Genomic DNA, 57,532 nt, shown 5'->3' on the forward strand with positions numbered 1-57,532 from the left:
AAACGCTTCACCCTGCCCCGCCCCGTGGGCAGCGCCGATTCGCTGCTGCTGGCCCGCCTGGCCGAGCGCGACAAGGCGGCAGGCCGCACCACCGCCATCGTCACGGCCGACGCCACCGATGCGCAGCGCCTCATCGAGGAAATGGCGTTCTTCGCGCCCACGCTGCGCTGCGCCCTGTTCCCGGATTGGGAGACGCTGCCCTACGACACCTTCTCGCCGCACCAGGACCTGATCAGCGAGCGCCTGGCCACGCTGTGGCGCATCAGCCAGAAGGACAAGGACACCGGCGCCGACGTGGTGTTGGTGCCCGCCACCACCGCGCTGTACCGGCTGGCGCCGCCCTCCTTCCTGGCCGGCTACACCTTCCACTTCAAGGTCAAGCAAAAGCTCGACGAGGCGAAGTTCAAGGCCCAGCTCACGCTGGCCGGCTACAGCCATGTCTCGCAGGTCGTGAGCCCCGGTGAGTACGCGGTGCGCGGCGGGCTGATCGACCTGTTCCCCATGGGCTCGCTGGTGCCGTTTCGGGTGGACCTGTTCGACAACGAGATCGACAGCATCCGCACCTTCGACCCCGACAGCCAGCGCAGCCTGTACCCCGTGCCCGAGGTGCGCCTGCTGCCCGGCCGCGAGTTCCCCATGGACGACGATGCGCGCGCCAAGTTCCGCAGCCGCTGGCGCGAAATGCTCGAAGGCGACCCGACCAAGAGCCGCATCTACAAGGACATGGGCGCCGGCGTGGCCACGGCCGGCATCGAGTACTACCTGCCGCTGTTCTTCGACGAGACGGCCACCGTGTTCGACTACTTGGGCGGCGAGGCCACCGTGGTGCTGCACGGCGACCTGGAGCCGGCCTTCCAGCGCTTCTGGCAGGACACGAAAGACCGCTTTCGCCTGGTGCAGGGCGACCCCGAGCGCCCGACCTTGCCGCCCGAGACGCTGTTCCTCTCGGCCGACCAGTTCTACACGCGCGCCAAGGAGCATGCCCAGCTGTCCATCCGCCCCGGGGTGGAGGACATTGCCGACAACCCGCACTTCCAGAAACTCGGCGACCTGTCGGTGGTGCGCGGCGCCGAGGACCCGCTGGCCCGGCTGCACGCCCACATCCGCAACACGCAGCACCGCGTGCTGCTGCTGGCCGAGAGCGATGGCCGGCGCGAAAGCCTGCTCGACTTTTTGCGCGCCAGCGGGGTGAGCCCGCCGGCCTTCGACTCGCTGGCCGAGTTCCAGGGCACGCCCGACGAGAAGGTGGGCATTGCCACCGCCGGCCTCACCGTGGGCTTCAGCTGGATCGAGGACGGCATCGACTTCGTGACCGAAACCGAGCTCTTCGCCGCCGGCCCCACCACGCGCCGGCGCAAGAAGCAGGAGCAGGTGAGCGACGTCGAGGCGCTCATCAAGGACCTGGCCGAGCTCAACGTGGGCGACCCCGTGGTGCACAGCGCCCACGGCATCGGCCGCTACCGCGGCCTGGTGAACATGGACGTGGGCAACAAGAACCCCGACGGCACGCCCGCCATGCAGGAGTTTCTGCACCTGGAATACGCCGACAAGGCCGTGCTCTATGTGCCCGTGAGCCAGCTGCAACTCATCAGCCGCTATACCGGCGTGAGCGCCGACGAGGCGCCGCTGCACAAGCTCGGTAGCGGCCAGTGGGAAAAGGCCAAGCGCAAGGCCGCCGAGCAGGTGCGCGACAGCGCGGCCGAGCTGCTCAACATCTACGCCCGCCGCGCCGCGCGCGAAGGCCATGCCTTCCGCTACAGCCCGCAGGACTACGAGACCTTTGCCAACGACTTCGGCTTTGAAGAGACGGCCGACCAGAACGCCGCCATCCACGCGGTGATCCAGGACATGATCAGCCCGCGCCCCATGGACCGCCTGGTCTGCGGCGACGTGGGCTTCGGCAAGACCGAGGTGGCCCTGCGCGCGGCCTTCGTGGCCGTCACGGGCGGCAAGCAGGTGGCCTTCCTCGCGCCCACCACCTTGCTGGCCGAGCAGCACTACCAGACGCTGATGGACCGCTTCGGCAAGTGGCCGGTGAAGGTGGCCGAGGTCTCGCGCTTTCGCTCGGGCAAGGAGATCACCGCGGCCATCAAGGGCATCGGCGACGGTACGGTGGACATCGTGGTTGGCACGCACAAGCTGCTCTCCGAATCCACCAAGTTCCACAACCTGGGCCTGCTCATCATCGACGAGGAACACCGCTTCGGCGTGCGCCACAAGGAGCAGATGAAGGCCCTGCGCGCCGAGGTGGACGTGCTCACCCTCACGGCCACGCCCATCCCGCGCACGCTGGGCATGGCGCTCGAAGGCCTGCGCGACCTGTCGGTCATCGCCACCGCGCCGCAGCGGCGCCTGGCGATCAAGACCTTTGTGCGCAACGAGGGCACGGGCGTGATCCGCGAGGCGGTGCTGCGCGAATTGAAGCGCGGCGGGCAGGTGTACTTTCTGCACAACGAGGTGGAGACCATCGAGAACCGCCGCCAGAAGCTCGAAGAGATATTGCCCGAGGCCCGCATCGCCGTGGCCCACGGCCAGATGCCCGAGCGCGAGCTGGAGCGCGTGATGCGCGACTTCGTGGCCCAGCGCTACAACATCCTCTTGTGCTCGACCATCATCGAGACCGGCATCGACGTGCCCACGGCCAACACCATCATCATGAGCCGCGCCGACAAGTTCGGCCTGGCGCAGCTGCACCAGCTGCGCGGCCGCGTGGGCCGCAGCCACCACCAGGCGTACGCCTACCTCATGGTGCCCGACACCGAGGGCCTGACCAAGCAGGCCGCCCAGCGCCTCGATGCCATCCAGCAGATGGAAGAGCTGGGCAGCGGCTTCTACCTGGCCATGCACGACCTGGAGATCCGCGGCGCCGGCGAGGTGCTGGGCGAGAACCAGAGCGGCAACATGCTGGAGGTGGGCTTTCAGCTGTACAACGAGATGCTCAGCGAAGCCGTCAAGGCGCTCAAGGCCGGCAAGGAGCCGGACCTGCTCAGCCCGCTGAGCGTGACCACCGACATCAACCTGCACGCCCCCGCCCTGCTGCCCGACGACTACTGCGGCGATGTGCACCTGCGCCTGTCGTTCTACAAGAAGCTGGCCACCGCCAAGAACCCCGACCAGATCGACGGCCTGCTCGAAGAGATCGTGGACCGCTTCGGCAAGCTGCCGCCGCAGGCCCAGACCCTCATCGACGTACACCGCCTGCGCGTGCTGAGCCAGCCCTACGGCGTGGTCAAGGTCGATGCCGCCCCCGGAGTGATCAACATCACCTTCAAGCCCCAGCCGCCCATCGACCCGATGCGCATCATCGAGCTGATCCAGAAGAACAAGCACATCAAGCTGGCGGGCAACGAGAAGCTGCGCATCGAGCGCGAATTGAAGGACCCCAAGGACCGTGCGCAGATGGTGCGGGACATATTGCGGTCGCTGGGACAGCCGCAGGCGGCAACCGCCTGAATTTGCGTGTGGCGGGCCCATCTGGCACGATCCCTGCAAAGGTGTTGTTGACATGACAAGCCCCGCCGTCCCGCGCCCACCCCAGCTCTCGCCCAAGCTCCCCCAGCTGGCGGCCCAGGGCTTTGCGCTGCGCCATAGCCGGCAGGCGCACTACGAGTTCGACTGGCATGTGCATGACTGCGCCATGCTGCTGTGGCCGCGCAAGGGGGCACTGCAAAGCGCCTGGCAGAGTGAAGGCGCCCCTGGCCATGCCGGGCTCGACCAGATTCGCCTGGCACGCAGCCAGGCCATCCTGCTGCCCATGGCCACCGCCCACCGAACCCAGTCCGCCACGCAGCAGCAAGAGCATGGCGAGCTGTACCTGGCACCCGAGATCGCGCGCGCCTGCAGCACCGGGCGGGGCGCCATCCGGCTCGATGCGGCGGCCCTGTCCATGCTCGACGCGCTGCTGGCCCCGGCGCTCGATGCGCGCGCGGCCGAGCCCCTGGTGCTGGCCGTGGTGCGGCAGATCGCCCGGGCGCGCCCGCTCGATGTGGCCCGGCCGCGCTCACCCGCACGGCAGATGCTGGCGCGCTTTGCCCAGGCGCTGGACTGGAACGAGCCCCTGCCGGGCATCGACGCCATCGCCTGCGAGCTGGGCACCTCCACGCGGCAGTTGCAGCGCGCCTGCCAGGACGAATTCGGCCAGAGCCCCGTGGCCCTGCGCCGGCAGATGCTGGCCGCCCACGCGCGTCGGCTGCTGGCCACCGGCCTGCCGCTGGCGCAGGTGAGCGTGCAACTCGGGTTTGCGACCAGCGGGCACTTGACTCGGCTGCTGAAGTCGGTGGCACACTGACCCCGCTGCGGCACCTGTCGCAATTGGGATCACGGCCTGTCGCATCCTGGTTTTCCGGATCGGGGCGCCGTTCCTAGCATGGGACTTTCTTCGTGATGGAGTTCTCCATGCCCGCCTTGCCCCCCGTTTCCCATCCCCGCAGACACGCCCTGCTGGCCCTGGCCTTTGCCGGCACCTGCGCGCCATTGATCGCGCAGACGGCTACCCCCTGGCCCGCCAAGCCCATCACCCTGGTCGTGCCCTTCCCGGCCGGTGGCGGCACCGACCTGGTGGTGCGCGCGCTGCAGCCCCGACTGCAAAAGGAGTTGGGCCAGCCCCTCGTCATCGACAACCGCGCAGGCGCCGGCGGCACCCTGGGCTCGGCCATGGTGGCCCGCTCCACGCCGGACGGCTACACCGCCGGCGTGGCCACCACCAGCACCCACGCGGTCAGCGTGAGCGTGTACCCCAAGCTGCCGTTCGACCCGGCCAAGGACTTCGCGTATGCCGGCTTTATCGGCACATCGCCCTACGTGCTGGCCACCACGGGCGCCCTGGGCAAGCCCGACACCAAGGCCCTGCTGGCGGCGCTCAAGGCCAGGCCCGAGGGCTTCAGCTTTGCCTCGGTCGGCGCGGGCACGGTCTCGCACTTGCTGGGCGAGCAGTTCAAGGGCGTGGCCAAGGTGCCGCTGGTGCACATTCCCTACCGCGGCGCAGCCCCGGCCTACACCGACCTGATCTCGGGCCAGGTGCAGCTGATGTTCGACAACCCGGCAGGGCTGGTGCCCTATATCCGCGCGGGCCGCATCCACGCCGTGGCCACCACGGCGCCCAATGCGCTGCTGGCGGGCGTGCCCACCTTCCAGCAGCAGGGCATGGCAGGGTTCGACCAGTCGCTGTGGTACGGCATCGTGTTCCCTGCGCAGACACCCAAGGCGGTGGTGGAGCGCTTCAACCAGGCACTCAACACCGTGCTGTCCGACCGCGCCGTGGCCGCCGAGCTGGCCGCGCTGGGCGTGAACGCCGCCCCCGGCACGCCCGATGCACTACAGGCCGCGGTGGTGCGCGACACCGTGTACTGGGGCCGCATCGCCAAAGCCGTAGGAGCCCGCGTTGATTGAGCACAAACTCCCCTTTCCCGCCTCACTGCCGGCACGCGGCCAGGTCGTTCTGATCCGCGTATTCGTCAACGGCCCGGGCGGCGGCAACCCCGTGCCGCTGGTGGCCGATGCGCGTGGCATGGATGCCGCGCAGATGCAGGACATCGCACGCGCCCACGGGCACGAATCGGCCTTCGTGCTGCCGGCCGATGTACCCGGCGCCGACTGGCGCCTGCGCTTTTTCGTACCGCACCATGAGATGGAGATGTGCGGCCACGCCACCGTGGGCAGCCTGTGGGCGCTGCGCCGCTGGGGCGTGTGGACCACGCCCAGGGCCCGCGTGCAGACCCTGAGCGGCCTGGTGGACGTGGAGTGGGACGCGGCACGCCAGCGCGTGTGGATCTCGCAGCCCGCCGTGCGCGAAGAGGTGCTGGAGAGCGGCGCCGCAGCGCTCGTGGCCCGCACCCTGTGCCTGCCTGCCGCCACTGCCCCGATCGCCATGACCAACGCCGCCACCAGCCGCGTGAAGACCCTGGTGCCCCTGCCCGACGTGGCCGCGCTGCAGGCCCTGGCGCCGGACTTCGCAATCATGGAGTCCACCTGCGACGCCATCGCCTCCACCGGCCTGTACCCCTATGCACTGGCCACCAATGGGCAGGCAGCGGCAGAGCCCACCGTCTTCGCGCGCCAGTTCCCGCGCAAATCCGGCTACCCCGAAGACGCGGCCACCGGCATTGCAGCGGCGGCACTTTGGGGGCATCTGGCAGCCTCCGGCACCATCGCAACAGGCAGCGCAACCGCGCCCGTGGTCTGCACCGTGCGCCAAGGCGATGCCATGGGCAACCCCTCGGCCATTGCAGTGCGGCCGCGCTTCGATGCAGAGGGCACCGTGGCCGGCTGCTGGCTCAGCGGCGAAGTGGTAGGGGGCGCGGCATGAACCGCAACACGCACACCACTCCCGAGGAGCGCCTCGCCGCCGCCGGCCTGGTGCTGCCACCTGCGCCCCAGCCACGCGGCAGCTACGCGCCCTGCCACGTACATGAGGTGGCGGGCCAGCACTGGGTGGCCGTAAGTGGCCAGACCAGCCGCATCGCCGGCCAGGCCCTGGCCGGTATCTGCGAGTCGGATGCCGACCTGGCGCCCGTGCGCCACGCGGCCACAGTGGCCATGCTCAACACTTTGGCCGCGCTGCGCACAGCCTGCGGTGGCGAGCTGGCCCGCGTGCGGCATGTGGTGCGCCTGCGCGGCTTCGTGCGCTCGGCACCCGGGTTTGGCGCGCACCCACGGGTGCTCGACGCCGCGTCTGAGGTACTGGCCATTGCGTTCCCGCACCTTGCACTGCCGGCACGCAGCGCCATCGGCGCGGCCAGCCTGCCCGATGGGGTATGGGTGGAGCTGGAGATCGATGCGGTGTTCACACCACCGCCCCAGGGCTGAACGGTGCCTTCGCTTCGAATGCACGGTCCATCTGCTGCAGCACGGGCGTCAAGCCGGCTGCCCAGCAAGGGGGGTGCCTTCAATCAACGCTCCCAGTCCCGCTCGATGGTGGCCTCGAACTCCTGGATCGGGGCGGGTCGACCATACAGGTAGCCTTGGTAGCAGGTGCAGCCGTAGCGCGCCAACAGGTTGCGCTGCTCCAGCGTTTCCACCCCTTCGGCGATGACCTGCAGGCCCAGACCATCGCCCAGCGCAACAACGGCACGCACGATGGCAGCATCGTTGGCATTCGTGGCGATCTCGCGCACGAAGGACTGGTCGATCTTGAGCTGGTCCAGCGGCATGCGCCGGAGGTAGCCCAGCGACGAGAATCCGGTGCCAAAGTCATCCTCGCGCTGCCGGTTGTTGATGTCCTCGTTGAGCTCGTGGGCGATCTCGTCGGCCACGGCATTCAAGGTATCGCGCGCCGAGCCGCGCAGGCCTTCTTCCAGATGCCACTCCATGAACATCGTCAGCGCCTGGCCCAGCAGGATGCCCGAGCCGCCCATGACGGCAGAGAAGCGCGCCCGAACACTGCGAAACGGTGACACCCGGTTCAGCAACCGGTTGATCATGCAATCCCCTCCAAAGCCCATTCTGCGGCGCAACGCCTGGATTGGTAAGCGTTTTGTTACATGGCGAGCAATTTACCTGGCGAGACTTGACGCAGGTCAAGCAATCGGTCGGCAGCCGCCAGCACACTCTTTGGGTCGATCACGCAAAGGCCCCTGAACGCAGTCAGGGCCACGTCAGAGCCTTTCACTACCATGCGCGGTCATTTTTGCCTGCGCGCCGCCCCCCACAGTGCCGGGGCAGGCATTGCGCAAATTGCACTTGCCGCCACCGCCCACGATATCCAGAATAAGCAGTGCATGAATCCCAGCATCCTGATTGTTGATGACAACCCCGCCATGATCCAGGTCATGGCAGGCATGCTCAAGGGAGCAGCCCAACTGCGGTTTGCCATGCGGGGCCGCGATGCGCTCGATCAGATGGCAGGCAGCGCGCCGGACCTGGTGCTGCTGGACGCCGAGATGCCCGGCATGAGCGGCTACGAGGTGTGCGCCGCGATGAAGGCGGACGCACGGCTCGCCGATATCCCCGTGATTTTCGTCACCGGCCACGGCGAGACGGAGGCCGAGGTCAGGGGCCTGGAGGCCGGGGCGGTCGATTTCATCACCAAGCCCGTGAACGCGGCATTGCTGCTCGCGCGCGTGCGCACCCAGCTGCGCATCAAGAGCCTGACGGACGAACTGCGCAACCTGGCCACGACCGACGGATTGACCGGGGTCAGCAACCGCCGCCATTTCGATGAGTTGCTGCAGCGGGAATGGCAGCGCTGCGCGCGCACGGCTGCGCCCCTGTCCCTGCTGATGGTCGACGTCGACCATTTCAAGCGCTACAACGACCACTATGGCCACCCCGCCGGCGACAGCTGCCTGAAGGCCCTGGCGCTGGCCCTGGTGTCCGTGGCCCAGCGCCCCGGGGACCGCGTGGGGCGCATGGGCGGCGAAGAGTTCGCCATCCTGCTGCCGGACACCGATGCAGCAGGCGCCCAGGAGGTGGCCGAGCGCACGCTGCAGGCCGTGCGCGTGCTGGGCCTGCCGCACGCCGGATCGCTGCACGCAGACCATGTGACGGTGAGCGTGGGGGTGGGCACGTACGCGGCGCAGGCGCAGCCAGTGCCCATCGCCGACGGGGACCTGTGGGGGCTGGTCAGCCGCGTCGACCAGGCCCTGTACGCGGCCAAGAACGCTGGGCGGGACTGCTGGCATGCCTTGGGCCCCCAGGGCTGACCGCATGGCATCGGGCCCGCAGCGCACCGGCCAGAACGCCACCAGCGTGGCGAAACAGTCGGTGCTGCTGGCTCTCCTGGTGGTGTGCCTGACCCTGGTCGCAGCCGTTGTGGCCTATGACCGCCAGTTGCGGCAGAACCAGGCGACCACGGAGCAGCGCTTCGACCGGCTCAAGAGCCGGGTGCTGGAGGAGATCGCCGTGCGCTTGCGCCAGTACGAATACGGCTTGCGCGGCACCCGGGGGGCGGTGGCAGCGGCGGGAGACGATCTGGACCACAACGCCTTCTCCCGCTACAGCCAGACCCGTGACTTCGCGCTGGAGTTCCCGGGCGCCCGGGGTTTTGGCTACATCCACAGGCTTGCGGCGCACGAGGAAGCGGCCTTCGTGCGTAAGGTGCTCGCGGAAGACTGGATCGACTTCAAGGTGCGCCAGTTCGAGCCGCATGGCGGCGAACGCTACATCATCCAGTACATCGAGCCCCTGGACCGCAACAACCGGGTCGTGGGCCTGGACATCGCCTCGGAGCCTTCGCGCCGGGCCACGGCACTGACAGCCATGCGCACCGGCCAGGCCACCCTGAGCGGACCGATCACCCTGATACAGGATGCGGGCACCCCCTCCAGCGGCCTGCTGCTGATGCTGCCGGTCTACCGCTTTGGCGGTGCCACCGATACACCCGCCAACCGGGAACAGTCGCTGCGCGGCTGGGTGTATGCCCCGCTGCAGATGGACGAGGTGCTGCGCGGCCTGGATGTGGAGTCGGGGCACTTCGTGCTGCGCATCCGCGACCGGCAGGCACCGCAGGACCACTGGCTCTACGGCAGCCCGTCCGACCCGCTGGCAGGGCCGGCACCTGGCGGGCTCACCACCCTGCCCCTGTTCGGCCGCGAGTGGGAAGTGGACCTGCAGCCCACACCCGCCTTCGTCGCATCGCTCGGCCTTGCGCCGGCGTGGCGCGAGGCGATCATGGCGGTGCTGCTGGGCCTGGCGGCGGCGGCGCTGGCCATCGCCGTGCTGCACCTGGTGCACCGCTCGCGCAGCCAGCTGCTGGAGCAGGCCCGGCGGGCGGCGATCGTGCAAGGCTCGGACGACGCCATCATCGTGCAGACCCTGCAAGGGGTCATCACCGACTGGAACGACGGGGCCAGGCGCCTGTTCGGGTACGAGGCCGACGCGGTGCTGGGCCACACCGCGCAGGAGTTGCTGGTGCCGGCAGGGCGCGAGGGCGAGGACGAGTCCATGCTGGCCATGGTGGCCAGGGGCCAGCGGGTCAAGGCGTACGAGACCTCGCGGCGCCACCGCGATGGCACGCTGATCGATGTCTCGGTTTCTGCCAGCCCCATCGAGGACAGCCATGGCCGTATCGTCGGCCTGGCCAAGACCCTGCGCGACGTGCGCGAAGTGCGGGCCGCCGCGCTGCGGGTCATTGAACTGAACGCCACGCTGGAAGACCAGGTGCGCCAGCGCACCAGCGACCTGGAGTCCGCACGGCACGCCCTGCAGACCGTGCTGGATGCCATGCCCTCGCAGATCGGCTACTGGGGTACGGACCAGCGCAACCGGGTGGCCAATCGGGCCTACGGCGATTGGTTCCACATGGACCCCGCCCTGGTGCCGGGCATGCACCTGCGCGACCTGATCGGCGACGGCATGTACGAAGTGTCCGCCCCCCATGTGCAGGCAGCGCTGCGGGGCGAGGCACGCATGTTCGAGCAGACCGGCCATGGCAGCGGGGACACGCCGCAACGCCACTCCCTGGTGCACTACCTGCCGGACATTGCCGATGGGCAGGTCAAGGGCTTCTACGCCTTCGTGCACGACGTGACGGAGCTCAACGAAAGCCGCCTGCAATTGGCGGCAGCCCAGCGGGACAACGCAGCGCTGCTGGAAACGCTGAACAAGCACACCATCGTCTCGGTGGCCGACCGCATCGGCCGCATCATTGATGTCAACGATGCGTTTTGCCGCATCTCCGGGTTCGAACGGGACGAGCTGATCGGGCAGAACCACCGCATCGTCAACTCGGGCACGCACGGCGCGCAGTTCTGGGTGGACATGTGGCGCACCATCAGCACCGGGAGCAGCTGGCGGGCCGAGGTGTGCAACCGCTCCAAGAGCGGCGCGCTGTACTGGGTGGACAGCGTCGTGGCGCCGTTCCTCGATGCCCAGGGGCGGGTGGAAAAATACGTGTCCATCCGCACTGACATCACGGACCGCAAGCGCACCGAGATGCAGTTGCAAAGCACGCTGACCCTGCTGCGCACGGTGCTGGAGGCATCCACGCAGGTCGCCATCGTGGCCACGGACGAGGAGGGTGTGGTGACCGTTTTCAACCGCGGTGCAGAACTGCTGCTGGGTGTGCCGGCGGCGCAGGTCATCGGGCGCAGGAATGCCTCGGATTTCGTCGAGGCCGGGGACCAGGCGCCGGACGGCCGGCCGGTACCGACGCAGGAGCAGGAACAGACCACGATGGATGGCCTGCCCCCCGAGGTGCGCATGGCCCTGATACATACCGCCAGCCAGGACCCCTTGCGCCAATGGCGCCTGGCACGTGCCGACGGGGCCCGGTTGCCCGTGTCGCTGGCGGTGACGCGCATGGCCGATGCCGCCGGCTCGTTCATCGGCTATCTGGGTATTGCCCATGACGTGAGCACGCGCCTTGAACAGGAAAAATCGCTGCGCATTGCGATGCAGCAAGCTCGGGAAGCCAGCGACGCCAAAAGCCGATTTCTGGCCAACATGAGCCACGAGATCCGCACACCGATGAACGCGGTGATCGGGTTGTCCTACCTGCTGGCGCGCACCGCGCTCGACGGCGAACAGCAAGGCATGCTGCGGCAGCTGCAGGTGGCAGGCAAGGCCTTGCTGGCCGTCATCAACGACGTGCTCGACCTGTCCAAGATCGAGGCCGGCGAGGTGGCCCTGGAAAGACTCCCGCTGGACATCGACCAGATGGTGCGCGAGGTGTCCGCGCTGGTGGAGCCGCAGGCGCAGGCCAAGGGCATCGCCTATGTGCTGGACATCGAGGCGCCGCCAGCCTTCGCGCTGGAAGGTGACAGCACGCGCCTGCGCCAGGTGCTGATCAACCTGCTGAGCAATGCGGTGAAGTTCACCGACCGGGGGGAAGTGAGGCTCACCTTGCGCTTTCAGGAACGGGCTGGCGACAGCACGGAGGTCAGCTTCCTGGTGAGCGATACCGGCATCGGGATCTCAGAGGAATCCCGGCAGCGACTGTTCGCACCCTTCGTGCAGGCGGATACGTCCACCACCCGCCGCTTTGGGGGCACCGGGCTGGGCCTGTCCATCGTCAAGCAGTTGGTGGACCTGATGGACGGACACATCGAGTTGCGCAGCGAAATCGGCCAGGGCAGCCAGTTCCAGGTGGCACTGCCTCTTTATCGGTCGACAGGCAGCCAGCCTGCTACCGCACCCGACGCACCGCTTCCCGAGGGGCTGGGGCTGCGCGGGGTCTCGCTGCTGGTAGTGGACGACAACGAGGTGAATCAGGAGGTGGCGGCCCGCATCCTGACCAGCGAGGGCGCTCAGGTCAGCGTGGCCAGACATGGCCAGGCCGCGCTTGAGCTTCTCGCGTTGGAACCGCACCGCTTCGATGCCGTTCTGATGGATGTGCACATGCCCGTGCTCGACGGCCTGGACGCCACCCGCCGGATGCGCACCACGCTTGGCCTGGCGCAGTTGCCCGTCATCGGCCTGACGGCGGGTGTCTCCTCCGCAGAGCGCGACGAGGCCCTGGTTGCGGGGATGAACGCGATCGTCGGCAAGCCATTCGATCCGCCGATGCTGGTCAGGACCATTCGCCGCCATCTGCCGGGCCATGAAGGCCTGGCCGGCCCCCACACGCCACCCCCGGCTGCCGAGGCGCCCGCCGGCTGGCCGAGCGTCGAGGGCGTATCCGCCCGGCAGTCGTTCTCGCGGCTCCAGGGCTCAGCCCCCTTGCTGTGGCAGATGCTGCGCCGGATTTCGGAAACGCTCGGCGCGGTGGGCAGGCTGCTGGATACAGCGACACCGGCGCCCGGCGCAGCCGCAACGCCACCGGCCACGCCGGAACTGGCCGCACTGCTGCACGACATCAAGGGCATGGCCGGTACCGTGGGGGCCGAGCAGATGCATGCCCTGGCCTCGCAGGCGGAGGAATCGGCGCGCAACGGCCAGACCGAAGGCATCGCTCTGCTGGCGGCGCAGATGCAGGAGATCGCGGGGCGGTGGCACACGGACCGCGATGGCAGCACGGCGCCTGGCCCCGCAGCCCCAGGCGCAAATGCCGTGCCGCTGGCACCAGGCGCCTGGGAGCAACTCATGCAGCTCCAGCACCTTCTGGACACCCACGACCTTGATGCGCTCGATTGCGCCCGCATGCTCGAACCCGCGCTCAGCGCGCAATTGGGGGGCGACCACCTGGCCGCCCTGCAGCGCCACATGGCGAACCTCGATTTCGCCAGCGCCAGGGCCGTACTTGATCGCCTGGTACCGGCATCCGCAACACCAGCGCAGGCAGGCTGATCTGGCGGCCCCACGGTAGACGGGACGGCTCCGAGCGGCCTGCAAGCCCGAGTGGCGGGGCGCCGCGCCCCGGCCAGACAATGTGCGCTGGTACAGGACTTGCATGAAGATGGGCATCGCACACGCCCATTTCATTCGCCCTGTTTCTGAGGAACCCAGCACCATGCAACGCCGAAGCCTGATGTCCACCCTCGCCTGCGCCCTGCTCGCACCGGCCGCCGCCACCACCGCCTTCGCCCAAGGCGCAGCCTACCCCGACCGCCCCGTCAAGGTCATTGTGGCCCTGCCCGCGGGCGGCAGCGCCGACATGATCGCGCGCGTGGTCACGCAGAAGATGGCGGCCGAGCTGGGCCAGCCCTTCGTGGTGGACAACAAGGCGGGCGCATCCGGCCAGATCGGCACGCCACTGGTATCACGTGCCGCGCCCGATGGCTACACGCTGATGGTCTCGCCGGCCTCGTTCCTCACCACCAACAAGAGCATCTTCAAGACCCTGCCCTACGACCCCGAGGCGGACTTCGTTCCCATCACCAAGTTCGTGAACCAGCCGATGGTGCTGGTGGTCAAGGACAAGCAGAAGTTCCCCACCGTGGCCGCCGTGCTGGCCGCCGCCAAGGCCGCGCCGGGCAAGCTGACGTACGCCTCATCCGGCGACGGCAGCCCGCAGCACCTGGCGGGGCTGATGTTCACCACCCGCACGAAAACCGAGTTGCTGCACGTGCCCTACAAGGGCGGCGCCCCGGCCATCAACGACGCCCTGGCCGGCACGGTGGACATGCTGTTTGCCGTGCTGCCCGAAGCGCTGCCGCACATCCAGTCAGGCAAGCTGCATGCCCTTGGCCTGATGGCCGCGCAGCGCACCGGCACCTTGCCACAAACGCCCACCATGGTCGAAGCGGGCGCGCCCGAGATGAACCTCTCGGCCTGGGTCGGCCTGCTGGCCCCGGCCAAGACGCCCCAACCCATCATCGACCGGCTGCAGCGCGCAGCGCACGCCGCCCTGGCCGATGCCGACATCAAGGCCAAGCTGGCCGCCAGCGGGATGGAAGTGGCGCCCGGCACCAGCCAGCAGCTCAAGGACGCGATCACGCAGGAGATCAAGGTCCATGCGGAGCTGGTGAAGGCGGCGGGGCTGGTGCCGCAATAGCTCCATCCCCGGGTTTCGCGGACGCCCCAGCTCCCGCTCCACGGCGAAGCACAAGCACCACCACGGCGATGGAAGCCACATAGGTGCCGCCCAGAAAGACGAGCGCGCCAAGGCTCTGGGGGCCCCGCCCCAGACCCTGCGCAATGCTCGAAAAATCCCACAGGGCGTGCAACGCCATCGCCACCCACAGGCTGCCGGTGAGCCGGCGCACGAGGTACAACCCCGTGCCCGCGCAAAAGGCCAGAACGACCTGCACCAGGGCCGCCGCGCCGACACCGAAGAAGGCGTTGGTGGCGTGCAGCAGGCCAAACAGCGCGCTCGACCAGAACCACACCCAGGCCTCGGACCGCAGCGAGTGGCGCAGGCCCACCAGCAGAATGCCGCGGTGGACCATCTCTTCGCAGAACCCCACCAGCAGCATGGCGGCGGCCAGCACCAGCACGTGTTCGATGCCGATGGCGGCCCAGACTGTGCTGTACAGGTTCATGCCGATGAACCCGAGCATGGGTACCAACACTGCGGCCAGGGACAGGGGCTGGCGCAGCACTGGTTCACGGGTTGCCTGCGGCCACCACCCTGCCAGCCCGTTGAAGATGCACAGCACGATGGCAGCGATACCCAGCGGCACGATGATGCCGCGCAGCAGGTTGGCCTGCGCACCCAGCGCTGCGTAGTCGATGTCCAGGTAAGTCCATGCAGCGAAAACCCAGCCCATGTAGGCAAGGTACACGCCCAGACCGATCCACCAACGGGGTTGAATGCGCATGCGCTCTCCTACAACAAGGGGGTCAAAAAATCGCAACCAACACAGCAGCGACAAGTACCCAGGCGCATGCCCACACCAGCAGGCCCACGCCCATACCCAACGCGGCCAGGCCTCCAACGCCCAACTTGGCCTTGAACCACGCGGCCTGAACGCCCACCATCCATGCGAATGCCACAGCGCAAACAATCGCTCCGGCCATGCCCAAGCCACGTCCCGGCATCTGCGCGGCCATGAGGCCCAGCGAAACGACCAGCGCAAAGGGCGATGTCAGGTAGCACTGTGCGAAGAAGGGCGGCCGCAGGGTGCTGCGCGATGCCGCTTGCCTGCGCTGGCGCAGCAGCAGCACCGCCGCCGTCAGCGGGATCAGACTGAAAAGCAGGCTGCGAAAAACAAGCAGGTTCTGGGGCGAGTTCAGCAACTCCTTGGCCAGGGGCGCAGCGTCCGGCGCCTGATCAACGTGCAAAGCCATTGCCACGGCGTGGGTGAGCAGCAGCGTGATCAGCAGCAGCAGCGGCGGACTCACGGCATCGTCGTAGGCCAGGGGTTTGTCCGCTGCCTCTTCCTGCTCGGCGTACTCCATGGACTGCAGGGGCCTAAAGACAATCCGCAGCAGCGTTCGGGGGTAGAAGAACAGCAGCGCGATGGCCTCGAAGACGAACTCCTCCAGGCTTCGCAGCAACTTCATCAGATCCATGGCGCCCCCTGCCCGGCGTTGCACCGGCTGCACGTCAACACGGCCCCGGCATGCCCACAGGCACGCTCCCGTGCAGCCCTGTCGGCAGAAAATTGGCTCCCGATGGATTCCATGCGCTGTGGCCTCGGCGAGGCGCGAAGTGGGTAGGATGGCTGCCATCGTATCAGCGGCTGCCAGCCGCCCCAGGAGCGAGCGCAGCGTGCACCTGATTTGCGGCGCTGAACCTCGGCGTCACCTGAGAAGAGGTGGTCGATGTCCCCGTGCAGATGGCCGTCTATGCCGGCTTTGCGGCAGCGCTCAACGGGCTGGCGGCGGCGCGCAAGGTGTTTGCCCAGGGAGATTGGAGACAGCGCTCGCCTGAAGCGCCATGCCCTGCTGCGGGCGCTTCAGGCGCGTGGGGGTGATGGCTTCAATGCCCCCCAAACCGGCCCACTTGCCGCAGCCCGCCGGCCAGGCCCAGAAGCAGAGCGGCCATTCGCTGACGCAGCACCATGAAGAAACTCCCGATGGCAATGGACTTGGCATTCTGCATGCCTGCCGGGCTTGGGTAGCCCCGTCAGCGCGGCGGGGCGGTCATTGCTGGCGCAGCAATCGGGAGTAGCGCCACAGCCCCCAGACCACGCCCACGGCCAGTCCAATGGCCACGCTCCAGCCCACCGGCACCCCAAAAACGAAGGCCAGCAGCAGCATCAACCCGGCGCTGACCAGCGAAATCAGCACCAGCGTGACGAAATCGAAGTGGGCGACGGCCAGCGTGTCCTCGGCAACGCTGCGCTCGCGGCTACCGCGCTTGCTGCGCTGCGACCGGAACATGTGCACATCGACCACGAACTCGAAGAAGCCGACGACGATATCGACCAGGAAGCTGAACATTGGGATGCTCCATTTGCGGTGGCACCGGGGCCTTGGCCGCGCTCAACGCGGTCCAGGTCTGGTGGAGATGAGCGCGCGACGGGGCCGCACATTCCTCCTGTGGCGGCATCCTAACGCCGAGCGCTGCCTTCTTCGCCGCCGCAAAAGGCCCTACTTTTGGGCCGGTAAATCAAGGGGTCTGCGCCCGGTGCGCTGCCGGCTCCGTGGGCCTCCCGCCGCCCACTTCTCCGGGCGCGGCAGCGAGGACGCGCGCCGCGAGCTCTGCGAACTGCCCCACATCCACCGCATTGCGCTTGAACCAGAGCCGGCTGTTGTCGACCCGGTGCACGAGCACGATGTCCCGCGCCCGGTCGATCAGCATGAACTGGCCGCCGCTCCCGTCCGCCAACACCAGCTGGTTGCCGGGAGTGCGCCACGACGGAAATGCCGCGAACGGCAGCCACCACATGTAGCCATAGCCGTTGCCGCCCCTGACGGCGCTGTACGAGGTCGTGCTCTCGCGCAGCCACGCGGAGGGCACCATCTGGCGCCCTTGCCACAGGCCGTCGCGGCTCACCAGCAGGCCGATGCGCGCCAGGTCGCGCGCAGACAGGAACATCAGGTAGGCGGGGTGATCCGAGCTGCGTTCGTACTCGAACTTCGTGTCCTGCGGGTAGCGGAAATCTTCAAACTGCAAAGGCTCCGCCAGCTCGGTCTTGAGTGCCTCGAACACATCCTTGCCGGTGCGGCGCTGGAAGATGGTGGCCAGCGTGTTGAAGTCCCAGTTGTTGTAGTACCAGAAGGTGCCGGGCGCATGGCTGCCGCGTTCGGGCCGCCGCTTCTTCGCTGCAGGCGTCTCGTAGGCCGCCTCGTGGTAGACCCCGGAGCGCGACTGCAGCAGTTGCCGCACGGTGGCGGTCTGCTCCACGTCGGACAGCCCGCCCTTGTCGGTGATGCCCAGGGACGCCAGGCTCTGGTCCAGGTCGATGGCGCCCGGGCCGACGTGCATGCCGTACAGGACACTGAGCACGCTCTTGCGCACCGACGCGAGGTTCATCGGCCGGCGGATGTCGCCATAGGCATGCACCAGCACTCCGCGATACACCACGAGATAGGCATCCGAGCGCAGCGAGTCGGCATAGTCGTCGGCCAGCTGGAGCTTGTCTGCCGACCAGCCGCTCGGCTGCCCGCTGGTGGCCGGCGTGGCCCAGGCCGCACCAGGGAAGACGCCTTGCGCCCCGGCCGGCTGCGATGCCACGGCCGCGGCCGCGACCGGGGTGTCGGCCTGAACGGGTGCCCCGCCCATGGCGAGGGCAGCCAGGGCAGCGATGGCAGTGGTGCGCAGTCTGTTCAGCATGGCAATGGCTCGGTTGCCGCCCTTCGCCGCTGCGGGGGCCAGCGCGGCAGAAGTTCAGTGGTGGGTTTCGGCCCATTCTGCCGCAGCCGCCGGCATGGACGTTGCGCCTGCGCAGACGCGCCGCCATCGGCGAGAATTGGAAGCTCCGTTGCCAGCCCTCTCGCCCTCTCCCTTTCTGTTTTCCGATTGGTTCCAAGACCCGTGCGTCCATCCAAATGAAGGGTTTTATCCTCACGCGCAACTGGCGGGACACACCGGCGGGCACCGAAATCGAATACTGGCTGGCGACCGACGCCGGCCCGCTGAAGGTGCTGTTGACCGGCCAGACCTCGGTGGCCTTTGTCGAAGCACGGCACAAGGGCACGGTGGACGCCCAGCTCATGGCCCTGCCGGATGTCGAGTTACGCGCTCTGGACCTCAAGAGCTTTCAGCAGCAGCCCGTGATCGGGGTCTATGCCAGGCACTTTCGGCAGCTGGGGCGGCTGGCACGATCGCTGCAGCAGCTGGGCATCTCCCTGCTCGAAGCCGATGTGCGCCCGCACGAGCGCTACCTGATGGAGCGCTTCATCACCGCCGGCGTGCTGGTGGAAGGCGGGCGCAGCGAGAACGGCGCCCGCGTGGACTGCAGGCTGGCGCCTGCGCCCGACTACCGGCCGGCGCTGAAGGTCGTGTCGCTGGACATCGAGACCAGCCAGCACCAGGAGCTGTATTCCATTGCGCTCGACGGCATGGCCGAGCGCGTGGTGTACATGCTTGGCGAGCCGCCTTCCGAGCCTGCGGGGCCCGAGGGCTTTGCGCCCGTCTACTGCCCCACGCGCCAAGCCATGATCGAGCAGCTCAACGATTGGTTCGAGCGCAACGACCCGGACGTGCTCATCGGCTGGAACGTGATCCAGTTCGACCTGCGCGTGCTGCAGAAGACCGCCGACGACTGCGCCACGCCCCTGCTGCTGGGCCGCGAGCGCCGGCCCATTGCCTGGCGCACGCACCCGGGCAAGCAGGGTTACCTCTTCGCACCCATGCCCGGCCGCGTGGTCATCGACGGCATCGAGGCGTTGCGCGCCGCGGTGTGGAGCTTTTCTTCGTTCAGCCTCGAAAACGTATCGCAGCAGCTGCTGGGCGAGGGCAAGGAGATCGGCGACGAGTACGACAAGATGGCCGAGATCGAGCGGCGCTACCAGCACGACAAGCCCGCGCTGGCCACCTACAACATCCGCGATTGCGAGCTGGTGCTGCGCATCTTCGAGAAAACGCGGCTGCTGCAGTTTGCGATGGAGCGCGCCCACACCACCGGCCTGCAGATGGACCACTTCGGCGGCTCCATCGCCGCGTTCAGCCACCACTACCTGCCGCGCATGCACCGCCTGGGCTACGTGGCGCCCAACGTGGGCGAGATAGAGGGCCAGTCCTCGCCCGGTGGCTACGTGATGGACTCGAAGCCCGGCTTCTACGACTCGGTGGTGGTGCTGGACTACAAGAGCCTGTACCCCTCGATCATCCGCACCTTCCTGGTCGACCCGGTGGGCTACGTGGAAGGCATGCACGCCAGCGATGCGGCGCCGCTCATCCAGGGCCCGCTGGGCACGCGCTTCTCGCGCGACAGGCATTGCCTGCCGGAGATCGTCACCACCCTCTGGCGCGCGCGCGACGAGGCCAAGCGCGCGAAGAACGAGCCTCTGTCGCAGGCGCTCAAGCTAGTGATGAACTCCTTTGCCGGGGTGCTCGGGGCGTCGGAATGCCGCTTCTTCAACCCTCAGGTGATTTCGGCGATCACCCTGCGTGGCCATGAGATGGTGAAGCTCACCCGCGAGTTCGTGGAAAAGCGCGGGTACCAGGCGATCTACGGCGATACCGACTCCATCTTCATCTGGCTCGGGCGCACCCACACCAACGAGGAGGCCCATGCCGTGGCCGCCGACCTGGTCAAGGACATCAACGCCTGGTGGACACACAGGCTGCGCGAAGAACAGAACCTCGACAACCACCTCGAAATCGAATTCGACACGCACTACAAGAAGTTCTTCATGCCCACCATCCGCGGTTCGGACGTGGGCAGCAAGAAGCGCTACGCCGGCCTGAGCGTGGACACCCAGGGCAAGGAGGAGATGGTCTACCGCGGCCTGGAGATGGCCCGCAGCGACTGGACGCCCCTGGCCCGGCAGTTCCAGGAGGGCCTGCTCTCGCGCGTCTTCCAGGGCGCGCCCTACAGCGAGTTCGTGACCGACTACGCGCAGGCCACGCTGGCGGGCAATAAGGACGACCTGCTCGTCTACCGCAAGCGCCTGCGCCACCGCCTGGATGCCTACGTCGCCAACGTGCCCCCGCAGGTGCGTGCAGCGCGCATGGCCGACGAATACAACTCCCGCATGGGCCGCCCCCAGCAGTACCAAAGCGGCGGCTGGATCCGCTACGTCATGACCCGCAATGGACCGGAGCCGCTGGAAGCGCGCCATTCTCCCATCGACTACGGGCACTACCTCACCAAGCAGCTGCAGCCGATTGCGGATGCCATTTTGCAGCCGCTGGGGGAGAGTTTTGCCGCGTTGACGTCGTCACAGCAGGATCTTTTCTAGACATGTTCAACCGCCAGCCGCTGGCGCCAGTTGCGAACGCCTTTCCTCATTTGCGCATTCCGGTCACTGCAGGACAGTCTGTGCGAATTCGATCGGTCGGCAGGGCACGGGTGCGAACAAGTGGCGCAGTCGAAGGTCGGCGCGGTGGCTCACTCCGGTCTCGGCGGCAGCAAGCCTGACCGTCGGCATCCGTCTGGTCCAGCCCAAGGCGCGAGCAATCAGCCTTAGCGGAAGGCGATTGCCTCAACCCGGTGTCTGCCCAGACTTGGTAGACGCCGCGGGCTTCACCAGCCGCGCGATCTCACCACCGCACGCGCTGAAGTTGCTGGCATATTCCTCGGGGTTGTCGAACTGCGCCTGGGCTTGCATCAGGCGGTCGAGTTCCTGTTTTGCATAGACCAGGATGCCCGCGCTGTTGCCGCCCGAGGCCCAGGGATAGTCCAGCTCGCGGAACTGGCGCGCGATGTCGCGGTGAATGCGCACATGCGTCTGCTCGTGTTTCATCACGTGCGCATAGGCACAGCTGCCCGGCGGGAGCTCGCTGGCCACGCGCAGCACCGGTTTGATGTAATCCAGCCGCACGACGACGCCCTGGCAACTGGTCTGCGGCATCACCGCCAGCTTGGTCTCGACAACGACGTGGCCGAGTTGCGTACCGCTGCGGCCTGCGCCCGCGCCGATCTTCGTCAGTTCGGCGGCCGATTTGGCGTTGTCCACTTCCGGGTCGGCGAACCAGGCCGCACTGAAACGCACCGCCTTGTCGCAGGAAGGCAGATTGGCGGACTGCGCCTGGAAGCAGGCGCTGACCAGCAGCAGAGCGAGGAGGCTTTTCATCGTAACCTTCTGGTTATCGGCACGACGCGCTCGTCCTGAAGCGGTGGCCGCAAGGCGGCTAGCCTGACAGGGGCGGACGAGCACGCCCGACGCCGGCTGGTCGCCGGTGCAAACAGTGCCGAACCGATGTCCAAGAGCGCCGCACGACGCACTATTGGCAGACCGCCAGCCAGCCCGCCCACGGCAGCGGCGATGCAGTCGACCCACAGCAACTGGTTCTTCACCGCCCAACTCACCCCGGCATCCAGGCAGGCTTGAACGCCGCATGGAACCCGAACGGCACCACCTGTGGCAAATGCAGCGTGGCCAGGCACTGCATGCTGGCCGGGTCGATCACGCCGATCACTGTGCCCTCGTCGCCTTCAGCCAAGGTGGGCACCAGCAGCACGCCATCGTCCTCGGCGGTGGAGCCGGGGCGCTCCACGAACAGGGGCTCCAGCTGCACGGCATGCTCGCGCTGCCAGGTGCCGGCGATGCGGCCGCCGTCGAGGTCCAGCTTTACCGTGCGGTCGAACATGGGGGCCTTGCCATCGGGGTCGAAGCCGGCAAACCAGGCGTGGCGCGACTGCTTCTTGCCCCAGTAGGCGCCATGCACGGCGGGCAGTTCCACGCTGGCGCCTTCGACCAGCGGCCGGGGCTGCGCATCGGTGCGGCCGGGCTCCAGCCGGTAGCGCTGCACGCGGTGCTGCACGCCGATGGGCTGGCCGGCACGCAAGCGCTCCAGGCGCAGCGCGCTGAAGATCTCGGGGCCGTCGGTGGTGCACAGGTCCAGCACCAGGGTGGCGGGCGTGCGCCCGTCCTGGCTGGGCTCGTCCCACGCCTGCACGGCATGGAAGCTGGCCATGGCCGGCACGGACCAACTGCGCACGCTGCCATCGGTGAGCGAGACAGCGTCGATGCGCGACCCTGCAGCCGCATTCCACTTGAAGCTGTCGATGAAGCCCTTGCCCGCCAGCGCCAGCTTGATGGCATTGACCCGCATGGCCGGCTGCCAAACGATGGCGTGCGTGGGCGTCATCGCAAAGGCGTGCAGGTAGCCCGCCTGCCGCACGGACCAGCGCCCCATCACCTCGCGCCGCCGGCTGCCCTGTGTGATCTTGAACAGCTTGTAGGTGCATTTGGGGCCCATCTCCACGCCCACGTTCCAGTAGGTGCCCTGCGCGTCCGTCACGCCATGGGCCGACATGACATGGATCACCTCGGCATCGTCGTACTCGATGCGCCCCGTGGTGGCCAGCGTGTCGGGGTCGAAGCTGGTGAGCAGCGGCGTCTCGGTCTGCGCCACCCACTGCGAGCCAATGCGCGCCATCACCACCGCCCCGTTGTCCGTCACGATCGGGTGGCGCAGGTTGCGCAGGCGCGAGAACAGCCCCGCCGGGTCGGCCGTGCCAAAGGCACTGCGCGCCGGCTTGCGCGCCGCCAGGCTCTCGCGCAGGTCATCGGTCTGCAGGTAGCGGCTGCGGTAGGTGGCGCTGGCCCCCCCCACATCGCCCGGCGCCAGCCGCACCCGGTGCAGCATGGCCAGGCCATCAAACCAGTGCACGTAGCTGCCATGCGGCAAGTCCCACAGCGCCGGGCCATTGAGCAGCAGGCTGCCGCCGATGAGCCACGGGGGGATCTGGCCACGGATTTCCACCGGGGTGTCGGGGAGTTCGCGGGCGGTGGATTGGAGGCCGCGCAGGCGCCCCACCAGGGTGGATGGCGTTGGTGCTGCGGACTGGATGGCGAGGGTCATGGGCTTTTGGTTGGACTGATTTTTTGGCGTATCAGTACGCATGTGCGTCCATCATGGCCCAGGCTGGGCAAGGGCAGCAGGGAAAATTGACACGGGCTGGTTCGGCGCGAGCCGGACCTGGGCGGCCAGCAAGGGCTCCACCAAAGGGCCCCACAGACCACTGAACGCAAGGATGTTGTGGCCGTCCTGCCCTGCCTGCATTGGGGGTGTGTGGAAGCTTCCCCGTCCTCCGGCAGCCACGAAAGAGTCGAAATTCCTGCGGCTATGGGCCAGGCTATAGAACGGGTCGTGGTCCGCGTAGAGCCAAAGTGTGGGCCCGGCGAAGCCAGCGCCTCTCGTGGCAAGCCCGCCATTGATCTCGTCGGCCGTCGCCTGCTCATCCACCCAACCACCGACAAAATTGAGGACGCCTTGGAACAGCCCGGGCCGGGCCCCCGCAGCAGCCAGCGCCAGAAAGCCGCCACGGGAGTGTCCGCCGATCAGCAGGCGATCACGGTCCACATCGGGCCGCTCCAGCAGGTGCGCCACGGCGCACTCCACGTCGTATAGGGCATGCTCGAAGCCTGCCAGCGCGCATTCGGGCCGATGGGAATACCCCGACCCATCGGGCTCCAGGCCCTCGGCATACACGCCGCCTGATTTGCCGCGCCCCCGGCGTTGGGGAAACACGACCATCCACCCACGGTCATTGAAGAACCTGGCCAGGGCCGGGCTGGTCACGGTGGTGGTGAACGTGGCAGCGTCATTGCCCATGCCGGTAGAGCCGTGGTTGAAGAGCAGCGTGGGGAAAGGCCCGGTGCCCAAGGGCTTGTAGGTCACCATCTCCAGGCAAATGGGCCGCCCGTCCTGGTCCAGCGCCCCCGTGGTTAGGTACTCGCTCACCCGGTGCCCGCCAGCCTTCTGCTGTGTGAGCACCCCGGCCATGCGGCCTGCTGCATCGCGCCAGAGAAGCTCCACCACATCCGGGTCCCGCATCCTGAAGTGGACGATGGCACCATCCGGCAGGTTTGCCTGGAGCTCGCCTTCGTGCCAGACGGCCCCTACCCGTTCGCTCTGCACCCTCCGGCGCGCCGAGGCGCGTACACAAACGACGGTTGCGCCGCTCAAAGACACCTTCTCGACAATCAGCCTGACGTCGCTTGTGCGCCCCTGGTCCGCCCATCCCGACCAGGCACCGCACCACGCGGTCATCGAGGCCGGCAGACCGGGCGGTGGAGATTCAATGCACACGTCCGGCGGCACGATGGCAGGCACGGCGCTCTCGGACGGCTCTGGTTCGAGCGAGGCCATGTAGGCCGGCCATGCCGTCGCCACGCGTTCTTGATGGGGGTTGAACGTGGTCACAGGTGGGTCATGCAAAGCGAAGCGCTACTCTACCCGCCCCCGCACCTGCCCCCTGAACCCCCAGTTGTTCTCCAACCCCACATTCACCGCTTTCCCGCCGTCCTCGAACTTCAGCGTGACCACGGTGACCTCGCCATCCGCCACCGAGCGTGAGATGAGCTGAAACGATTGCGCATCGAGCCAGTGGCCCTTGATGGCGATGACGGCATTGGGGCCCTGCGGCGCGGTGCGGTACTTGCCGTCCAGGCCCAGCGGGCCGGTGACGGGCTCGCGCGGCAAATCGGGGCGGCTGCCGTCGAAGCTGACTTCGTAGCGCGGGTTGGCGGGCGTCAAGTCCAGCAGCAGGCGCTGGATACCCATGCCGTTGCGCTCCAGCAGCCAGGCCTTGCGCGAGACGGTGGCGGCCAGCTCGGGCGTGGGGCCCACGGGGTTGGGGCTGGGCTTTTCGACCCCGGCGTCGCGGATGCGGGCGGCCAGTTGGTCCTGCGCGGTGGCGTTGGCGGGCTGGGGCTCGCGCGAGCGCACGGCGGCGGTGATGTGGTCGATGAACAGGGGCAAAGGGTAGTGGCGCCGGCCGGTGACGGCGACGACCACATCGAGGTCGGGCAGCACCACGATGAGCTGGCGGTTGAAGCCGGCGGTGAAGTAGGCGCGTTTGGACGGGATGCTCCACCAGCCGTTGGCGTATTTGAAGGCGGGCGCCGCGCTGCCAAAACCCATGTCCACGGTAGGATGGAAAACCTGCTCCACCCAGGCGGCGGGCAGCAGCTGGCGGCCGTTCCACTGGCCCCGGCGCAGGTAGAGATAACCGATGCGCGCCATGTCGCGCGGGTGCAGGTACAGGCCCCAGCCGCCGACCTCCAGGCCCTGCGGGTCCTTGCGCCAGCGCACATCGGTGATGCCCAGGGGGCCGAACAGGCGCTCTCGCGCATAGGCCAGGGTGCTGCCGCCGGTCTTTTGCGCCAGGATGGCCGAGAGCAGATGGGTGTTGCCGCTGTTGTAGTTGAAGCCCGCGCCGGGCGCCTGGGCCATGGGGCGGTCGAGCACAAAGCCCTGCCAGTCGCGCGCGCGGCCCAGCTGCAGCATGGTCTCGGGCACGGCATCGCTGAGCGGCTCGATCCAGCTCAGGCCCGAGGTCATGTCGAGCAGGTGGCCCAGGGTCATGGCCTTTTTGGCCGCATCGGCGTTGGCGACCTTGCGGCCCTCAAAGAAGTCGAGCACGGGCGCATCGCGCGAGGCGATCAGCCCGTCCTGGATGGCCATGCCGGTGAGCGTGGCCACCACCCCCTTGGTGGTGGAGTTGACGGCATGCTTGAGCCCCTCGCGGTACGGGGCGTAGAAGGCCTCGGCCACCAGGCTGCCGTGGCGCGTGACGAGCAGGCTGTCCATGCCCTGCGCGGCGCCAAAGTCGATGAGCTTGGCCAGGGCGGCGGAATCCATGCCCTGGGCCTCGGGCGTGCTTTCGGCCCAGTCGTCAGCGGGCCAGAGGGTGGTGGCCGGGGTGGCGGTCGATGCAGCCGATGCGGCGGGCGCCGCTGCGTCCTGCTGCGCCCCTGCCGTGAACGGTGCGGCGGCGCCGGCCAGCAGCACGGCCGTGGCCTGCCTGCGGTTGATGACTGCGGCTGCGGACGGGCCAGTCGCCTTGTCGTGCATGTGGTGTGTTGCCATCGCCAGCCTCCCTCTGTGTCTGTTGTGCAGGAATCATATGCGGGAGCCTATGCGTGCCTGGGCCCCCTTTTGGGGGACTGTTGGCGTTTGCCCACGGCGGGCGGAGGTGGTGGCACCAGGCCTTCCCACGCTGCGCGCAGCCACGCCAGCACGGTATTGAAAACATCCCCATCGTCCACGGCCGCGCGCGGCGCCATGAGTTGGTAACAACTGCCATCGGCCACAAAACCGCGTGGCGCGCACAGCACGCCGCTGGCCAGGTCGTCGGCCACCAGGGCCAGCGGGCCGATGGCCACGCCGGCACCGGCCACGGCGGCCTGCAGGCTCTGGTAGAAGTGCTCGAAACGGATGGCGCGCGTGGGCTTCAAGGGAGTGTGGGCCAGCTTGGACCAGCCCTCCCACGCACCCGGCCGCGTGGCGGTGTGCAGCAGCACGCCCTGCAGCGGGGCTCCTTGCTGCGGCCCAAGGGTGGCGGCCACATCGGGGCGGCACACGGGTCCGATGTGTTCGTGCACAAAGGGCTCGGCCACCACATCGTCGGGCAGCGCAAAGTCGTTGCGGCGGATGGCCAGGTCGATGCCGTCGCGCTCGAAATGCACCACGCCGCCGGCAGATACCAGGCGCAGCTCGCGTTGCTCGCCAATGGCCGCCTGCAACTGCGCCAGGCGCGGTATGAGCCAGCGGATCAGCAAGGTGGGCTCGCACGACAGCACCAGCGGCCGCCCCGGCCCCGCCGTGCGGCGCGCACGGTCCAGGGCCGCGCGCAGGCGGTCCAGCGCGCCAGCCACATCCTCGGCCAGCACCTGGGCGGTGGGCGTGGGCACCACGGAGCGGCTGCTGCGCTGGAACAGGTCAAAGCCAAGCTCGCCCTCCAGCTCGCGCACGGCGCGGCTCACGGCCCCGTCGGTCAGGTGCAGCTCGCGCGCAGCGCGCGACACACTGCCGTGGCGCACCGTGGCTTCGAAGGCGCGCAGGGCGGACAGCGGGGGCAGGCGGGTATTTGGCGGCATGGCTGGATGATTGAGTTTTTCTCAATCATGCATGAGATCAAATCGATTTTCTGAAAGTGCTTGCCCAGGCACAGTCTCGGCATTGCATTGATTGAGCCTCAAGAACCCCGATGACAGCTGCGAGAACCACCAACACCCTCCCCCTGGCCATCACCATGGGCGACCCGGCGGGCATCGGCCCCGAGATCATTGCCAAATGGGCGATGGGGGCCCTGGCGGGCAAGCGCCAGGTGCAGCCCTTTGTCGTGCTGGGCGACGTGGGCACCCTGCAGCGCGCGGCAGCCATGGTGGGCGCTGCGCTGCAGTTGCGCGCCGTGGGCGATGACCTGCATGGCGTGCGCCAAGCACTGGAGCAAGGCGCCCTGCCCGTGCTGCAGGCCTGCGCGCCGCTGCCGGCCGATCTGCCCATGGGCCGCGTGGACGCACGGGCCGGCGCCGCAGCGCACGCCTGCGTGCAGCGCGCCATCGACCTGGCGCTGGCGGGCCGGGTGGCCGGCATCGTGACCGCACCGCTGCACAAGGAGGCGCTGCGCGCCGCCGGCGTGCGCCACCCCGGCCACACCGAGATGCTGGCAGAGCGGGCAGGCACCACCGATTTCGCGATGGTGCTGGCCAATGGCGAGCTGCGGGTGCTGCTGGTGTCCATCCACCTCTCGCTGCGCGATGCGATTGCCGCCGTGACGCCCGAGAACGAGCTGCGCGCCATCCGCCTGGCGCACCGTGCCTGCCGCGCCTACGGCATTGCACAGCCGCGCGTGGCGGTGGCGGGGCTCAACCCGCATGCGGGTGAAGGCGGGCTGTTCGGCCATGAAGACTGCGAGGTCATCGCCCCGGCCATTGCGGCTGCGCGTGCCGAGGGCATAGCCGCCACGGGCCCCTGGCCGGGGGACACGGTGTTCATGCGCGCACGCCAGGGTGCGTTCGACATCGTGGTGGCGCAGTACCACGACCAGGGCCTGATCCCCGTGAAGTACCTGGGCGTGGACCAGGGCGTGAACATCACCGTGGGCCTGCCCTTTGTGCGCACCTCGGTGGACCATGGCACGGCCTTCGACATCGCGGGCACGGGCCGGGCTGATGCGGCCAGCCTGGGGCATGCGGTGCAGCAGGCGCAAGCCATGGCGGCGCATTCCATTCCAGCCACCGCCACCGCCCTGCCGGAATTCATCTTCATGCTCACCCGGCACGACCAGACCATCACCGACGCCCTGGAGCAGTTGCCCGCCGTGCTGGCCGCCGGGGTGCGGCACATCGGCTTCAAGGACATCGGCCTGCCCTGGGCCGCGCTGCAGCGCCTGGCCGGTGCCATCCGCGCGGCCGGCGCGGTGAGCTACCTGGAGGTGGTGAGCCAGGACGAGGCCAGCGAAACCGCATCGGCCCGCGCCGCCGTGGCGCTGGGGGTGGACGTGCTGATGGGCGGCACCCGGCCCGAAGCGGTGCTGCCGTTGCTGCGCGGCACCCCCATCCGCTACTACCCATTTGCCGGCCAGGTGGTGGGGCACCCGAGCGTGCTGCAGGGCACGGTGGCAGACGTGGTGGCCAGCGCGCGCTGCATTGCCGCGCTGGAGGGCGTGCACGGGCTGGACCTGCTGGCCTACCGCTTTGCAGGCGATGCAGCCGAGGTGCCTGCGCTCATAGCCGCCGTGTGCGCGGCGGTGGACAAGCCGGTGGTGGTGGCCGGGTCCATCGACCGGGCCGAGCGCATCGGTGCTGCGGTGGCGAGCGGGGCGGCCGGCTTCACGGTGGGCACGGCGGCGCTCGATGGTGCCTTTGGCGCCGACGGGCCGGGGCTGGAGGGGCAGTTGCGCGCCATCCAGGCGCTGTTGACTACCGGTTGGCTCACTCGCCCCCAGGCTGCAGGCGCCCCAGCAGCGCGGCCATCCCGCCCTTGATCGCATCGAGTTCGCCAGTGCCCACCAGGGCCGCCCACTGCGCCTCGGTGCGGCCACCCGCAGCCATGGCCAGCGGCCGGATCTGCTGGCCCCGTGGCGTGAGGAAGACCAGGCGCGAGCGCTTGTCGCTGGGGCTGGGGCGGCGCTCCACATAGCCGAGCTTTTCCAGCTCGTCCACCGTCTGCGCCATGGACTGCTTGCGCACGCGGGCCAGCCGCGTGAGCTCGCTCACGGGCATGCCTTCGGGGGGCACAAAGGTGAACACGCTGGCATGCGCTGCGCGCACGTCGCCAAAGCCGGCCTCGGCCAGGGCCTCGTCCACCGCGCCGGCGAACTGCTGGTGCAGCAGGCGCAGCAGCACACCCAGCGAGCCGGGGGTGGCGATGGTGGCAGTTGCGGGGGAGGTCGATGGGCTCATGGGCTATTTGACAGGCGCCTGTCTATTTCAATAAACTAGACAGGTACCTTACCACTTCTCCAGGAATTCCCCATGCCCGCTCTTTCCGTTCTCGATTCGCAGATGCACTACGAAGACACCGGCGCCGCTGCGGGAGACGCCGGCCCGGCCTGGGTCTTCCTGCACGGCAACCCCGCCTCGTCGCACCTGTGGCGCAAGGTGCTGCCGCGCACGCGGGTGCTGGGCCGTCGCCTGGCACCGGACCTGATCGGCATGGGCCAGTCGGGCAAGCCGGACATGGCGTACAGCTGCGACGACCATGCGCGCTATCTCGCGGCCTGGTTCGATGCCCTGGACCTGCAGGACGTCGTGCTCGTGGGCATCGACTGGGGTGCGTCGCTCGCCTTCGACTGGGCGCGCACGCATGCACACCGGGTGCGCGGCATGGCCTTCATGGAGACCATCGTCAAGCCCATGTCCTGGGCGGATTTTCCTGCAGCGGCGCGGCCGCGCTTCGAGGCGTTTCGCACGCCGGGCCTGGGGGAGCAGTTGGTCATGGAGCAGAACCAGTTCCTCGCCGGGTCGCTCACGGCCACGGTGCTCACCCCCCTGTCTGCGGCCGACCGCGCGGTATACGAGGCGCCCTACGCCACGCCCGCGAGCCGGCGCCCGCTGCTGGCCTGGCCGCGTGCCATGCCGCTCGAAGGGTCGCCCGCCGACGTGGTTGAGCGGGTGCAGGCCTACGGCGCATGGCTGGCCAGCTCCCACGATGTGCCCAAGCTGCTGCTCACCTTCACCGGGTCGCCCACGTTGATGATCGGGCCGGCCATGGAGGCCTGGTGCCGCGAGCACATCGCCAGCCTCACGGTGCAGGCCTGCGGCGACGCCGGCCACCTGGCGCCTGAGGACCAGCCCGGGCGCATTGCCGATGCGCTGGTGGCCTGGGCGGGCACGGCCCTGTCTTCGGCGGCCACTACTGCTTCTGGATCCCTGCCTGCTGGATCACATCGCCCCAGCGCTTGATCTCGCGCGCAAAGAAGTCGGCCTGCGCCTGGGGCGTGCCACCGCTGGTCTGCACGCCCAGTTGCAGCAGCCGGGCCTTGACCTCGGGCGCGTTGAGCGCGGCGTTGGTCTCCTTGTTCAGGCGTGCGATGACGTCGGGCGGCGTGTTGGCCGGCGCGGCAAAGGCGTTCCACGAGGCCACGCTGAACTGGGGCGCGCCGCTCTCGGCCACGGTGGGGACGTTGGGCAGCGCGGGCGAGCGCTTCTCGCCCATCACGGCCAGGGCATGGAGCGTGTTGCCCGAGATCTGCGCCAGCACCGGCGCCAAAATCTCGACGCCCGCATCCACCTGCTCGCCGAGCATCGCGCTGACCACGGCCGAGGTGCTGTTGAACGGCACGATGGTGACGTCGATGCCCAGGCTGCGCTTGAACAACTCGGCCGCCAGGTGCTGGGTGCTGCCGATGGCGATGGTGCCGATGTTCAGTTTGCCGGGGTTGGCCTTCGCATAGGCCAGCAGCGCGGCGATGTCCTTGAAGCGCGACTTGGCGCCCGTGACGAGGGCAATGTCGAAGCTGCCCAGCATGGACACCGGCGTGAAGCTTTTCACCGGGTCGAACGGCAGGCTTTTGAACAGGCCCGCGCTCACTGCGTTGCCGTTGGACATGAGCAGCAGCGTGCGGCCATCGGGCGCCGCCTTGGCCACCGTGTCGGCGGCAACGATGCCGCCCGCGCCGGGCTTGTTGTCCACCACGATGGGCTGGCCCGTGGCCTCGGTCATCTTCTGCGCCACCGTGCGCGCCGTGAGGTCGGCCACGCCACCGGGGCCGAAGGGCACGACCAGGCGGATGGGGCGCTTGTCGGCCTGCGCACCGGTCTGTGCCGCCACGCCCGTGCAGGCGGTGGCGGCGGCCAGCAGCAAGAAGGTCCGGCGCTCAGGGATCAAAGGAAAAGTCATGCTGCGTACTATGACAAAAACAGAATTGTCCTGCCATCCGGCCCCTGCACTGGGAGCTATGCCTGTCGGCATGGGCACCCCGGATTCCTCAGGCCGCCACGGGGACACTGGCGCGGGCGATACCATTGGAACTTCCGATACCCGCATTGCCAAGAGCGCCCTGCCATGAAAAACGCCACCGAATTCGCCCCCGGCCTTGTTGTCCAGGGCATAGACGCCCCGCTGTCCCTGTCGAGCTACAAGCTGATTGCCTTCGACATGGACTCCACCCTGATCAACATCGAGTGCGTGGACGAGATCGCCGACGCCGCCGGCCGCAAGGCCGAGGTGGCCGCCATCACCGAGGCGGCCATGCAGGGCATCATCACCGACTACAAGGAAAGCCTGCGCCAGCGCGTGGCCCTGCTCAAGGGCGTGACCGTGGCGCACATGGAGCAGGTGTTCAGCGAGCGCCTGCGCTTCAACCCCGGCGCGAAAGAGCTGGTCAGCGCCGCCAAGGCCGCGGGCCTGACCACGCTCTTGGTCTCGGGCGGCTTCACCTTCTTTGCCGACCGCGTGAAGGCGGGCCTAGGGATCGACTTCGCGCGCTCCAACATGCTGGAGGTGCAGGACGGCCTGCTCACCGGCCGCATGCTGGACCAGGCCTGGGGCGACATCTGCGACGGTGCCGAAAAGCGCCGCACGCTGCTCGAAGTGGCCTCGCTCATGGGCATCGACCCATCGCAGGCGATTGCCGTGGGCGACGGCGCCAATGACCTGCCCATGATGGGTGCGGCCGGCCTCTCGGTGGCCTACCATGCCAAGCCCACGGTGCGCGCACAGGCCAAGGTGGCGATCAACGAAGGCGGCCTCGACCGCCTCTTGGAAGTGTTGCGCTGATCGCCACTCAAAAAGCTCTTCTGGCGTCGTTGCTCCGTCTTGCCGTACTGGCGTACTGTCTGCGACGGAACGCCTAGCCAGAACCGCTGCGCTGAGCTTTGTGAGCGGCTCGACAGTGATCGAACCATCAACCAAAAGACATTGATGCAGCCCACCACCGGTATTCGCGCCCTGCCCCTTCGCGCCTGGCAATCGCTGCGCCGGGGCTGGCGCCAGCACCTGGGCACGCTGCTGCTGGCCGTGCTGGTGGTGGCCGGCGTGGATGCCTGGCGCACGCGCGACCTGCCGAGCGGGCCGGCACCGGACGCAACCATCACCCTGGCCGATGGCACCACCACCACGCTGGACCAATGGCGCGCACGGCACCCTGGCCGCGCCGTGGCCCTGCACTTCTGGGCCGACTGGTGCCCGGTGTGCAAGCTCGAAGAGCCCTCCGTTGCGGCCCTCTCGGCCGACTGGCCGGTGCTGGGCATCGCCATGCAATCGGGCCCCGCCACCCGCGTGGCCCAGGTGCAGCGCCAGCGCGGCATGCCGTGGCCTACTGCGGTGGACCCGCAGGCAGAACTGTCACGCGCCTGGGGCGTGCGCGTGGTGCCGGCGCTCGTCGTTGTGGATGCGCAGGGCCAGGTGCGCTTTGCCACCACGGGCTACACGCCCGGCTGGGGCATGCGCTGGCGGCTGTGGTGGGCGCAGGTGCTGCCGCGCTGGGGTGCCTTGCTGGGCTGAACGCTGCAGTAGCGCAGCGCACGGCCGCACAACGCCTCAGCCGGGGCGTTGCTCCGCCACGCGCTTCATCGCCTCGTCCATGGCCACCGTCAGCGCCAGGGCCGACTCCTTGTTCGCCGTGGCATCGGGCGGCAGCACGATGGGCGGCCCGAAGGTGATGCGGATGCGCGGGCGGGTGAAGAAGTGGCTGGCGCGGATCTCGCCCGGCCCGTCGAAATGCGCGGGCACGATCTGGCCCTTGGCGCGCAGCGCAATGGTGGCCGCGCCGCGCTTGGCCTCGGGGTTCTCGGCATTGCGTGTGCCACCCGGGAAGATCAGCACCAGTTGGCCCGCCTGCACCAGCGAGACCACCTGGCGGATGGTGGCCGTGGTGGGGCTGCCCCGGTCCACCGGGAAGCCGCCACCCGAACTGACGAACCAGGCGCCCAGCTTGGTCTCGAACAGCTCCTTCTTGGCCATCTGGTGCAGCTTGCGCGGCAAAGCGGCATAGCCCACCCACAGCGGGTCCGACCAGCCCACGTGGTTGCACACCACGATCTTGCCACCCGGCCCGTCCAGGTGCTCGGCCCCCGTCACCGTGACCCGGGCCACCCGGGACATGAGGACCCGCAGGATACGAACGAAGAGGTTGGGCTTTTGCAAGGCGGGGGATGCAGAAGCGGAATCCGAAGAAGGTGTGGCGGTGGTCATTGACAGGAGTGGCGGTCGGGAAGGCGCATGGGCGGCGGCTGGTTGGGGGCCGCCTGCCATCGGAATGATAAGCCCGTGTGACAGCCGACCCTGGGGGAATCCCTGAAGAGCGGCCAACAAAACTCTTCTGGCGTCGTTGCTGCGTCTTGTCGCGACTGACCGAAGCTGTCTTGGCTGCGGCGCTGGCGCAGCAGGTGCTCCCACCGAGCGCCAGGGCATCAGGCTGCAGCGCCCAGCAGTTCCTCGGCACAGGCAATGCTGCCATGCTCCAGCGCACCCGCACCCCAGGCCTGCAGCCGCGCCGCATAGCGCGCCGCCTCCCCCGCCAGTTCCGCCGCGCCCAGCTTCCCGGCCCGGTACACCAGGAAGGGCTCGGCCCAGGGCAGGCCGCAGCGGTGGGCCGTGGCATGCAGGGGGTGCAGCAGATCGGCCAGCGGGAACAGGTTCTGGCCCGTGGGCGTGTACGCCTCGGGCACATTGCCGGCCGTGGCGGCCACCAGCAGCGGCGTGCCCTCGAAATGGCGGCCCTCATTCGCGCAGGCGATGTAGTACATGCGGGTCAGCACCGCGTTCTGCCAGGCCTTGAGCAGGGGCGGGGTCGCATACCACTGCACGGGGAACTGCAGCACCACGCGGCGGGCGCTGAGCAGGCGGCGCACTTCGGCATCCACGTCGATGGCAGTGCCCTCGGGGTACAGCGCGGCCACATCGACCACCTGCACACCGGGGAGTGCGGCGGCGGCATCGGCCAGGGCGCGGTTGGTGGTGGACTGGGCAAAGCGCGGGTGGAACAGCAGCACCAGGGTGTCGATGCTGCGGACGGGGGCGGCGGTGGTGGTGATGGTGGTATCGGTCATCAAGGGCTCCTGTGGGTGGGTGGATGCCCCAAGGATGCGATCCGGACGATAATTAATCCAACGGATATTTTGTATATCAGCTCATTGATTCCATGAATTTACGGGGCATAGACCTGAACCTGCTGGTGGTGCTGCAGGCCCTGCTGGACGAGGCGCACGTGACGCGCGCGGCCGAGCGGCTGGGCCTGTCGCAGCCGGCCATGTCGAACGCGCTGGAGCGCTGCCGCCACCTGTTCGGCGACCCGCTGCTCGAACGCGCCAAGGGCGGCATGCGCCTCACGCCCAAGGCCGAGGCCCTGCGCGAACCGCTGGCCCGGTTGCTGGCCGATGCCGCCCGCGTGATCGACCCGCATCCCCAGGTGGACCTGGCCACCCTGCGCCAGACGGTGCGCATCGTCATGGCCGACTACCCGGCCGTGGTGGTGGTCGGCCCGCTGCAGGCGCGGCTGGCGGCGAGCGCGCCGGGCATCGCCCTGGTGGTGGAGCCCTGGCACGGCGCGGCCGATGCGCTCGACGCCATGGCGCGCGGGCGGCTGGATTTGGCGGTGTCGGTCTTCCCGGCGGTGGAGGCGTCGTTCCACCGCGAGGAGCTGCTGCACGAGCAGTACGCCGTGTGCATGCGCGCAGGGCACCCGGCGGCGAAGGACTTCAACCTGGAGCGCTGGCTGCAGTACCCCCACGTGCTGGTCTCGGGCCGGGGCGAGACGCGCGGCGCGCTGGACCAGGCGCTGCTGGCGCTGCAGCGCACACGCCGCGTGGGCGTGGTGGTGCCCAGTTTTCTGCTGGTGCCACCGCTGCTGGCCAGCTCGGACCTGATCGCCATGGTGCCGCGCCGTTGCCTGCGGCCGGTTGCCGGCGGCGTTGGTGTTGGCGGCGAGAGCAGCAGCCCGTTTGGCGGTCTGGCGGTGTTCGAGCCTCCCATCGCGGTTGAGGGCTTTGCGCTGCACCTGGCGTGGCATGCGCGGCGGCAGCAGGATGCGGGGGTGCGGTTTGTGGCGGGGGTGGTGGGGGAGTTGTTGCGGGGGTGAGATACGACGGTTGATGGTCATGGTTGCCGCATGCCTGTTCTGGCGTCGGAGGCCGGGGTGTGCGCCCGGCGGCGCAGTGCTTCTGTTTGACCTAATGCCTATGTTGCGGGCGGGAGCCGGGTCTCGGCCCGGCGGCCGAGGTACTTGTTCTTTGCTTCGCCAAAGAAAAGTACCCAAAAGAAAGGCGACCCCGCTGCCCGTGTCCCCCTCGCCGGAGGCGAGGGGGCAGCCTGCGATGCTCGGGCCTGGGGTGGCGCCGAAGAACTCCCTGCGCTCCCTCTTCGAGGGAGCTCCGGTCAAACAGCTTCGGCGAGCCAGATGACGAGGCGCGTGTCCTTCGGCACGCGCTCACCCCAGGCCCTGCGCTTCTCGGCACGGTCAGAAGGGGGTGGGAGCGGGCTCCACTCGGGCCATTGCTTCGCTCGGCCTGATGGCCCTTCGCTGCGCTCGGCTCGCCAAGGCAATCGCGCCCCAGCTGTCGGCAGCGCGCAACGCGCGCGTCCCCGACCCCAGGCGCAGCTGCGAAGCAGCAGCCGTGTTTGTCCCCGCTCCCCACCCCTGCTGGCTGCGCCGAGAAGCGCAGGGCCTGGGGTGGGTGCGTGTGCCGAAGGACACACGCACTTCGTGATCTGACTCGTCGCGGATGTTTGAGCGGAGTTCGAAGAACGCAGCGAGTTCCGCGACGCCACCCCAGGACCGAGCATCGCAGGTTGCCCCCGTTCGCCCGACAGGGCGATCGGGGGACGCAGACTGGGGGCCGCCTTCTCTTTGGTGACTTTCTCTTGGCGGCTGTATAGACCGGACACATGGTGAACAGGTGTGCGGGGACATGGTGAACACTTTCGGCAAACTTCGCCGGAGGTCCCTATGCCCTGGAAGGCTTGCAACACCATGACTTTGAAACACGAATTTGTTGAGCTGGCACGGCAAGAAGGCGCCAACCTGCGCGATCTGTGCCGGCGCTTTTGCATCAGTCCTACGACTGCATACAAGTGGCTGCATCGCTTTGAGCAGCAGGGCGATCAAGGACTGGCGGATCGCTCACGCAAGCCGTTGAACAGCCCTGCCATCTGTTCTCCTGAGATACAGGCTGCCGTCATCGCGGTGCGCACCGAGCACCCCACCTGGGGCGGGCGCAAGATCAACTGGCGCCTGCAGCACCTGGGCGGGCCTGCTGTAGCGCCCAGCACCATCAACTCGATCCTCAAGCGCCATGGACTGATCACGCCCGAGGCCAGCGAAGCCGCCAAGCCTTGGCAGCGGTTCGAGCGCGACGAGCCCAATGCCCTGTGGCAGGCCGACTTCAAGGGCTACTTTGAGACCTTGGAGGGACGCTGCTCGCCGCTGACCATGCTGGACGACCACTCGCGCTTCAACTTAGCGCTGCAGGCCTGCGGCAAGACCGCCACTGAGGTCGTTCAAATGCACATGACAGAGGTGTTTCGGCGTTACGGCCTGCCTGCACAGATCAACTTCGACAACGGTGCCCCCTGGGGCTCCCCGAGTGCACCAGGCCAGCTCACAGCGCTGGGTGTGTGGCTGGTGCAGCTGGGAATCCGCGTCAGCCACAGCAGACCGTACCACCCGCAGACCAATGGCAAGGACGAGCGCTTCCATCGAACGCTGCAGATCGAGGTGCTCAGGGGGCGGTGCTTTGAGAGCTTGGACAAGGTCCAGCAGGCGCTGGATGGCTGGCGCACGGTCTACAACCACCAACGCCCGCACGAGGCACTGAACGGGGCCACACCGGTCACGCGCTACCGGCCCAGCAAGAGGGCGTTCCCTGAGCAATTGAGCGCGCCAGAGTACACCAGTGAAGACGAGGTGCGCACAGTCGACTGGAACGGGCTTCTGAGGTTCAGGGGCAGGCGCTACAAGCTGAGCAGTGCCCTGCATCGTCACCAGGTGGGCATCAGGGCAAAGCCTGGCAAGGATGGCTGCTTCGAGGTGTTCTTTGCCCATCACCGCTGCCTTGTGATTGACCTGACCAGTACCGACGCCGTCTAATGAAACCCGTCCACCATGTCCCCGCACACCTGTTCACCATGTGTCCGGTCCGTACAGGCGGCCTGAGAAAGTTACTGCGCCGCCGGGCGCACATCCCGGCCCCCGCCCTCAAAACAAGCACGCAGCCAGCACAACAAAAGACTGGCGCAATTCTTCAAGACGCCACGCCCCCCCGCACCAGACACTGCCCCACACCCACAGCAACCGCCGGAGACAATCCATGCAGCTCACCATCAACGGACAAACCCACCCCGTCCCCGACGGCTGGGAACAAGAACCCCTGCTCTGGCTCCTGCGCGAAACCGCCGGCCTGGTCGGCACCCGCTTCGGCTGCGGCGCAGGCCTGTGCGGCGCCTGCACCGTGCTGGTGGATGGCGAGGCCGCCCGCTCCTGCCTGCTCACCGCACAGGCACTGCAGGGCCGCGCCATCACCACCATCGAGGGACTGTCGCCACCAGGCGCTGAACTGCACCCCGTGCAACAGGCCTGGGTGGCCCACAACGTCCCGCAGTGCGGCTACTGCCAGAGCGGCCAGATCATGGGCGCAGTGGCGCTGCTGCGCGCCACGCCACAACCGAGCGACGCGCAGATCGACGCCGCCATGGCCGGCCACCTGTGCCGCTGCGGCACGCAGCGGCGCGTGCGCGCCGCCATCCACCATGCGGCCGGGCAAAGCACAGGAACGCCCTCATGAAGCGCCGCCACCTGCTCGCCGGCACGGGCCTGGCCGCCATCACCGTGGTCTTTGGCGCCGGCTGCTCGCTGGTGCCCGTGATCCCCAAGCGCCCCACGCCGGGCGCCGAGGACGCGCAGGGCTGGATACGGCACGATGCCGACGGCCGCTACTCCCTGTGGGTGCCCTGCGCCGAGATGGGCCAGCAGATCAGCACCGCACTGCAGGCCCTGGCCGCTGCCGAGCTGGGCGTTCCACCCCAGGCCGTGCAGCTGCGCCTGCCCGCCACCGGCGACATCGCGCGCGTGCGCGCCACCGTGGGCAGCGCCAGCGTGCAGGACTTTGCCTTGCCCCTGGCCCAGGCCTGCGCCACCCTGCGCACAGCGCTGGCCAGCGGCGTTGCTGCGGCAGGCAGCACCACACTGCACGCCCAGCCGCTGCCGGCCAGTGCACTGCGCAGCTTCCAGGCGCTGGCGAAAGCCGAGGCACCGGCTCGCTCCGCCGCACCGGCAGGGCAACTGCACGCCATCGTCACGGGCCAGCCACTGTTCGCGGGCGATACGCGCCTGCCCGGAATGCTCTACGGCCGCGTGCTGCGCGCGCCGGTCTCGGCCGAGCTGGACTCGCGCCCCGGCGCCATGGACGAGGCCGCCGCCCGCGCCGACCCGGCCTGCATCGCCGTGGTGCGCAGCCCGCTGCTGGTGCAGATGAACAGCCTGGGCGTGGGCATCGTGGCGCGCAGCCCGGGGGCGCTCGAGCGCATCGAGACCGCGCTGGCCGTGCAATGGCAAGTCGATGGCGATGGCTTCGAAGCTGGGGACATTGCCGCACGCATCGACATCGACCGGCACCTTGCGCGCGGCGCGCTGCGCCACAGGCCACGCAGCGATGCCATGCCCGAGAACGGCACCTGGAGCGTGGACCTGCGCATGGACATCCCGCTGGCTGCGCACGCGCCCATCGAGCCGCGCAGCGCTACCGCTGTCTGGAGCCGCGAACCGCAGCAGCCTGCGCTGCGCGTCTGGGCCGGCACGCAGGACCTGTTCTACGTGCGCGACGTGCTGGCGCGCAATTTCTCGCTCGGCGCAGAGCAGATCGAGGTACAGGCCTGCCGCGTGGGCGGCGGCTTTGGCGGGCGCACGCTGTGCACGGTGGAGCTCGAAGCCGCCGTGCTGGCCCAGGCCGTGGGTGCGCCGGTCAAGGTGCACTGGAGCCGGGCCCAGGAGTTTGCCCAGGGCTTCCAGCGCCCGCCATCGAGCCACCGGGTGCGCGCCAGCGTGCACCAGGGCCGTGAACAGGGCCGGGTGACGCACTGGTGGCATGCGTTTGCCAGCAGCCACATCCTCTTCACCCCGGCCGCCATGCCGCCGTGGATGCAGTCCTTGGCCGACTTCGCGGGCGACAGCGGCGTGGCGCGCGGATCGCAGCTGGCCTATGCCGTGCCGCAGCAGCGCACCGAGTTCACGGCCCAGCGCCTGCCGGTGCATACGGGGCCCTGGCGCGGCCTGGGCGCGGGCCCCAACGCCCTGGTGGTGGAAAGCGCCATGGACGAATGCGCGCGCCATGCCGGCGCCGACCCGCTGGCCTGGCGCCTGGCACACACCAGCGATGCGCGGCTGGCCGCCGCCTTCGAGCGCGTGGCACGCGAGGCGCACTGGAAAAGCCGCCCCGCCAGCGACGCCACCACCCTGCGCGGGCGCGGCATCGCCGGCGGCATCTACAAGGGCGTGAGCTACGCCGCCGCCGTGGCCGACGTGGCGGTGGACCGCGCCACCGGCCAGGTGCGCGTGACGGCGCTGTGGTGCGCCCACGACTGCGGCCTGGTGCTGCAGCCCGACGGCGTGCGCGCGCAGACCGAGGGCAACCTGGTGTGGTGCCTGGGCATGGTGCTGCACGAGGAACTGCCCGTGGCCGCATCGCGCGTAGCCGCCACCACCTTTGCCGACTACCCGCTGGTGCGCATGGGCGACGTGCCGCCCCTGCACGTGCACCTGATCGACAGCAATGCGCCGCCTACCGGCGCGGGCGAGACCGCGATGGTGGCCGGCGCAGGCGCCATTGCCAATGCGCTGCGCGACGCCACAGGCCATCGCTTCACGCGCTTTCCGGTGCGCAGCGGCGATGTCTTGCAGGCGCTGAAGGGCTGAGGCCTTCACAATGCCCGGCATGCACAACGAGGACTTCGCCAGCGCCGCCATGGTCCGCCTGCTGGTGCGCGCCATGGCCGCGCAGGGGCTGGCGCTGCCGCCTGGCCTGCCTGCGCCTGCCGCCCTGGTCGGCAGCCATGTGCCGCTCGACTGCAAGCGCAGCGTGGTGCAGGCGGTGCTGGCCCAGGGCGGCCCGGCCCTGCTGCTGCAGCTGGCGCGGCAGGTGCACCTGCTGCGCGATGACCCGGTGTACCGCGCGCTGATGGGCGCGAGCGACGTGCCCGGCCTGCTGGCCCGCTGGCAGCGGCTGGAGCGCTACGTGCATTCAGCCCACCAGGTGAGCGTGCGCGCACAGAGCCTGCACAGCCCGTACAGCCTGCACCTGCAGCACCATGCACGCGCCGGCACGGGCGGCACGCCCCAGCCACCCGAAAGCCTGGCGGTGCTGGGCGTGCTGCTGGGCACCTGCGAGGCCCTGGGCGTGCCCGGGATGGCCGTGCACCTGGGTGAACCGGGCGGCAGCGACAGGCCAAGCTTGCCGCTGGTTCCCGGCGCGGACCAGGCCACCGAGCTGGCAAAAGCCATCGCGCAAGGCCATGCCAGCCACTGGACGCTGCACTGGCAGCCTGGTGCAGCGGCCCATGCGCCCGCAGGGCATGGCGAGCAGAACCCGCAGGCCACGCTGTGCGACGCCCTGCCCTGGCCGCCCCTGGCCCACCGCATCGCACGCCGCGTGCTGCACGACCCCGCAGGCGAGCACCCCGTGGACGAACTGGCCCTATCGCTGGGCCAGGCGCGCCGCACCCTGCAGCGCCACCTGGCCACCCACGGCCTGAGCTGCCGCAGCATTGCCACCGAGGCACGCACCCGCGCCGCCGCGCAGTGGCTGCTGGACACACCCCATGGCATCGCCGAGATCGGGTTTGCCTGCGGCTTTGCCGACCAGCCCCATTTCACGCGCGAGTTCGCGCGCCAGGTGGGCATGACGCCGGCACGCTATCGGCAGGCGTTCGGGCATCCATAGGGCGCGGGCAGGCTGACGCCGGTACGATGAGACCCGCCAGCGCCTTTTCGCCGCCTTGCCACATGGACACTCCACCGCCCCTGTACACCATCGCCACCCCCTCGGTCAGCGCCTCGGCCCAGGCTTTCATCGAAGTCTTTCGGCGCCGGCACGACCCGCAGGCGGACCTGGTGGCAGCGCACTTCACGCTGGTGTTCGGGTGCACGGCCATTGCCGAGGCGGACTACCAGGCCCATGTGGCGGCGATTGCCAGGCAGACGCCCGTTCTCCGCTTCCGTTGCCGCTACGCCATGCTGCACGCGGGCGGCGCGGATGGAATGGCCTATGTGTTCCTGGTGCCCGATGAAGGCCACAGCGCCCTGTCGCGGCTGCACGACCGGCTCTACACGGGTGTGCTGGCCCCGCATCTGCGGCTGGATATCCCCTACGTGCCCCATATCACGATCGCATCGACCCGGGACATGGCTGCCGCCAAGGCGCTGTGCGATGGGCTCAACCAGGACGGTATCGATATCGCCGGTGAACTGCGCTCGCTCACCGTGGGCGTGCTGCGGGACGGGCGACTGCACACCGTGGGCGAGCACCGGCTGGCAAGGCCGGCGTAGCCTTAGCGCACCCGGCCGGGTGCGTGCCTGAGCAGCCATCAACAGGCTCGGGCAAGGTTTCTGCAATTGAGAATCCGTTCTCATCTGTATGATGGCGGTCCAGTCGTCTCCCATGCACCCGTTTCTCCTGCGCCTCCTGCTGCTGGCCGTGTTCTTCAACACGGCCATTGGCGTTCCCCTGCACCTCGGCGGGGGCACGCACCTGCAGGTGGCGGCCAGCGCCGCGCAGGCGCCGGACACCGGGCCGCCTGCGCCCGAGCATGCGGAGCATGGCCACGGCGCATGCGCTTGGTGCCTGGCCCAGGCGCAGCAGGCCCATGCGCTGGCCTCGGCCGCGCCGCCTGCGCCGCCGTGCGCCGACGCAGCCGCCACGCTGGCCCCCGGGCCACGGCCGCGCTTTGTCGCTGCGGCGGACCGCTGGCCGTTCGCCGCGCGCGATCCGCCGCGCCACGCCTGACAGGCTGAGCCCCCGCTCCCCCTCCACCCCTGTTGTTGCCGCTGGTGCCTTGGCTCCAGCCCGTCCCTGCGCGCGCCGCCCGGCTGGCTGGCGCGTGCGCGTCCCGCATTTCCTGCCGATCCCTGTTCACCACCATGCCCCTTCCATCCCACCCCCTGCCTTCGCCCCCCTCCGCACGGCCTGAGTCCCTCTGGCGGCGCCTGCCCCTGGCCCTGGCCGCTGCGGCGCTGTGCACCGGCCCCGCCGTGGCCCAGGACACCCCGGCCCAGTTGTCCACCGTCGACGTGGTTGGCCGCACGGAGTCGGGCGCCTACCAGTCGGAAGAGGCTGCCGGCGCCAAGACCGAGCTGCCGCTGCGCGAGCTGCCGCAGTCCGTGCGCATCGTCACGCGCCAGGCCATCGACGATCTGGGTGCCACCAGGCTCGACGATGTGCTCGACTACGTGGGCGGTGTCTCGCGCCAGAACAACTTCGGCGGGCTGTGGGACAACATCGCCGTGCGCGGCCTGCCGGGCAACGAGAACACCGGCATGGCCACGCTGCTCAATGGCTTCTCGTCCAACCGGGGCTTCAACGCACCGCGCGACCTGGCGGGGGTGGAGCGCATCGAATTCCTCAAGGGCAGCGCAGCGGCCCTGTATGGCAGCAGCGAGCCGGGTGGCACGCTCAACATCGTCTCCAAGCGCCCGCTGTGGAAACCCGCGCATTCGGTGGAAGGCTATGTCGGCAGCCAGGGGCTCAAGCGGGGCGCCTTCGACAGCACGGGCCCCATCGGCGAGAACATCGCCTACCGCCTGAACGTGGCGGTGGAGGACCGCGACAGCTTTCGCGACCATGTGACGGCGCGGCGCGAAGTGGTCGCGCCGGCCTTCACCTGGAAGCTCGGGCGCGACACGCTGCTCGAATATGCCGGCGAGGTGCTGCGCCATGCCACGCCGCTGGACCGCGGCGTGGTGGCGGTCAACAACCAGCTGGGCGCCATCCCGCGCAGCCGCTTCCTGGGCGAGCCGGCCGATGGCAAGGTGACGGTGCAGAACCAGACGCACCAGTTCATCCTGTCGCACGAGTGGAACCCCACCTGGCGCAGCCGCCTGGGCCTGTCCTACCGCGAGACCTCGGTCACCGGCTTCTCGACGGAGGCCACCGCGCTGCAGGCCAATGGCAACCTCACGCGCCAGCGGCGCTACCGCGATTTCGAGTCCGACGACATCGCGCTGCAGGCCGAGCTGCAGGGCAAGCTCCAGACCGGGGCTGTGGAGCACGAGCTTCTTTTGGGTGTGGAGCGTTTCAGATTCGACATGGACTCGCTGATGCTGCGGGCCAACCCGACGGCGGCTGCGCCCTATGCGCTCAACATCCACGACCCCGTCTACGGCCAGGCCCAGCCCACGCCCACCGCCAATACCGACACGCTGGAGCAGCAGCGCAACACCGCTTTCTATGTGCAGGACGCGATCAAGCTCGCCCCGGACTGGCGCCTGGTCGCCGGCCTGCGCATGGACCGCTACCGGCAATCGCTGCTCAACCGCAGGGCGGGCGCCACGGCCAGCCAGGAGCCTTCTTCCACGTCACCGCGCCTGGGGCTGAGCTGGCTGCCATCGCCGCAATGGACGGTCTATGCGAACGCGGGCCGCTCCTTCCGCCCGAACGTCGGCAGCGACTTCGCGACCAGTAGCTTCGAGCCGGAGACCGGCCGCGCACTGGAGCTGGGCGCCAAGTGGGAGAGCGCAGACCAGCGCATGGGTGCCACGGCCGCGCTCTTCGACATCCGCAAGCGCAACGTGCTCACGGCCGACCCGGCCCACAGCGGCTACTCGGCAGCGGCGGGCGAGGTGCGCAGCCGCGGGCTGGAGTTCGACTTCGCGGGCCAGGTCACGGCCCACTGGCGCCTGAACGCGAGCCTGGTGCTCAACGACGTCGAGGTCACCCGGGACAATACCCTGGAGGTCGGTGGCCGCCTGCTCAACGTGCCCAGGGTCAACGGCAGCGTGCTGGCGGTGTACGAGGACATGCTGGGCAACGGCCAGCGCTACGGCATCGGCGGCGGCGTCACCCACGTGGGCAAGCGCCTGGGCCAGGCACGCACCCAGGCCGAGGCGAACGCCGCCTCGCCCGCCTTCGACCTGCCGGCCTACACCACGGCCAAGCTGGTCGCCTACTGGCGCCTGTCGCCCACGCTGCGGCTGACGCTGGACGTGGACAACCTGTTCGACACGACCTACTACACCAGCTCCTACAGCCGCGTCTGGGTGACCCCCGGCACGGCGCGCACCCTCACCGTGGGCCTGCAGGCCCGCTTCTGACCATGGCAGCCATGCCCCCCCACCCCGACTCCTTCACCCCACAGGGCGCCACAGCGCCCACGTCCGTGCTGCAGGGCGCCACAGCGCCCACGTCCGTGCTGCAGGGCGCCACAGCGCCCACGTCCGTGCTGCAGGGCGCCGCAGCGCCCGCGCCCGCGCTGCAGGGCGCCGCAGCGCCCGCGCCCGTGCTGCAGGCCAGCGGCGTCACGGCCGGCTATGGCGGCCGCACCGTGCTGCAGCACCTGGACCTGCAGGTGCAGCGCGCCGAAATCTACGCGCTGCTCGGCTCCAACGGCGCCGGCAAGACGAGCACGCTGAGCCTGTTCCTGGGCTTTCTGGCCCCCAGCGCCGGCAGCGTGCGCGTGCAGGGCATCGACCCCGTGGCCGACCCGGACGGCGCGCGCCGGCAACTGGCCTACATCCCCGAGAACGTGGCACTGTACGAGCACCTGAGCGCACGCGAGAACCTGTCCTACCTGCTCGATCTGGCGGGCCAGCCCGAGGACGCGCAGGCCATCGACCAGGCACTGCTGGCCGCCGGCCTGGCCGCCGAGGCCCACGGCCGGCGCGTGGGCGGCTTCTCCAAGGGCATGCGGCAGAAGGTGGCCATTGCCCTGGCCCTGGCACGCAAGGTACCGGCCCTGCTTCTGGACGAACCCACCTCGGGCCTGGACCCCCAGGCCACGGCCGAGTTCAACCGGCTGCTGGCGTTGCTGCGCGCGCAGGGCGTGGCGATCCTGATGGTGACGCACGACCTGCTGGGTGCGGCGGACGTGGCGGACCGCATCGGCTTCATCGACGCCGGGCGGCTGGTCGAGGAAGTGGCCGCCGGCAGCATCGGCGGCAGCAACGACGATGGCCGCGCAGGTGATCGCTTCGACGTGCGCGCACTGCACCGGCGCTACGCCGCACAGGGGGCCGCGGCATGAGCCACCCCACCTACCGCATCGCACGCGAAGAGTGGCGCCTGCTGCTGCGCGACCGCACGGCCCTGCTGGGCCTGCTGTTGCTCATGCTGCTGACCCTGGTGGCCGCGGCCACCGCATGGGAGTCGCGGCGCGCAGCCGATGCGCAGCGCACACGCTACCAGGCCCAGGCCAACCAGGAGTTCGAGGCCCAGCCCGACCGCCACCCGCACCGCATGGTGCACTACGGGCACTTCGTGTTCCGGCCGCTGAACCCGCTGGCGGCGTTCGACGCCGGGATCGACGCCTATACCGGCCACACCCTGTTCCTGGAAGGGCACCGCCAGAACAGCGCCAATTTCGGGGACGTGCGGCAATCGTCGCTGCTGCTGCGCTTTGGGCAGCTCACGCCGGCCTTTGTGCTGCAGGTGCTGGCACCGCTGCTGCTGGTGTTCCTGGGCCACGCATCGCTGGCGCGCGAGCGCGAATCGGGCACCTTGCGCGTGCTGCTGGCGCAAGGGGTGCGGCCGGGCCAGATCGTGCGCGGCAAGCTGCTGGCACTGGCCGGCGCTGCCCTGCTGGTGCTGCTGCCCGCAGCGCTGGCCCTGGCCGCCATGGGCGCTGGCGCGCAACCCCTGCTGGCGGCCGCGCTGCTGGGGGGCTATGCGCTGTGGCTGCTGCTCTGGGCGGTGCTGGTGGTCGGGCTGTCCGCGCTGTTCAGGCGCCGGCGCGATGCGCTGCTGTGCCTGCTGGCCGTGTGGACGGTGGCCATCATCCTGGTGCCACGCCTGGCGGCCGATGGCGCCGCCGCGGCCCATGTGCTGCCCACCCGCATCGAGAGCGACATCGCCGTGGCCCGCGACCTGGCCGCGCTGGGCGACAGCCACAACCCGGACGACCCGTACTTTGCGGACTTTCGCAAGCAGGTGCTGGCCCAGTACGGCGTCTCCCGCGTGGAGGACCTGCCCGTCAACTACAAGGGCCTGCTCGGCATCGAGGGCGAACGCATGACCAGCGAGCTGTTCAACCGCTATGCTGCCGATTCGTTCGACCAGCAGGGCCGGCAAAGCGGCTTCATGGACCGCTTCGGCCTGGTCAGCCCGCTGCTGGCCCTGCGGCGCCTGTCGATGGCCCTGGCCGGCACCGACCTGGCGAGCTACCGCCGCTTTCTGGAGCAGGGGGAGCACTACCGCTACACGCTGATCCAGTCGCTCAACCGCCTGCAGGCCGAGAAGATCCGCTACGCCGACGACCGCAACCCCACCCGGCAGAACCGCGTGGACCGCGCGCACTGGCACGGTGTGGCGCACTTCCGGTATGTGCCGGCCACACCACCGGCGGTACTGCGCTCCGCGCTGCCGGCCGCCGCCGTGCTGCTGGCCTGGGTGGCGGCGCTGTCGGCGCTGCTGGCATGGGGTGCGCAGCACCTCGGGAGGAGCACGCGATGATGTGCTGGATCGCCCATGAATGGCGGCTGGTGGGCCGCTCGCGCCTGTGCCTGTCGGCCCTCGCCCTGCTGTGCCTGTTGTCCGCCGTGTCCCTGTGGTCGGGGGCACGCGAAGTGGCCCGCCAGCAGGCCCACATCGCGCGCCTGGCCCCCGTGCACGAGCACGACGTGCAGGCCGTTGCCAAGCGCTTCGCCAACGGTGGCGACGCCGGCTACGCCGCCTACTACACCTTCTACGACACGCAGGACCCGCCGTCGGGCGCCGCCTTCCTGGCCCTGGGCCTGCGCGACGTGGCACCCTATGTGCTGCGCGTGCGTGCCCTGGGGCTGCAGGCCCAGCTCTACGAGGGCGAGACCTTCAACCCCGAACTGGCCCTGGCCGGGCGCTTCGACTTCGCCTTCGTGCTGGTCTACATGGCACCGCTGTTCATCATCGCCCTGCTGCACGACCTGGTGTCGGGCGAGCGCCAGGCGGGCCGGCTGCGCATGCTGCTGGCCATGCCGAACGCGGGCTCGCGACTGTGGCTGCGCCGGGCCGGCCTGCGCACGGCGCTGGCCATCGCCAGCATGGCCCTGCCGCTGCTGCTGGCCGCAGCCTTGCTGCCCATCGGCATGCCGGTGCTGGCCGCGGCGTTGACCGTGGTGGTGGCCTACGCCGCCTTCTGGTGCGCGGTGTGCGCGCTGGTGGCCACCCGGCCCTGGGGCTCCACCGCCCACGCCACGGCGCTGATGGGATGCTGGGCCGTGCTCACCCTGGTACTGCCCACCCTGGCCCAGATGGCGATTGCGCGCGGCATCCCCGTGGACCAGGGCGTGGACCTCATGCTGGCACAGCGCCAGAACGTGCACGGCGCCTGGGACCAGCCGCGCGATGCCACCATGCAGCGCTTCTTCGAGACCCACCCCGAGTGGAAGGACACGGCCCCCCTGCCCGTGCAGTTCCACTGGAAGTGGTACTACGCCTTCCAGCAACTGGGCGACGAGAGCGTGGCCCCGGCCGTCAGTGCCTACCGCGCTGGCCTGGCCCGCCGCCAGGACTGGACCGCACGCCTGGGCTGGCTGCTGCCGGGCGTGGCCGTGCAGACCGCCCTGCATGGGCTGGCCCAGACCGACCTGCCGGCCCAGTTGCGCTACCAGGAGAACATCGAGGCCTTCCACCGGGAGGTGCGCGGGTTCTACTACCCGTATGTCTTCAACGAGCGCCCCTTCGGGCCTGAAGACTTTGCAAAAAGGCCCCGCTTTGCAGCGCACAGGGCTGCGGCGCAATGGCCCGTGCTGCCCTTGGCGGCATGCCTGGCCTGGGGCCTGTTCATGGCGGGCCTGGCCGCCCGCGCCCTGCGGCGGGTAGACCCCGCCGGCTGAGGCCCACGGGCTGGGCAAGCGCACACCGGGCCTGCAGACCCGGTGTGCGCTTGCCCCAGGTCAACAAAACCAAAGCTGCTACGGCCAAATAAAACATTTATTTCAAATACATCTTAAAATAACCATACAAAATACATCTTTAAAGGACCGCCATGAACGCCCGTGACCCTGCCGCCTTTGCCCACGCCCCTGTGGGAGCGCCCTTTGACCTGCATGCACAACAGCCGATCGGGCAGATCGCGGTGCAGTTGCCCGGCGCCACGGCGGTGTTCCGGCGCCTGAAGCTCGACTTCTGCTGCGGCGGCCAGGTGAGCTTGGCGCAGGCTGCGGCCGACAAGGGACTGGATGCCGGGGCCGTGGTCGCCGAGCTGGCGCAGCTGCAGCGCGGTGCGGCCCTGCCCCAGGCGGGTGCGGGTGCCAGCGCGCTCATTGACCTGATCGTGACCCGCTACCACGAAGTGCACCGCGGGCAGCTGCCCGAGCTGGTGCGCATGGCGCGGCGGGTGGAGGCCGTGCACCGCAGCCACCCGGCCGTGCCCACGGGCCTGGCCGATGCGCTGGAAGCGATGCATGCGGAACTGCTGGAGCACATGGGCAAGGAGGAATCCGTGATCTTTCCGCTGCTGCGTGCGGGCGGCAACCCCTTCGTGGGCACGCCCATCGGCGTGATGCGCGCCGAGCACACGGACCATGGCGCGGCGCTGGAGCGCCTGAACGCGCTGACCCACGACACCACCCCGCCTGCGGACGCATGCACCACCTGGAAAGCGCTCTACGCAGGCATTGCACAACTGGCCGACGACCTGATCAGCCATATCCACCTGGAGAACAATGTGCTGTTTCCGCCCTTCGAAGCGCAGGCGGGCGCGGCAGGCTGCGCCAGCACGCAATGCGGTTGCCACTGAGCAGGGGCCGCAGATGACCGAGACGGAATTTCTGGAGCCCAGCACCGAGAGCATGACCGTGCTGGTGCACAGCTTCTATGCCGACGTGCGCGCCCACCCGCTGCTGGGCCCTGTGTTCGAGTCCGCGCTGCAGGGCCGTTGGGACGCGCACCTGGCGCGGCTGGTGGACTTCTGGTGCACGGTGGTATTGGGCGCGCGCAGCTTCAAGGGCGATGTGTTCGGCAAGCACATGGCGCTGACCGGCATCACGCCCGCGCATTTCGCGGCCTGGGTGGCGCTGTGGCAGCAGCACACCAGCCGGCTGTTCGCGCCCGCCTTCGCGCAGGAGCTGCAGGTGGCGGCGCATGGCATTGCGCGCAACCTGTTTCGCGGGTATTTTGGCGCGGAGCCGGCTTTTGTGGACGCGCGCGACAGGGATGGGGCGCCACACCCGTAACGGCTGTGGCGGTGGCCTATTCTTCTTGGGGCTGCACCGTCTGCAAGCCACGCTTGACTGCGGCCAGCGTCTTCTCCGGCACCAGCGCATCCGATGAACCCAGCTGGGCGGCCAGCAACTGCCTGCGCAGCTCCAGCTCGGCCAGGGCCGAGATCGCGCGGACCACCGCCACCTTCATGGCGGCCTCGGCATCGTCGCTCTGGCCGAACACCGACTCCATGCGCGCCAGCAGCGCCGGCCTGTCATTGTCTTTGGCGGCCTTCAGGTCGGTCACGGCCTGGGCGCCTTCGCGGTCCAGCGCCTGCGCGTGCAGCGCCTTGCGGCGGGCGTCGAGCAGGCTTTGCACCAGGTTCTGCGCCGCCCTCAGGTACGCCAGCGACGCAACCCCCACCTGGGGCCTGGCCGAGGTGTCGATGCGCTGAACGGCCGCGATGGCGCCATCCAGGGCCCGCGCGGCATCGTCCGCCTGGATGAACAGCCCCGGCTCGGTCGCCCCCTGAAAGTCAGCCAGCAGCTCGGCCCCGGCACCGGCACGGCTGCTGGCGCCCTGCACCAGCGCACTGAGCGCTTCGACCGGCTTCCCGGACGCCAGCGCCCCGCTGCCGGCGCCAGCCAGCGCCCACGCCATCGCCAGCGCCACCACGTTCTTACCCATGACCCCTCCCTTGTTGGAGCGGCGATCGTAGCGGACGCAAGCGCCTGCGGCGGGCGTGGCCTACTTTTCCCGGGGCGTGAAGAACAGCGCCACGCCGATGGCGATCAGCGCCAGCGGCCACCAGGTCACCAGCAGTTCCTTGAGGCTGATGCTGATGAGCCCCAGGTTGGTGAGCAGAAAGAACACCCCCAGCACGACCAGAACGATGGCAGCGACGTTGCCCTTCATGTGCACTTCCTCCAAGATGGTTGCGGGCCGATGCGGACGGCCTCTGGCACGGATTATGGGGGGCTCAGCCCATGCGCCCCGGGGATGCGCCAGCGCGCAGCACCGCCAGGTGCGCCCCCAGCACGCAGCAGGCCGGCGTGACGACGATGCCCGCGAGGTTGAACCACAGCGGCAGCTCGCTCCAGAAGGCAAAGCCCACCAGCGTGCCCAGCACGCCCACGGCCAGGCCGTTGAAGTAGGGGTAGGCGAGCGCGATGCGGGCCGCCACGTAGCCGCCCAGCACGCTCACGAAGGCGCCGAGCACCATGCTCCAGACCAGGTAGGCGTCGTCCTCTGCCAGGTCGGCCAGGGCCTGGATGATCTGCTCTTCGCTCTGCCCCTCCATGGCCATCAGCAGGCCTTGCAGGGATACCAGCACCACGCCGGCCAGGATGGACAGTGCCAGCAGGAGCGCGGTGCCCACGATGAGGGCCTTGGGGTTGATTCGGTTCACCGTAGACGCTTTCAGGGTTGTGGGCCCGCGTAATGTACTGCGCACAAGCGCCGCAGGGTACTTCGCGCAGACGCCGCAGGCTGGCAAGCACGCAACGTGCCCGGAAAAGGCTTGGAAATGGATAGTATCGGCAGCACCGGGGATCCGATGCGGCCCCCCTGTTCCCTTGGAGGAAGGCATCCGATGCAAACGATGGCAAGAATCAGTGCACCGTGGCGGTGGGTTGCGGGCATCGCCCTGCTGCTGGCAGGGCAGGCACTCGCCGCCGCGGACGCGGCCCCGGTGCCCGGCGCCGAGTGGGAGCGCATCGCCTCGCCCGAGGCGGTGGGCTGGTCCACCCCGAAGCTGGCGCTGGCGCGCGAGCACTCGAAGGGCCTCGACACGGCGGCGGTCATGCTGGTGGTCAATGGCAAGGTGCTCGACGAATGGGGCCGCACACAGGACCGCTACAACATCCACTCGATTCGCAAGAGCATCCTTAGCGGGCTGATCGGCATCGCGGTGGGCGAGGGCAAGATGCGGATCGACGCCACCCTGGGCGAGCTGGGCATCGACGACAACGCGCCCGCGCTCACCGATGCCGAAAAGCGCGCCACCGTGGGCGACCTGCTCAAGGCCCGATCCGGTGTCTACCACCCCGCCCTGTACGAGAGCCCCGCCATGGCGGCCGCCCGGCCGGCGCGTGGCAGCCATGCGCCGGGCAGCTTCTGGTATTACAACAACTGGGACTTCAATGCGCTCAACACCATCTATGAAGCGCAGGCCAAAACGGGCTTCTACACCGCCTTCGCAGAGCGCCTCGCCAAACCTCTGCAGATGCAGGACTGGCGCGCGCAAGACGGTGGGTATTTCAGGGGCGAGGATTCGATTCACGCCGCCTACCCCATGCACATGTCGGCCCGCGATCTGGCGCGCTTCGGGCTCCTGTACCTGCGCGGTGGGCAATGGGGCGGCAAGCAGCTGATCCCGGCCCAATGGATCCAGCAAAGCCTGCAGTCCTACTCCGATAGAGGAGTGGACGGGGGCTATGGCTACATGTGGTGGGTGGAGGTGGACGGGCGCCACCTGCCGTCCGTCCGCATGCCCGCGGGCAGCTTTTCGGCGCAGGGCGTTGGCGTGCACCTGGTGGTCGTGGTACCGGCGTACGACCTGGTGGTGGTGCACCGCGTGGACACCTACAACATCCTGAACCAGGTGAACGATGAACAGTTCGGGCGGCTTCTGAAGATGATCCTCGACGCCCGGCTGGCGCCAAAACCCTGACCGCGGGCTCTGCCAGAATCGCTCCGCCACCGCTGCCAACCCATGCTCCAGTTCGCCCACACCTACCGCTATGCCGAGCCCTCGTCCGTGGACCGGGCCGGCGCCGCACCGCACCTGCGCCTGGCCACCTCGTCGCCCGCCGAAGTGCCCCACCCGCATTTCTTCGAGGGCCGGCTGCACCAGCCGCAGCTGGCTGCGCAGTTGCTGAGCGCCGTGCACCTGCTGGTGGGCTCGCGCTTCTTCACACCGGCCAACAGCGTGGCCAAGGCAGTGGCGCTGGCCGACCCCGTGGTCACGGCCGGCAGCGGCATACTGCGGCTGGAGGGCTTTTCGGCCTGCTGCAGCACCTACATCCGGGTGGACATGGAGCCCGGCGCCTACGCGGGCGACATCGTCGGCAAGGGCACGACCAACATCGACTTCAACGCGCCCATGCGCGCTGCGCTGGCCCAGGTGCGCGATGCCGATGGCCTGGCCCTGTCGGTAGGGAGCGCGGCCTTCACGCTGCACACTGCCGGCACGCAGGTGGTGGAGAAAAAGGTGGAGCTGCCCCTGCGCTGGCTGCGCAGCATGGTGGCCGTGCAGAGCTACCAGGCGGCCATGCGCAAGGTCTTCGAGGTCGATGCCATCCCCGCGCTGCGCTTCGTGCGCGGCCTGCCTCGGGCATCGACCAGCAAGACCCCGCTGTGGGTGGTGGCCGGCCCGCAGGGCCTGCGCACCACGGCACAGAACGATGGCAGCGGCGTGCGCTTTACCGACAGCAGCCGGCTGCGCGTGCTCGAGACCCTGCTGCCCAAGGCGCGCACGCTCACGCTGTTTGCCGACGCACAGCAGCAGGCCAGCGGCTGGTGCCTGGATTTCGGCACCATGCGCCTGACCCTGGTGCTCAGCGCCGAGGTGTGGCGCGGCTTCTCGGGCGAGGGCCAGGCCCTGCAGTCGCTGGTGCTGGCCGATGAAGGCCGCCCCGCCAGCGCCGTGCGCGCCCGGCTGCACTGGCAGGACACGCTGCGCAGCGATGCGCTGGCGGCGGATCTGCAGTGGCCGGTGGCCGACGTGGACCGCGCGCTGCAGCTCCTGGGCGCCTCGGGCCTGGTGGGCTATGACCTCGTGCACGGCGCCCACTTTCACCGCGTGCTGCCGCTGGACCTGGCCCAGCTCGACGACCTGAACCCGCGCCTGGCCGATGCCCGCGCCGTGCTGCAGGCTGGCGCCGTGCGCCTCCTGTCCACCACCCCGCTCGATGCCGAGGTGCACAGCGCCGACGTCAGCTACCGCGTGCGCGAGGTGGACGGGCTGGTGCGCTGCACCTGCCCCTGGTTTGCCAAACACCAGGGCGAGCGCGGGCCGTGCAAGCATGTGCTGGCCGCCTTTGCTGCGCAGGCAGCAAGCCCTTCACACTGAACCGTATCCGGCCCCATGCACGACAACGACGAAGACAACGCCACCGGCGACAGCGCACTCGAACAGCACATCCTCGCGGGCGATCTCGGCGCCGTGATGGACTGCATCGATGCCGCCGACGAGGCCGAACGCAAGGCGATGCGCCGCGCCGTCGAGCGCCTGATCTCGCGCCGCTGGCAACTGCTGCGCGCCAGCCCCGACAGCCCCCTCAGCGTGGACGGGCGCACGGACAAGGAGCGCGCCAACCGGCTGTTTCGCGCGACCGAGCTGGCGCGCTTCCTGTGCGCCGACGAGCAGCCGGCCTGCGACTACTGGCAGCACATCGGCATCCAGGACATCGCGGCCTACCGGGCCCGCTATGCGCCTGCGCCATCCGCCGTGCCCATCGCCACGCAGCTGCGCGGCGAATACGACTGGTCCTACGCGCGCAACATCCACCGCGCCATCGTCGCCGGCCTGGTGGAGCGCCCCGAGACCGAGGAGTACATCGACGCCCTGTTCTTCGGTGACCTGCGCGGCGAGTCGAACCTGGTGCTCAAGCATGTGGATGCGGACCCGGGCATAGCGCCGCATCTGCTGAAACTGTTCGAGCGCGAAGGCAGCTCCGACGGCAGCTTCGCCGCGCGCGAAAAATACTGCCACGACCCCGAGCTGTACTGGAGCCACGCCTTCCTGACCCTGTGCGAGCGCGGCGTGTACTCCCGCGCACAGTTGCTCGACAAGACCCTGGGCGCGCTGGCCTGCGACTGGCCGCAGTTCAAGTCGGGCTGGTTCTCGCGCTTCCACGAACAACTCGCGCCCACGGTGGACGAGATGGCGCACGAGGCCGAGCGCTACCTGGCCCTGTGCCACAGCCGCATTGCGCCCACGGCGGGCATGGCGCTGCAGGCCGTGGCCGCGCTGTACCAGGCGGGGCGCGTCGATGCGCTGGCCGTGTGCGAGGCCGCCACCCCGCTGGTGTCGGCCACCGCCAAGGGCCAGGTGCTCGCAGCGCTGGAACTGCTGGGCCAGGTGGCGAAGAACGATGCGGCCCTGGCCCACCATGCCAGCGGCATTGCGGTGCAGGCCCTGGGCCACACCGCTGCCGATGTGCACAAGAAGACCATCGCCTTCCTTGCGAAATGGGGACTGGACGACGCAGGCCGAGCGCTGGCACGCGGCTACCTGCCCCTGGTCACGGCCGTGAACCGGCCGGCGCTGGCCGCGCTGGTGGGTGAGGCCGAAGCAGTTGCAGCAGCTGCGCCCCCCGTCGTCGCCGAGCCGGCAGCGCCGCCGCGCCCGACATCGCCGCTGGACGCAGGCCGCGCCCTGCCCTCGCTCGACCACCTCCCCGATGTGGTCGAGCGCATGGCCTATGCGCTGGAGAACCCGGCCGACGTGGACGAGTGGGAGCGTGTGGCCGGCGCGCTGGTGCGGCTGGCGCCCATCGCGGCCGCGGACAGAGCCGCCTTTCTCGCACTGCAAAAGCGCGCCCGCAAGCTGGAGTGGCCCAGCCAGCCCCTGCCCTTCGCGCTGGCCCGCGTGATGGCCGCTGCGGTGGATGGCGAGGGCACGGCCGAGGACGTGATGCTGGTGCCCGGCAATGCACCCGCCCGCGCGCAGCACTTCATCGGCCCGCGCGTGCAGGGCCTCATCGCCCAGGCGCTCGCAGGCAAAGGCCTCACGCCCCTGTCCACGCCCACGCACCGGGGCGGCTTCATCGACCCGCGCGAACTGCTGGCGCGCATCCAGGCGCACCAGCATGCCGGGGTGCAAGCCCCCATGCCCGAACAGGTGCTGGCGCTGATGCGGCTGGTGCCCGCGCAGATGGACACGGATGCGGCCCACACCGCGCTGGCCGAGGCACAGGGCATCAAGGACCCGGGCCCGCTGGTGCAGGCCCTGCGCTACGCACTGGGCGATGGCGGTGTCGAGGTACCCCAGGATGCAGCGGCACGCCCCCTCTTCCTGGCCGCGGCGCGCATCCGCTCCCCGCATGCGGACGACGCCCCCACGCTGGCCGCCTACGGTGACCTGGGCCCCGGCGGCCCGCTGCATGCGCGCTGCGACTGGTACGTGGTCAGCCAGGCCAGCGAAGGCGGCTACACCTTCCACCACCTGTACATCACGCACGAGCCTGCGCTGCAGCCGCAGGCACATGGACGGCCGCACCACACCGCCTTGGCCCTGTGCGCCAAGCACCTGCCGGACATGCGCTGGAGCAAGGCATACGAGGCGGCCCCGATCCGCTTTGCCGCCAGCCTGCTGCCCTCGGGCCTGGAGCCCCTGTTTGCCGAGGCGGCAAGCACCATGGCCAACAACGTGGACTGGTGGGAGGCCCAGTGGCAAAACCGCGCCTACCTCGACCTGCTGCTGGAGCCCACCACGCCCTTCACCCCCATGGCCCGGCTGCTGCTGGCCGTGGCTCTGGCGGGCAAGGAACCCGGGCAGACGGCGCTGGCGGTGGACGCGCTGGTGCTGGGCGTGCAGGACGGCCGGCTGGACACCACCGCCCTGGGCGACACACTGGCCCGCCTGTGGGCCACGCCCCTGGTCAAGGGCCCGCGCTATGCCAAGAGCCTGGCGGCCGCAGCCCAGGCGCATGCAGCCATGCCGGCAGCGGTGTTTGCGCTGCTGTGCGCCATGCTGCAAGAGCCCATGACCACCTGGCGCAAGGACCAGGCGCCCCTGCTCGAACTGCTGCTGGAGCTGCAGCTGGGGCACCAGTTGCCACTGCCCGCAGGCACCCGGGCCGCGCTGGCAGCGATGAAGCTGGGCGGCAAAGGCAAGGCAGCACAGCAGCAGTTGCTGGGCAAGTAAGAACCGGTGTTCAGCGGTAGCGTAGGCCCGCGCTGGCGGCAAACCCCTTGGGATCGAACCGGCTCCAGGCCGTGCCCCAGGGGAAGGTCACGTCGCCGTTGCCGAAGTGGCGCCCCAGCTGCTTGCCCAAGGCCTGGCGCACGAAGGCGATCTCGTTGTCGATGGCCTTCTGGGTCGGCCAGCCGTCCTCTTCCTCGGCGCCGGGCAGGCCCACGCCGATGAGCACCATGTTCAGCAGCCCATCATGAAAGCCCAGCGACAGCCAGCACGGCTTGCCGCCCAGATCGAAGCCGTGGAACGACAGCCAGGCATAGCCGTTGCCATGCTCGTGCGAGCCGCCGAAGAACTCGGCAAGCAGGGCCTGCACATCCCCACGGCGCAGGCCCTTGGCTACCGCCCGCCCCGAGGGCTGCAGCGCCAGCGAGCCATCGGCGGGGTTGATCTCCAGGCGCTCGCGCTGCGGCATGCACTCACCGGCCGCGCCGCGCCACCAGCCAGCCCCCGAACCAGCAGCCCGCCACGGTGAAGAACGCATTGGCCAGGTCGAACCACCAGTCCCAGCCCGAGCCCGTGCCGATGGCCAGCCCGATGGAGATGGCGGTGAGCAGGGCCGCCACCACCAGGTTGTTGGCATAGGGGTGCGCCGGCGCCAGCCGCGCGGTGACGTAGCCGCCCGGTATGCACATGGCCCCACCCGCCAGGAGCAGCGCCAGCGTGCCCAGGTTGCCGTCCAGGAACTCGGTCACCGCCTGCGCCATCTGCGCATCGCCATCCCCTTGCGACTGGAACCACCACGAAGCGAGGTACCACAGGCCGTAGGCAATGGCAGGCAACAGCACCAGCATCAACACG

At 69.2% G+C, this 57,532-nt stretch carries 48 protein-coding genes (1 of these 48 cut by a window edge); 29 read left to right on the forward strand and 19 right to left on the reverse strand.

What is annotated here, in order from left to right:
• From mfd to U5N23_RS20925, 5 genes are all read left to right on the forward strand, one after another.
• Positions 1-3,453 (forward strand): transcription-repair coupling factor (mfd, locus tag U5N23_RS20905; RefSeq protein ID WP_322594665.1); only part of this gene is annotated, 3,453 nt, incomplete at its 5' end.
• A 52-nt stretch (positions 3,454-3,505) separates the two neighbouring features.
• Positions 3,506-4,288, forward strand: a complete 783-nt coding sequence (locus U5N23_RS20910; protein WP_322594666.1) for a helix-turn-helix domain-containing protein — start codon at positions 3,506-3,508, stop codon at positions 4,286-4,288.
• A gap of 107 nt (positions 4,289-4,395) precedes the next feature.
• Complete coding sequence (locus U5N23_RS20915; protein WP_322594667.1) at positions 4,396-5,388, forward strand: Bug family tripartite tricarboxylate transporter substrate binding protein; 993 nt, start codon at positions 4,396-4,398, stop codon at positions 5,386-5,388.
• A complete protein-coding gene (locus U5N23_RS20920; protein WP_322594668.1) occupies positions 5,381-6,304 on the forward strand; it encodes a PhzF family phenazine biosynthesis isomerase in 924 nt (307 codons plus the stop codon). The genes U5N23_RS20915 and U5N23_RS20920 overlap by 8 nt, the downstream gene beginning before the upstream one ends.
• Positions 6,301-6,804 carry a RidA family protein gene (locus U5N23_RS20925; RefSeq protein ID WP_322594669.1) on the forward strand — a complete coding sequence of 168 codons (504 nt, stop codon included), beginning with the start codon at positions 6,301-6,303 and terminating at the stop codon, positions 6,802-6,804. The genes U5N23_RS20920 and U5N23_RS20925 overlap by 4 nt, the downstream gene beginning before the upstream one ends.
• Before the next feature lie 83 nt (positions 6,805-6,887).
• Here the strand turns inward: U5N23_RS20925 and U5N23_RS33170 are convergent, their stop codons facing one another.
• Entirely contained in the window at positions 6,888-7,418 is a 531-nt protein-coding gene (locus U5N23_RS33170) for an EAL domain-containing protein (protein WP_416208643.1), read from the reverse strand.
• Positions 7,419-7,715: 297 nt separating this feature from the next.
• Here U5N23_RS33170 and U5N23_RS20935 point away from each other — a divergent pair, with 297 nt between their 5' ends.
• The 3 genes from U5N23_RS20935 to U5N23_RS20945 all read left to right on the forward strand — a co-directional run bounded on the left by U5N23_RS20935 (position 7,716) and on the right by U5N23_RS20945 (position 14,308).
• Positions 7,716-8,639, forward strand: a complete 924-nt coding sequence (locus U5N23_RS20935; protein ID WP_322594670.1) for a diguanylate cyclase domain-containing protein — start codon at positions 7,716-7,718, stop codon at positions 8,637-8,639.
• 4 nt (positions 8,640-8,643) lie between these two features.
• Positions 8,644-13,161, forward strand: coding sequence for a PAS domain S-box protein (locus U5N23_RS20940; protein WP_322594671.1), 4,518 nt, complete (start codon positions 8,644-8,646; stop codon positions 13,159-13,161).
• 163 nt (positions 13,162-13,324) lie between these two features.
• Positions 13,325-14,308: a Bug family tripartite tricarboxylate transporter substrate binding protein gene (locus tag U5N23_RS20945; protein ID WP_322594672.1), complete on the forward strand. Its 984-nt coding sequence runs from the start codon at positions 13,325-13,327 to the stop codon at positions 14,306-14,308.
• On the opposite strand, the gene U5N23_RS20950 is transcribed toward U5N23_RS20945, so the two are convergent.
• From U5N23_RS20950 to U5N23_RS20965, 4 genes are all read right to left on the reverse strand, one after another.
• A complete protein-coding gene (locus tag U5N23_RS20950) occupies positions 14,259-15,074 on the reverse strand; it encodes a CPBP family intramembrane glutamic endopeptidase (protein WP_322594673.1) in 816 nt (271 codons plus the stop codon). The two genes, U5N23_RS20945 and U5N23_RS20950, sit on opposite strands and share 50 nt — an antisense overlap.
• Before the next feature lie 22 nt (positions 15,075-15,096).
• Entirely contained in the window at positions 15,097-15,768 is a 672-nt protein-coding gene (locus U5N23_RS20955) for a hypothetical protein (protein WP_322594674.1), read from the reverse strand.
• A 573-nt stretch (positions 15,769-16,341) separates the two neighbouring features.
• On the reverse strand, positions 16,342-16,641 hold the full coding sequence (locus U5N23_RS20960) for a hypothetical protein (protein WP_322594675.1): 300 nt from the start codon (positions 16,639-16,641) through the stop codon (positions 16,342-16,344).
• 169 nt (positions 16,642-16,810) lie between these two features.
• Positions 16,811-17,977, reverse strand: a complete 1,167-nt coding sequence (locus U5N23_RS20965) for a serine hydrolase (protein ID WP_322594676.1) — start codon at positions 17,975-17,977, stop codon at positions 16,811-16,813.
• A 215-nt stretch (positions 17,978-18,192) separates the two neighbouring features.
• On the opposite strand from U5N23_RS20965, the gene U5N23_RS20970 reads away from it, so the two are divergent.
• Positions 18,193-20,550 (forward strand): DNA polymerase II, encoded by a 2,358-nt coding sequence (locus tag U5N23_RS20970; RefSeq protein ID WP_322594677.1) that lies wholly within the window; start codon positions 18,193-18,195, stop codon positions 20,548-20,550.
• A gap of 243 nt (positions 20,551-20,793) precedes the next feature.
• Here U5N23_RS20970 and U5N23_RS20975 read toward each other — a convergent pair whose 3' ends face one another.
• The 5 genes from U5N23_RS20975 to U5N23_RS20995 all read right to left on the reverse strand — a co-directional run bounded on the left by U5N23_RS20975 (position 20,794) and on the right by U5N23_RS20995 (position 27,141).
• Positions 20,794-21,384, reverse strand: coding sequence for a hypothetical protein (locus U5N23_RS20975; RefSeq protein WP_322594678.1), 591 nt, complete (start codon positions 21,382-21,384; stop codon positions 20,794-20,796).
• Between the two features lie 232 nt (positions 21,385-21,616).
• On the reverse strand, positions 21,617-23,119 hold the full coding sequence (locus U5N23_RS20980) for a carotenoid oxygenase family protein (protein ID WP_322594679.1): 1,503 nt from the start codon (positions 23,117-23,119) through the stop codon (positions 21,617-21,619).
• A 51-nt stretch (positions 23,120-23,170) separates the two neighbouring features.
• Positions 23,171-24,463 carry an alpha/beta hydrolase family protein gene (locus tag U5N23_RS20985; protein WP_322594680.1) on the reverse strand — a complete coding sequence of 431 codons (1,293 nt, stop codon included), beginning with the start codon at positions 24,461-24,463 and terminating at the stop codon, positions 23,171-23,173.
• 24 nt (positions 24,464-24,487) lie between these two features.
• Positions 24,488-26,131 carry a serine hydrolase gene (locus U5N23_RS20990; RefSeq protein ID WP_322594681.1) on the reverse strand — a complete coding sequence of 548 codons (1,644 nt, stop codon included), beginning with the start codon at positions 26,129-26,131 and terminating at the stop codon, positions 24,488-24,490.
• 47 nt (positions 26,132-26,178) lie between these two features.
• Complete coding sequence (locus U5N23_RS20995) at positions 26,179-27,141, reverse strand: LysR family transcriptional regulator (protein WP_322594682.1); 963 nt, start codon at positions 27,139-27,141, stop codon at positions 26,179-26,181.
• 110 nt (positions 27,142-27,251) lie between these two features.
• Here U5N23_RS20995 and pdxA point away from each other — a divergent pair, with 110 nt between their 5' ends.
• On the forward strand, positions 27,252-29,033 hold the full coding sequence (gene pdxA, locus U5N23_RS21000; protein ID WP_322594683.1) for a 4-hydroxythreonine-4-phosphate dehydrogenase PdxA: 1,782 nt from the start codon (positions 27,252-27,254) through the stop codon (positions 29,031-29,033).
• Here pdxA and U5N23_RS21005 read toward each other — a convergent pair.
• Positions 28,981-29,451 carry a MarR family winged helix-turn-helix transcriptional regulator gene (locus U5N23_RS21005; protein ID WP_322594684.1) on the reverse strand — a complete coding sequence of 157 codons (471 nt, stop codon included), beginning with the start codon at positions 29,449-29,451 and terminating at the stop codon, positions 28,981-28,983. The two genes, pdxA and U5N23_RS21005, sit on opposite strands and share 53 nt — an antisense overlap.
• 72 nt (positions 29,452-29,523) lie before the next feature.
• Here U5N23_RS21005 and U5N23_RS21010 point away from each other — a divergent pair, with 72 nt between their 5' ends.
• On the forward strand, positions 29,524-30,453 hold the full coding sequence (locus U5N23_RS21010) for a haloalkane dehalogenase (protein WP_322594685.1): 930 nt from the start codon (positions 29,524-29,526) through the stop codon (positions 30,451-30,453).
• Here U5N23_RS21010 and U5N23_RS21015 read toward each other — a convergent pair.
• Positions 30,404-31,390 carry a tripartite tricarboxylate transporter substrate binding protein gene (locus U5N23_RS21015; protein WP_322594686.1) on the reverse strand — a complete coding sequence of 329 codons (987 nt, stop codon included), beginning with the start codon at positions 31,388-31,390 and terminating at the stop codon, positions 30,404-30,406. The genes U5N23_RS21010 and U5N23_RS21015 overlap by 50 nt on opposite strands.
• A 165-nt stretch (positions 31,391-31,555) precedes the next feature.
• Here U5N23_RS21015 and serB point away from each other — a divergent pair, with 165 nt between their 5' ends.
• Together serB and U5N23_RS21025 are read left to right on the forward strand one after the other, a co-directional pair.
• Positions 31,556-32,269, forward strand: a complete 714-nt coding sequence (serB, locus tag U5N23_RS21020) for a phosphoserine phosphatase SerB (RefSeq protein WP_322594687.1) — start codon at positions 31,556-31,558, stop codon at positions 32,267-32,269.
• Positions 32,270-32,413: 144 nt separating this feature from the next.
• A complete protein-coding gene (locus U5N23_RS21025; protein WP_322594688.1) occupies positions 32,414-32,995 on the forward strand; it encodes a redoxin domain-containing protein in 582 nt (193 codons plus the stop codon).
• A 36-nt stretch (positions 32,996-33,031) separates the two neighbouring features.
• On the opposite strand, the gene U5N23_RS21030 is transcribed toward U5N23_RS21025, so the two are convergent.
• Both U5N23_RS21030 and U5N23_RS21035 read right to left on the reverse strand, forming a co-directional pair.
• On the reverse strand, positions 33,032-33,685 hold the full coding sequence (locus U5N23_RS21030) for a lysophospholipid acyltransferase family protein (RefSeq protein WP_322594689.1): 654 nt from the start codon (positions 33,683-33,685) through the stop codon (positions 33,032-33,034).
• A gap of 218 nt (positions 33,686-33,903) precedes the next feature.
• A complete protein-coding gene (locus U5N23_RS21035; RefSeq protein WP_322594690.1) occupies positions 33,904-34,542 on the reverse strand; it encodes an NAD(P)H-dependent oxidoreductase in 639 nt (212 codons plus the stop codon).
• Positions 34,543-34,634: 92 nt separating this feature from the next.
• Between U5N23_RS21035 and U5N23_RS21040 the strand changes: the two genes are divergently transcribed.
• The 13 genes from U5N23_RS21040 to U5N23_RS21100 all read left to right on the forward strand — a co-directional run bounded on the left by U5N23_RS21040 (position 34,635) and on the right by U5N23_RS21100 (position 49,841).
• Positions 34,635-35,570 carry a LysR family transcriptional regulator gene (locus tag U5N23_RS21040; RefSeq protein WP_322594691.1) on the forward strand — a complete coding sequence of 312 codons (936 nt, stop codon included), beginning with the start codon at positions 34,635-34,637 and terminating at the stop codon, positions 35,568-35,570.
• An 867-nt stretch (positions 35,571-36,437) separates the two neighbouring features.
• Positions 36,438-37,577 carry an IS481 family transposase gene (locus U5N23_RS21045; RefSeq protein WP_322594692.1) on the forward strand — a complete coding sequence of 380 codons (1,140 nt, stop codon included), beginning with the start codon at positions 36,438-36,440 and terminating at the stop codon, positions 37,575-37,577.
• A 220-nt stretch (positions 37,578-37,797) separates the two neighbouring features.
• A complete protein-coding gene (locus U5N23_RS21050; RefSeq protein WP_322594693.1) occupies positions 37,798-38,271 on the forward strand; it encodes a (2Fe-2S)-binding protein in 474 nt (157 codons plus the stop codon).
• A complete protein-coding gene (locus U5N23_RS21055) occupies positions 38,268-40,397 on the forward strand; it encodes a xanthine dehydrogenase family protein molybdopterin-binding subunit (protein WP_322594694.1) in 2,130 nt (709 codons plus the stop codon). The genes U5N23_RS21050 and U5N23_RS21055 overlap by 4 nt, the downstream gene beginning before the upstream one ends.
• Positions 40,398-40,416: 19 nt before the next feature.
• The gene (locus U5N23_RS21060; protein WP_322594695.1) at positions 40,417-41,421 is read left to right on the forward strand and encodes an AraC family transcriptional regulator; all 1,005 of its coding nucleotides are present in this window, start codon (positions 40,417-40,419) and stop codon (positions 41,419-41,421) included.
• Between the two features lie 62 nt (positions 41,422-41,483).
• A complete protein-coding gene (locus U5N23_RS21065) occupies positions 41,484-42,026 on the forward strand; it encodes a 2'-5' RNA ligase family protein (protein WP_322594696.1) in 543 nt (180 codons plus the stop codon).
• 112 nt (positions 42,027-42,138) lie between these two features.
• Entirely contained in the window at positions 42,139-42,483 is a 345-nt protein-coding gene (locus tag U5N23_RS21070) for a hypothetical protein (RefSeq protein ID WP_322594697.1), read from the forward strand.
• A gap of 134 nt (positions 42,484-42,617) precedes the next feature.
• Positions 42,618-44,786, forward strand: a complete 2,169-nt coding sequence (locus U5N23_RS21075; RefSeq protein ID WP_322594698.1) for a TonB-dependent siderophore receptor — start codon at positions 42,618-42,620, stop codon at positions 44,784-44,786.
• A 2-nt stretch (positions 44,787-44,788) separates the two neighbouring features.
• Positions 44,789-45,715 carry an ATP-binding cassette domain-containing protein gene (locus U5N23_RS21080; RefSeq protein ID WP_322594699.1) on the forward strand — a complete coding sequence of 309 codons (927 nt, stop codon included), beginning with the start codon at positions 44,789-44,791 and terminating at the stop codon, positions 45,713-45,715.
• Positions 45,712-47,139 (forward strand): ABC transporter permease, encoded by a 1,428-nt coding sequence (locus tag U5N23_RS21085; protein ID WP_322594700.1) that lies wholly within the window; start codon positions 45,712-45,714, stop codon positions 47,137-47,139. Before U5N23_RS21080 ends, U5N23_RS21085 begins: the two co-directional genes overlap by 4 nt.
• Entirely contained in the window at positions 47,136-48,500 is a 1,365-nt protein-coding gene (locus tag U5N23_RS21090; protein ID WP_322594701.1) for a DUF3526 domain-containing protein, read from the forward strand. Before U5N23_RS21085 ends, U5N23_RS21090 begins: the two co-directional genes overlap by 4 nt.
• Positions 48,501-48,652: 152 nt before the next feature.
• Positions 48,653-49,405, forward strand: a complete 753-nt coding sequence (gene ytfE, locus U5N23_RS21095; RefSeq protein WP_322594702.1) for an iron-sulfur cluster repair protein YtfE — start codon at positions 48,653-48,655, stop codon at positions 49,403-49,405.
• A gap of 13 nt (positions 49,406-49,418) precedes the next feature.
• Positions 49,419-49,841, forward strand: a complete 423-nt coding sequence (locus tag U5N23_RS21100; protein WP_322594703.1) for a group III truncated hemoglobin — start codon at positions 49,419-49,421, stop codon at positions 49,839-49,841.
• Positions 49,842-49,857: 16 nt separating this feature from the next.
• Here U5N23_RS21100 and U5N23_RS21105 read toward each other — a convergent pair whose 3' ends face one another.
• The 3 genes from U5N23_RS21105 to U5N23_RS21115 all read right to left on the reverse strand — a co-directional run bounded on the left by U5N23_RS21105 (position 49,858) and on the right by U5N23_RS21115 (position 51,217).
• On the reverse strand, positions 49,858-50,496 hold the full coding sequence (locus U5N23_RS21105) for a hypothetical protein (RefSeq protein ID WP_322594704.1): 639 nt from the start codon (positions 50,494-50,496) through the stop codon (positions 49,858-49,860).
• Between the two features lie 60 nt (positions 50,497-50,556).
• Positions 50,557-50,724: a LiaI-LiaF-like domain-containing protein gene (locus U5N23_RS21110; RefSeq protein WP_164470688.1), complete on the reverse strand. Its 168-nt coding sequence runs from the start codon at positions 50,722-50,724 to the stop codon at positions 50,557-50,559.
• A 64-nt stretch (positions 50,725-50,788) separates the two neighbouring features.
• Positions 50,789-51,217, reverse strand: a complete 429-nt coding sequence (locus U5N23_RS21115; RefSeq protein ID WP_322594705.1) for a hypothetical protein — start codon at positions 51,215-51,217, stop codon at positions 50,789-50,791.
• A gap of 183 nt (positions 51,218-51,400) precedes the next feature.
• Here U5N23_RS21115 and U5N23_RS21120 point away from each other — a divergent pair, with 183 nt between their 5' ends.
• From U5N23_RS21120 to U5N23_RS21130, 3 genes are read left to right on the forward strand one after another with little or no spacing between them, the layout of a single operon-like run.
• Positions 51,401-52,480, forward strand: coding sequence for a serine hydrolase (locus tag U5N23_RS21120; RefSeq protein WP_322594706.1), 1,080 nt, complete (start codon positions 51,401-51,403; stop codon positions 52,478-52,480).
• A 42-nt stretch (positions 52,481-52,522) separates the two neighbouring features.
• The gene (locus U5N23_RS21125; RefSeq protein WP_322594707.1) at positions 52,523-53,881 is read left to right on the forward strand and encodes an SWIM zinc finger family protein; all 1,359 of its coding nucleotides are present in this window, start codon (positions 52,523-52,525) and stop codon (positions 53,879-53,881) included.
• 15 nt (positions 53,882-53,896) lie between these two features.
• Positions 53,897-56,680 (forward strand): DUF6493 family protein, encoded by a 2,784-nt coding sequence (locus U5N23_RS21130; RefSeq protein WP_322594708.1) that lies wholly within the window; start codon positions 53,897-53,899, stop codon positions 56,678-56,680.
• 10 nt (positions 56,681-56,690) lie between these two features.
• On the opposite strand, the gene U5N23_RS21135 is transcribed toward U5N23_RS21130, so the two are convergent.
• The gene (locus U5N23_RS21135; protein ID WP_322594709.1) at positions 56,691-57,146 is read right to left on the reverse strand and encodes a hypothetical protein; all 456 of its coding nucleotides are present in this window, start codon (positions 57,144-57,146) and stop codon (positions 56,691-56,693) included.
• Between the two features lie 4 nt (positions 57,147-57,150).
• Positions 57,151-57,532: the 3' portion of a hypothetical protein gene (locus U5N23_RS21140; protein ID WP_322594710.1), read on the reverse strand. It continues 38 nt past the right edge of the window; the window shows 382 of its 420 coding nt (coding positions 39-420); the start codon falls outside the window, past its right edge; its stop codon occupies positions 57,151-57,153.

It is taken from the genome of Acidovorax sp. (genome assembly GCF_034519795.1).
Lineage (GTDB): Bacteria > Pseudomonadota > Gammaproteobacteria > Burkholderiales > Burkholderiaceae_C > Acidovorax.

Coding starts and splice junctions, on each gene's coding strand:
- U5N23_RS20945 (WP_322594672.1), top strand. CDS start 13,325: ATGCAACGCCGAAGCCTGATGTCCACCCTCGCCTGCGCCCTGCTCGCA.
- U5N23_RS20955 (WP_322594674.1), bottom strand. CDS start 15,768: ATGGATCTGATGAAGTTGCTGCGAAGCCTGGAGGAGTTCGTCTTCGAG.
- U5N23_RS20925 (WP_322594669.1), top strand. CDS start 6,301: ATGAACCGCAACACGCACACCACTCCCGAGGAGCGCCTCGCCGCCGCC.
- U5N23_RS21015 (WP_322594686.1), bottom strand. CDS start 31,390: ATGACTTTTCCTTTGATCCCTGAGCGCCGGACCTTCTTGCTGCTGGCC.
- U5N23_RS21040 (WP_322594691.1), top strand. CDS start 34,635: ATGAATTTACGGGGCATAGACCTGAACCTGCTGGTGGTGCTGCAGGCC.
- U5N23_RS21045 (WP_322594692.1), top strand. CDS start 36,438: ATGCCCTGGAAGGCTTGCAACACCATGACTTTGAAACACGAATTTGTT.
- U5N23_RS20960 (WP_322594675.1), bottom strand. CDS start 16,641: ATGTTCAGCTTCCTGGTCGATATCGTCGTCGGCTTCTTCGAGTTCGTG.
- U5N23_RS20910 (WP_322594666.1), top strand. CDS start 3,506: ATGACAAGCCCCGCCGTCCCGCGCCCACCCCAGCTCTCGCCCAAGCTC.
- U5N23_RS21005 (WP_322594684.1), bottom strand. CDS start 29,451: ATGAGCCCATCGACCTCCCCCGCAACTGCCACCATCGCCACCCCCGGC.
- pdxA (WP_322594683.1), top strand. CDS start 27,252: ATGACAGCTGCGAGAACCACCAACACCCTCCCCCTGGCCATCACCATG.
- U5N23_RS20950 (WP_322594673.1), bottom strand. CDS start 15,074: ATGCGCATTCAACCCCGTTGGTGGATCGGTCTGGGCGTGTACCTTGCC.
- U5N23_RS21080 (WP_322594699.1), top strand. CDS start 44,789: ATGGCAGCCATGCCCCCCCACCCCGACTCCTTCACCCCACAGGGCGCC.
- U5N23_RS20940 (WP_322594671.1), top strand. CDS start 8,644: ATGGCATCGGGCCCGCAGCGCACCGGCCAGAACGCCACCAGCGTGGCG.
- U5N23_RS20935 (WP_322594670.1), top strand. CDS start 7,716: ATGAATCCCAGCATCCTGATTGTTGATGACAACCCCGCCATGATCCAG.
- U5N23_RS21090 (WP_322594701.1), top strand. CDS start 47,136: ATGATGTGCTGGATCGCCCATGAATGGCGGCTGGTGGGCCGCTCGCGC.
- U5N23_RS21030 (WP_322594689.1), bottom strand. CDS start 33,685: ATGACCACCGCCACACCTTCTTCGGATTCCGCTTCTGCATCCCCCGCC.
- U5N23_RS21110 (WP_164470688.1), bottom strand. CDS start 50,724: ATGAAGGGCAACGTCGCTGCCATCGTTCTGGTCGTGCTGGGGGTGTTC.
- U5N23_RS21010 (WP_322594685.1), top strand. CDS start 29,524: ATGCCCGCTCTTTCCGTTCTCGATTCGCAGATGCACTACGAAGACACC.
- U5N23_RS20915 (WP_322594667.1), top strand. CDS start 4,396: ATGCCCGCCTTGCCCCCCGTTTCCCATCCCCGCAGACACGCCCTGCTG.
- U5N23_RS21130 (WP_322594708.1), top strand. CDS start 53,897: ATGCACGACAACGACGAAGACAACGCCACCGGCGACAGCGCACTCGAA.
- U5N23_RS20965 (WP_322594676.1), bottom strand. CDS start 17,977: ATGCTGAACAGACTGCGCACCACTGCCATCGCTGCCCTGGCTGCCCTC.
- U5N23_RS21100 (WP_322594703.1), top strand. CDS start 49,419: ATGACCGAGACGGAATTTCTGGAGCCCAGCACCGAGAGCATGACCGTG.
- U5N23_RS21085 (WP_322594700.1), top strand. CDS start 45,712: ATGAGCCACCCCACCTACCGCATCGCACGCGAAGAGTGGCGCCTGCTG.
- U5N23_RS21025 (WP_322594688.1), top strand. CDS start 32,414: ATGCAGCCCACCACCGGTATTCGCGCCCTGCCCCTTCGCGCCTGGCAA.
- U5N23_RS20980 (WP_322594679.1), bottom strand. CDS start 23,119: ATGACCCTCGCCATCCAGTCCGCAGCACCAACGCCATCCACCCTGGTG.
- U5N23_RS20995 (WP_322594682.1), bottom strand. CDS start 27,141: ATGCCGCCAAATACCCGCCTGCCCCCGCTGTCCGCCCTGCGCGCCTTC.
- U5N23_RS21125 (WP_322594707.1), top strand. CDS start 52,523: ATGCTCCAGTTCGCCCACACCTACCGCTATGCCGAGCCCTCGTCCGTG.
- U5N23_RS21070 (WP_322594697.1), top strand. CDS start 42,139: ATGCACCCGTTTCTCCTGCGCCTCCTGCTGCTGGCCGTGTTCTTCAAC.
- U5N23_RS21055 (WP_322594694.1), top strand. CDS start 38,268: ATGAAGCGCCGCCACCTGCTCGCCGGCACGGGCCTGGCCGCCATCACC.
- U5N23_RS21075 (WP_322594698.1), top strand. CDS start 42,618: ATGCCCCTTCCATCCCACCCCCTGCCTTCGCCCCCCTCCGCACGGCCT.
- U5N23_RS21135 (WP_322594709.1), bottom strand. CDS start 57,146: ATGCCGCAGCGCGAGCGCCTGGAGATCAACCCCGCCGATGGCTCGCTG.
- U5N23_RS21035 (WP_322594690.1), bottom strand. CDS start 34,542: ATGACCGATACCACCATCACCACCACCGCCGCCCCCGTCCGCAGCATC.
- U5N23_RS33170 (WP_416208643.1), bottom strand. CDS start 7,418: ATGATCAACCGGTTGCTGAACCGGGTGTCACCGTTTCGCAGTGTTCGG.
- U5N23_RS21105 (WP_322594704.1), bottom strand. CDS start 50,496: ATGGGTAAGAACGTGGTGGCGCTGGCGATGGCGTGGGCGCTGGCTGGC.
- U5N23_RS21060 (WP_322594695.1), top strand. CDS start 40,417: ATGCACAACGAGGACTTCGCCAGCGCCGCCATGGTCCGCCTGCTGGTG.
- U5N23_RS20970 (WP_322594677.1), top strand. CDS start 18,193: ATGAAGGGTTTTATCCTCACGCGCAACTGGCGGGACACACCGGCGGGC.
- U5N23_RS21120 (WP_322594706.1), top strand. CDS start 51,401: ATGCAAACGATGGCAAGAATCAGTGCACCGTGGCGGTGGGTTGCGGGC.
- U5N23_RS21050 (WP_322594693.1), top strand. CDS start 37,798: ATGCAGCTCACCATCAACGGACAAACCCACCCCGTCCCCGACGGCTGG.
- U5N23_RS20990 (WP_322594681.1), bottom strand. CDS start 26,131: ATGGCAACACACCACATGCACGACAAGGCGACTGGCCCGTCCGCAGCC.
- U5N23_RS20975 (WP_322594678.1), bottom strand. CDS start 21,384: ATGAAAAGCCTCCTCGCTCTGCTGCTGGTCAGCGCCTGCTTCCAGGCG.
- ytfE (WP_322594702.1), top strand. CDS start 48,653: ATGAACGCCCGTGACCCTGCCGCCTTTGCCCACGCCCCTGTGGGAGCG.
- serB (WP_322594687.1), top strand. CDS start 31,556: ATGAAAAACGCCACCGAATTCGCCCCCGGCCTTGTTGTCCAGGGCATA.
- U5N23_RS21065 (WP_322594696.1), top strand. CDS start 41,484: ATGGACACTCCACCGCCCCTGTACACCATCGCCACCCCCTCGGTCAGC.